Source organism: Hymenobacter sp. DG25A, assembly GCF_001280305.1.
In the GTDB taxonomy this organism is placed as follows: Bacteria; Bacteroidota; Bacteroidia; order Cytophagales; family Hymenobacteraceae; genus Hymenobacter.
This window is the reverse complement of sequence record NZ_CP012623.1, coordinates 1,958,523-2,016,193: the sequence shown is the minus strand read 5'-3', so window position 1 is coordinate 2,016,193 and position 57,671 is coordinate 1,958,523. Positions and strand designations below refer to the sequence as shown.

General features: G+C 58.6%; 50 protein-coding genes and 1 tRNA gene (2 of these 51 cut by a window edge). 28 read left to right on the top strand and 23 right to left on the bottom strand.

Annotated elements, in window-relative coordinates; translation table 11 throughout:
• The 3 genes from AM218_RS08645 to AM218_RS08635 form a co-directional block, all read left to right on the top strand.
• A protein-coding gene (locus tag AM218_RS08645; protein WP_054413506.1) for an NAD-dependent epimerase/dehydratase family protein crosses the window boundary here: on the top strand, positions 1–1,041 show its 3' portion. Its footprint begins 45 nt before the window's first position; only the last 1,041 of its 1,086 coding nucleotides appear in the window; its start codon lies off the left edge, out of view; the stop codon is at positions 1,039–1,041.
• Between the two features lie 66 nt (positions 1,042–1,107).
• A complete protein-coding gene (gene rfbC / locus AM218_RS08640; protein ID WP_054413505.1) occupies positions 1,108–1,650 on the top strand; it encodes a dTDP-4-dehydrorhamnose 3,5-epimerase in 543 nt (180 codons plus the stop codon).
• A gap of 49 nt (positions 1,651–1,699) precedes the next feature.
• Positions 1,700–3,052: an NAD(P)H-dependent oxidoreductase gene (locus tag AM218_RS08635; protein WP_054413504.1), complete on the top strand. Its 1,353-nt coding sequence runs from the start codon at positions 1,700–1,702 to the stop codon at positions 3,050–3,052.
• A 254-nt stretch (positions 3,053–3,306) separates the two neighbouring features.
• On the opposite strand, the gene AM218_RS08630 is transcribed toward AM218_RS08635, so the two are convergent.
• The 14 genes from AM218_RS08630 to AM218_RS08565 all read right to left on the bottom strand — a co-directional run bounded on the left by AM218_RS08630 (position 3,307) and on the right by AM218_RS08565 (position 23,162).
• Complete coding sequence (locus AM218_RS08630; RefSeq protein WP_054413503.1) at positions 3,307–4,341, bottom strand: glycosyltransferase family 2 protein; 1,035 nt, start codon at positions 4,339–4,341, stop codon at positions 3,307–3,309.
• 36 nt (positions 4,342–4,377) lie between these two features.
• Positions 4,378–5,628, bottom strand: a complete 1,251-nt coding sequence (locus tag AM218_RS08625; protein WP_082318142.1) for a glycosyltransferase family 61 protein — start codon at positions 5,626–5,628, stop codon at positions 4,378–4,380.
• 57 nt (positions 5,629–5,685) lie between these two features.
• The gene (locus tag AM218_RS08620; RefSeq protein WP_054413501.1) at positions 5,686–6,642 is read right to left on the bottom strand and encodes a GDP-L-fucose synthase family protein; all 957 of its coding nucleotides are present in this window, start codon (positions 6,640–6,642) and stop codon (positions 5,686–5,688) included.
• Positions 6,643–6,669: 27 nt separating this feature from the next.
• Entirely contained in the window at positions 6,670–7,782 is a 1,113-nt protein-coding gene (gene gmd, locus AM218_RS08615) for a GDP-mannose 4,6-dehydratase (protein ID WP_054413500.1), read from the bottom strand.
• Between the two features lie 262 nt (positions 7,783–8,044).
• Complete coding sequence (locus AM218_RS08610; RefSeq protein ID WP_157547589.1) at positions 8,045–11,017, bottom strand: Ig-like domain-containing protein; 2,973 nt, start codon at positions 11,015–11,017, stop codon at positions 8,045–8,047.
• Positions 11,018–11,638: 621 nt separating this feature from the next.
• Positions 11,639–12,838 carry a glycosyl hydrolase gene (locus AM218_RS08605; RefSeq protein WP_157547588.1) on the bottom strand — a complete coding sequence of 400 codons (1,200 nt, stop codon included), beginning with the start codon at positions 12,836–12,838 and terminating at the stop codon, positions 11,639–11,641.
• 17 nt (positions 12,839–12,855) lie between these two features.
• Entirely contained in the window at positions 12,856–13,737 is an 882-nt protein-coding gene (locus AM218_RS08600) for an O-fucosyltransferase family protein (protein ID WP_197273933.1), read from the bottom strand.
• 76 nt (positions 13,738–13,813) lie between these two features.
• Entirely contained in the window at positions 13,814–14,665 is an 852-nt protein-coding gene (locus tag AM218_RS08595; protein WP_054413496.1) for a glycosyltransferase family 2 protein, read from the bottom strand.
• A gap of 68 nt (positions 14,666–14,733) precedes the next feature.
• Positions 14,734–15,756 carry a glycosyltransferase family 2 protein gene (locus AM218_RS08590; RefSeq protein ID WP_054413495.1) on the bottom strand — a complete coding sequence of 341 codons (1,023 nt, stop codon included), beginning with the start codon at positions 15,754–15,756 and terminating at the stop codon, positions 14,734–14,736.
• Positions 15,722–17,023 carry an O-antigen ligase family protein gene (locus AM218_RS08585; protein WP_054413494.1) on the bottom strand — a complete coding sequence of 434 codons (1,302 nt, stop codon included), beginning with the start codon at positions 17,021–17,023 and terminating at the stop codon, positions 15,722–15,724. The genes AM218_RS08590 and AM218_RS08585 overlap by 35 nt, the downstream gene beginning before the upstream one ends.
• Positions 17,024–17,034: 11 nt before the next feature.
• Positions 17,035–18,273, bottom strand: a complete 1,239-nt coding sequence (locus AM218_RS08580) for a glycosyltransferase family 4 protein (RefSeq protein ID WP_054413493.1) — start codon at positions 18,271–18,273, stop codon at positions 17,035–17,037.
• A 48-nt stretch (positions 18,274–18,321) separates the two neighbouring features.
• Positions 18,322–19,893 carry a lipopolysaccharide biosynthesis protein gene (locus AM218_RS08575; RefSeq protein WP_054413492.1) on the bottom strand — a complete coding sequence of 524 codons (1,572 nt, stop codon included), beginning with the start codon at positions 19,891–19,893 and terminating at the stop codon, positions 18,322–18,324.
• 47 nt (positions 19,894–19,940) lie between these two features.
• Positions 19,941–22,328, bottom strand: a complete 2,388-nt coding sequence (locus tag AM218_RS08570) for a GumC family protein (RefSeq protein ID WP_071843738.1) — start codon at positions 22,326–22,328, stop codon at positions 19,941–19,943.
• A gap of 48 nt (positions 22,329–22,376) precedes the next feature.
• Positions 22,377–23,162 carry a polysaccharide biosynthesis/export family protein gene (locus AM218_RS08565; protein ID WP_054413490.1) on the bottom strand — a complete coding sequence of 262 codons (786 nt, stop codon included), beginning with the start codon at positions 23,160–23,162 and terminating at the stop codon, positions 22,377–22,379.
• Between the two features lie 283 nt (positions 23,163–23,445).
• On the opposite strand from AM218_RS08565, the gene AM218_RS08560 reads away from it, so the two are divergent.
• The 4 genes from AM218_RS08560 to AM218_RS08545 all read left to right on the top strand — a co-directional run bounded on the left by AM218_RS08560 (position 23,446) and on the right by AM218_RS08545 (position 28,157).
• The gene (locus AM218_RS08560) at positions 23,446–24,123 is read left to right on the top strand and encodes a response regulator (protein ID WP_054413489.1); all 678 of its coding nucleotides are present in this window, start codon (positions 23,446–23,448) and stop codon (positions 24,121–24,123) included.
• Between the two features lie 85 nt (positions 24,124–24,208).
• Positions 24,209–25,609, top strand: a complete 1,401-nt coding sequence (locus tag AM218_RS08555; protein ID WP_054413488.1) for a sensor histidine kinase — start codon at positions 24,209–24,211, stop codon at positions 25,607–25,609.
• Between the two features lie 122 nt (positions 25,610–25,731).
• Positions 25,732–27,336 carry a SulP family inorganic anion transporter gene (locus tag AM218_RS08550; RefSeq protein WP_082318141.1) on the top strand — a complete coding sequence of 535 codons (1,605 nt, stop codon included), beginning with the start codon at positions 25,732–25,734 and terminating at the stop codon, positions 27,334–27,336.
• Positions 27,337–27,392: 56 nt separating this feature from the next.
• A complete protein-coding gene (locus tag AM218_RS08545) occupies positions 27,393–28,157 on the top strand; it encodes a carbonic anhydrase (RefSeq protein WP_316937412.1) in 765 nt (254 codons plus the stop codon).
• A gap of 79 nt (positions 28,158–28,236) precedes the next feature.
• Here AM218_RS08545 and AM218_RS08540 read toward each other — a convergent pair whose 3' ends face one another.
• From AM218_RS08540 to AM218_RS08530, 3 genes are all read right to left on the bottom strand, one after another.
• On the bottom strand, positions 28,237–29,208 hold the full coding sequence (locus tag AM218_RS08540; RefSeq protein WP_157547587.1) for a hypothetical protein: 972 nt from the start codon (positions 29,206–29,208) through the stop codon (positions 28,237–28,239).
• 35 nt (positions 29,209–29,243) lie between these two features.
• Positions 29,244–30,122, bottom strand: a complete 879-nt coding sequence (locus tag AM218_RS08535; protein WP_157547586.1) for a hypothetical protein — start codon at positions 30,120–30,122, stop codon at positions 29,244–29,246.
• A 697-nt stretch (positions 30,123–30,819) separates the two neighbouring features.
• Complete coding sequence (locus tag AM218_RS08530) at positions 30,820–31,374, bottom strand: RNA polymerase sigma factor (RefSeq protein WP_071843736.1); 555 nt, start codon at positions 31,372–31,374, stop codon at positions 30,820–30,822.
• A 190-nt stretch (positions 31,375–31,564) separates the two neighbouring features.
• Between AM218_RS08530 and AM218_RS08525 the strand changes: the two genes are divergently transcribed.
• The 5 genes from AM218_RS08525 (at position 31,565) to AM218_RS08505 (ending at position 34,637) form a co-directional block, all read left to right on the top strand.
• Positions 31,565–32,368, top strand: a complete 804-nt coding sequence (locus AM218_RS08525) for a PhzF family phenazine biosynthesis protein (protein ID WP_054413484.1) — start codon at positions 31,565–31,567, stop codon at positions 32,366–32,368.
• Between the two features lie 6 nt (positions 32,369–32,374).
• Positions 32,375–32,764, top strand: coding sequence for a DoxX-like family protein (locus tag AM218_RS08520; RefSeq protein WP_054413483.1), 390 nt, complete (start codon positions 32,375–32,377; stop codon positions 32,762–32,764).
• 1 nt (position 32,765) lies between these two features.
• On the top strand, positions 32,766–33,506 hold the full coding sequence (locus AM218_RS08515) for a DUF2071 domain-containing protein (RefSeq protein ID WP_054413482.1): 741 nt from the start codon (positions 32,766–32,768) through the stop codon (positions 33,504–33,506).
• 188 nt (positions 33,507–33,694) lie between these two features.
• Entirely contained in the window at positions 33,695–34,240 is a 546-nt protein-coding gene (locus tag AM218_RS08510) for a class I SAM-dependent methyltransferase (RefSeq protein WP_231717465.1), read from the top strand.
• Between the two features lies 1 nt (position 34,241).
• A complete protein-coding gene (locus AM218_RS08505) occupies positions 34,242–34,637 on the top strand; it encodes a hypothetical protein (protein ID WP_054413480.1) in 396 nt (131 codons plus the stop codon).
• Between the two features lie 41 nt (positions 34,638–34,678).
• Here the strand turns inward: AM218_RS08505 and ruvC are convergent, their stop codons facing one another.
• On the bottom strand, positions 34,679–35,314 hold the full coding sequence (ruvC, locus tag AM218_RS08500; protein WP_054413479.1) for a crossover junction endodeoxyribonuclease RuvC: 636 nt from the start codon (positions 35,312–35,314) through the stop codon (positions 34,679–34,681).
• A 90-nt stretch (positions 35,315–35,404) separates the two neighbouring features.
• Between ruvC and AM218_RS08495 the strand changes: the two genes are divergently transcribed.
• From AM218_RS08495 to AM218_RS08475, 5 genes are all read left to right on the top strand, one after another.
• Entirely contained in the window at positions 35,405–36,442 is a 1,038-nt protein-coding gene (locus AM218_RS08495) for a lysylphosphatidylglycerol synthase transmembrane domain-containing protein (protein WP_071843883.1), read from the top strand.
• A complete protein-coding gene (locus AM218_RS08490) occupies positions 36,439–37,623 on the top strand; it encodes a glycosyltransferase (RefSeq protein ID WP_054413477.1) in 1,185 nt (394 codons plus the stop codon). The genes AM218_RS08495 and AM218_RS08490 overlap by 4 nt, the downstream gene beginning before the upstream one ends.
• Before the next feature lie 162 nt (positions 37,624–37,785).
• Entirely contained in the window at positions 37,786–38,043 is a 258-nt protein-coding gene (locus AM218_RS08485; protein WP_054413476.1) for a helix-turn-helix domain-containing protein, read from the top strand.
• Positions 38,044–38,045: 2 nt separating this feature from the next.
• On the top strand, positions 38,046–39,221 hold the full coding sequence (locus AM218_RS08480; protein WP_082318139.1) for an ABC transporter permease: 1,176 nt from the start codon (positions 38,046–38,048) through the stop codon (positions 39,219–39,221).
• Positions 39,214–40,455: a PP2C family protein-serine/threonine phosphatase gene (locus AM218_RS08475; RefSeq protein ID WP_054413475.1), complete on the top strand. Its 1,242-nt coding sequence runs from the start codon at positions 39,214–39,216 to the stop codon at positions 40,453–40,455. The genes AM218_RS08480 and AM218_RS08475 overlap by 8 nt, the downstream gene beginning before the upstream one ends.
• A 130-nt stretch (positions 40,456–40,585) precedes the next feature.
• Here the strand turns inward: AM218_RS08475 and AM218_RS08470 are convergent, their stop codons facing one another.
• On the bottom strand, positions 40,586–41,431 hold the full coding sequence (locus tag AM218_RS08470) for a universal stress protein (RefSeq protein WP_054413474.1): 846 nt from the start codon (positions 41,429–41,431) through the stop codon (positions 40,586–40,588).
• Between the two features lie 241 nt (positions 41,432–41,672).
• Here AM218_RS08470 and AM218_RS17120 point away from each other — a divergent pair, with 241 nt between their 5' ends.
• Positions 41,673–41,798 carry a hypothetical protein gene (locus AM218_RS17120; RefSeq protein ID WP_262489756.1) on the top strand — a complete coding sequence of 42 codons (126 nt, stop codon included), beginning with the start codon at positions 41,673–41,675 and terminating at the stop codon, positions 41,796–41,798.
• A 51-nt stretch (positions 41,799–41,849) separates the two neighbouring features.
• On the opposite strand, the gene AM218_RS08465 is transcribed toward AM218_RS17120, so the two are convergent.
• A complete protein-coding gene (locus AM218_RS08465) occupies positions 41,850–43,346 on the bottom strand; it encodes an O-antigen ligase family protein (RefSeq protein WP_054413473.1) in 1,497 nt (498 codons plus the stop codon).
• The gene (locus AM218_RS08460) at positions 43,343–44,452 is read right to left on the bottom strand and encodes a GumC domain-containing protein (protein WP_054413472.1); all 1,110 of its coding nucleotides are present in this window, start codon (positions 44,450–44,452) and stop codon (positions 43,343–43,345) included. Before AM218_RS08460 ends, AM218_RS08465 begins: the two co-directional genes overlap by 4 nt.
• Positions 44,453–44,531: 79 nt before the next feature.
• Between AM218_RS08460 and AM218_RS08455 the strand changes: the two genes are divergently transcribed.
• From AM218_RS08455 to AM218_RS08425, 7 genes are all read left to right on the top strand, one after another.
• Positions 44,532–46,061, top strand: a complete 1,530-nt coding sequence (locus tag AM218_RS08455; RefSeq protein ID WP_082318138.1) for an oligosaccharide flippase family protein — start codon at positions 44,532–44,534, stop codon at positions 46,059–46,061.
• Positions 46,062–46,153: 92 nt separating this feature from the next.
• Positions 46,154–47,284: a glycosyltransferase family 4 protein gene (locus AM218_RS08450; RefSeq protein WP_054413470.1), complete on the top strand. Its 1,131-nt coding sequence runs from the start codon at positions 46,154–46,156 to the stop codon at positions 47,282–47,284.
• Between the two features lie 369 nt (positions 47,285–47,653).
• Positions 47,654–48,289 (top strand): polysaccharide deacetylase family protein, encoded by a 636-nt coding sequence (locus tag AM218_RS08445; protein ID WP_054413469.1) that lies wholly within the window; start codon positions 47,654–47,656, stop codon positions 48,287–48,289.
• Positions 48,290–48,299: 10 nt separating this feature from the next.
• On the top strand, positions 48,300–49,403 hold the full coding sequence (locus AM218_RS08440; protein WP_054413468.1) for a glycosyltransferase: 1,104 nt from the start codon (positions 48,300–48,302) through the stop codon (positions 49,401–49,403).
• 436 nt (positions 49,404–49,839) lie between these two features.
• The gene (locus AM218_RS08435) at positions 49,840–50,607 is read left to right on the top strand and encodes a TatD family hydrolase (RefSeq protein ID WP_054413467.1); all 768 of its coding nucleotides are present in this window, start codon (positions 49,840–49,842) and stop codon (positions 50,605–50,607) included.
• Between the two features lie 152 nt (positions 50,608–50,759).
• Positions 50,760–51,833, top strand: coding sequence for an asparaginase (locus tag AM218_RS08430; protein ID WP_054413466.1), 1,074 nt, complete (start codon positions 50,760–50,762; stop codon positions 51,831–51,833).
• 79 nt (positions 51,834–51,912) lie between these two features.
• A tRNA-Ser gene (locus tag AM218_RS08425) sits at positions 51,913–52,000 on the top strand.
• A 162-nt stretch (positions 52,001–52,162) separates the two neighbouring features.
• On the opposite strand, the gene AM218_RS08420 is transcribed toward AM218_RS08425, so the two are convergent.
• Both AM218_RS08420 and AM218_RS08415 read right to left on the bottom strand, forming a co-directional pair.
• Positions 52,163–53,686 carry a S8 family peptidase gene (locus AM218_RS08420; RefSeq protein WP_082318135.1) on the bottom strand — a complete coding sequence of 508 codons (1,524 nt, stop codon included), beginning with the start codon at positions 53,684–53,686 and terminating at the stop codon, positions 52,163–52,165.
• A gap of 305 nt (positions 53,687–53,991) precedes the next feature.
• The gene (locus AM218_RS08415) at positions 53,992–54,576 is read right to left on the bottom strand and encodes a fasciclin domain-containing protein (protein WP_054413465.1); all 585 of its coding nucleotides are present in this window, start codon (positions 54,574–54,576) and stop codon (positions 53,992–53,994) included.
• Between the two features lie 258 nt (positions 54,577–54,834).
• Here AM218_RS08415 and AM218_RS08410 point away from each other — a divergent pair, with 258 nt between their 5' ends.
• The 3 genes in view from AM218_RS08410 to AM218_RS08400 are tightly spaced (at most 45 nt apart) and all read left to right on the top strand, a layout consistent with a single transcriptional unit that may run on beyond the window.
• Entirely contained in the window at positions 54,835–56,106 is a 1,272-nt protein-coding gene (locus AM218_RS08410; protein ID WP_054413464.1) for a TolC family protein, read from the top strand.
• A 45-nt stretch (positions 56,107–56,151) separates the two neighbouring features.
• Entirely contained in the window at positions 56,152–57,123 is a 972-nt protein-coding gene (locus AM218_RS08405) for an efflux RND transporter periplasmic adaptor subunit (RefSeq protein WP_082318134.1), read from the top strand.
• Between the two features lie 26 nt (positions 57,124–57,149).
• Positions 57,150–57,671: the beginning of an efflux RND transporter permease subunit gene (locus tag AM218_RS08400; RefSeq protein WP_054413462.1), read on the top strand. It continues 2,586 nt past the right edge of the window; 522 of the gene's 3,108 nt are visible here — the first part of the coding sequence; its start codon is at positions 57,150–57,152; its stop codon lies beyond the right edge, outside the window.

Below are 57,671 nucleotides of genomic sequence, written 5' to 3'. Positions count from 1 at the left end.
GGCGTGGTGCGCCAGCTGCGGCAGCGCTTTCCGCAGGCCGAGCTCATTGGCTACGATACTGGTTTCTTTGCGCACTGCCTCACGGGCGCCACCCGGCTGCCCGAAACCCGCCTCAACCGGCAAGTCTTTGGCGATGTGCGCCGCTTTCCGGCCGGGCTGCTGCAGGGTGTGGATGCCGTGGTGCACCTCTCCGCCATTTCCAACGACCCCATGGGCAAAGCCTTTGAGGAAGTAACGCTGGAAGTAAACCACCGCGCCGGCATCGAAATTGCCCGCCAGGCCAAGGCGGCCGGCGTGCACTCTTTCGTGTTTGCCAGCAGCTGCAGCATGTATGGCGCCGGGGGCGAGGGAGCCAAAACCGAGACCTCCTCGCTCAATCCGCTCACGGCCTACGCCCGCTCCAAGGTGCTCAGTGAGCAGGACCTGGCCCCGCTGGCCGATGATACGTTCCGGGTAACCTGCCTGCGCTTTGCCACCGCCTGCGGTTGGAGCGACCGGCTCCGGCTGGACCTGGTGCTCAACGACTTTGTGGCCGGCGCCGTGGCGGGCGGCCGCATCAGCATTCTGAGCGACGGCACTCCCTGGCGCCCCTTGATACACGTGCTGGATATGGCCCGCGCCATTGAGTGGGCCGTGCAGCGCCCCGCCGTGCTGGGTGGCGCCTTCCTGGCCATCAATGCCGGCTCCGACGAATGGAACTACCAGGTGCGTGACCTGGCCCAGGCCGTGGCCCACGCCCTGCCCGGCACTGCCGTAGAGCTCAACGCCGATGCCCCACCGGACAAGCGTTCCTACCGCGTCGATTTCAGCCTGTTCCGCGCCCTGGCCCCCGAGCATCAACCCCAGCATCATTTGGCCGATACCATTGCCGAACTGCGTGACGGCCTGCTTTCCATGGGCTTCCGCGACCCTGAATTCCGCTCCTCCCGCCTTATGCGTCTGCGTGTGCTCACCGACCTGCGCGAAAGCCAGCAGCTGACCGATACGCTGTATTGGGCCCCGGCCCCGGTGGCTGCTCCCGTGCCCGCCGAGGTAATCTAGTCCGCTTCCTGCTTGCCCTTTTTATCCTCCGTGTCTCTCTTCCTTTTCCCTAAACCATATGATGTTATGATTTTTACTGAGACTGAACTATCTGGGGCTTACATCATTGATGTGGAGCGAATGAGCGATGAGCGAGGATTTTTTGCCCGGTCGTGGTGTGAGGATGAATTTCGGGAGCACGGCATTTTATATCCTCCGCTGCAGGCCAATGTAAGCTCTAACCCGCGCCGGGGTACGTTGCGCGGCATGCACTACCAGCTGCCGCCGCATGAGGAAACCAAGCTGGTGCGCTGCACCCGCGGCGCCGTGTACGATGTGATTGTGGATCTGCGGGAGGAGTCGCCCACCTACGGGCAGTGGCTGGGCGTGGAGCTCACCGCCGACAGCTTCCGGATGCTGCTGGTGCCCGAGCGGTTTGCGCACGGCTTCCTCACGCTGGTCGATAATTCCGATGTGTTCTACCAGGTATCGGCCAAGTACGCGCCGGGTGCCGAGCGCGGCCTGCGCTGGAACGACCCCTCCATTGCCATCAAGTGGCCTTTCCAGCCCAGTGTAGTTTCCGCCAAGGATAGCAGTCATCCTGATTTTCAGCTTCTAATATCTCAGTAGCGCCGCTGAATAGTAGCTCGGCCGTTCACCCTTTCATGCTTTGTAGGATATGATTTTAGTGGATACTGCGTTGCAAAAACGGGCTCAGGCCCGGAATCCTATTCGGGTGGCCATGGTGGGCGCCGGGTTTATGGGCCGCGGGGTGGCGCTGCAAATCTGCCGCTACGTGCCGGGTATGGAGCTGGTGGCTATTGCCAACCGCTCCGTAGACAAAGCCCGGCAGGCCTACCTGGCGGCCGGCACCGGCCCCGTGCGGGAAGTGGCCTCGGTGGCGCAGCTGGAAGAATGCATCCGCCAGGGCGTACCCGCCGTGACGGATGATGCCCTGCTGCTATGCCGCGCCGAAGGAATTGACGCTATTATTGAAGTAACGGGCGCCGTAGAGCACGGGGCGCACGTGGCCCTGGAGGCCATCGGGCACCGCAAGCACCTGATTCTACTGAATGCCGAGCTGGATGGTACCGTAGGGGCTATTCTGAAAGCCTATGCGGATGAGGCCGGCGTTATCTACTCTGTTTCTGATGGCGACCAGCCGGGCGTGACTTTAAACCTGGTGCGATTTGTAAAAGGACTGGGCGTGAAACCCGTGCTGTGCGGCAACATAAAAGGCCTGCACGACCCCTACCGTAACCCCACCACCCAGGAAGGCTTTGCCCGGCAATGGGGCCAGAACCCCAGCATGGTCACCAGCTTTGCCGATGGCAGCAAAATCAGCTTTGAGCAGGCCTGCATTGCCAATGCCACGGGCATGCGCGTAGCCCAACGGGGCATGTACGGGCCCACCGTACCCACTGGCACGCCCATCAGCAAAGCCGCCGAATGGTACCCACATGAGCAGCTGTTGGATGGCGGCCCCGGCATTGTAGACTATGTGGTGGGCGCCGAGCCCGGCCCCGGCGTGTTCGTGCTGGGTACCCACGACGACCCTGTGCAGCAGCATTACCTCAAGCTCTATAAGCTGGGCCCCGGCCCGCTGTACTGCTTCTACACGCCCTATCACCTCTGCCATTTCGAGACGCCCACCACCGTAGCCCGGGCCGTGCTGTTTCAGGATGCCGCGCTGGCGCCGCTGGGCCGCCCCACGGTGGAGGTAATTACCGCGGCCAAAGTGCCGCTCTTCGCGGGCCAGGTGCTGGATGGCATCGGGCATTACCATACCTATGGCCTGGCAGAAAACTACGAGGTGGCCCACCAGCAAAACCTGCTGCCCCTGGGCGTAGCCGAAGGCTGCCGTCTGCGCCATGATGTGCCTCAGGATCAGGTGTTAACATATGATGATGTAGAACTGCCCACCGGCCGTTTAATTGATAAGCTGCGCCGGGAACAGGAAGCTCGTTTTCCTTTGACAATCAGCGAAGCCCTCAACGAACCAGCACAAAACATGGCACAGGCCGCTTCCTAAGGTTGCCAGTGCTGCCCAGCACCAGGAGCAGCTGTTGCCTTCCGGTACCTTCTAGGCAGGCTGTGTTAGATACCAGTATCACTCAAAACACCTTTGCCGCTCGTGCTACCCTGAAATAAAGTGGGCACGGTGGTAAAGGTGTTTTTTGGTGAAAGAAAAGCCAAAATGGTATGGGAAAACAGACAGGCTTGACAGAGCGTACTGTGCCCTTCTAAACGGTCGGAATGAGAAGCTGCAAAAGGCGTACCCAACTGCTACCCAGCAGCGGCAACGGGTGCCCAGCCTTCCCGGGCCCGGCTTTGGATGAGCTGGCGGGAAATCAAGATTTCTTTGCGGTGCTGCCACACGTAGCGCAAGGCGCTTAAGGATGTCCGTTCGGCCACCAGCATATAGGCCAGAATAGCCAGCTGCCGGGGAAGGGCCCGCGTTACCATCTGCCATACCTGCTTGCGGGGCGTATTTTTGATGAGCATAATCCACTGATTACGAACCGCATTAGCCCGCACCTTCCGGCTCATGCGCAGGCGCACGCGCAGGTTGGTAGGCTGAAACTGCCGCGGATGAATGGCCCGGCAGGCAGGTTCAAATAGCGTGCGCCAGCCCAGCAGTTTTCCCCGCCAGGCCACGTCCCAGTCTTCTTTGTGCGCAAAAAAGCGAGGGTCGAAAAACTCGCCTTCTACCCGTAAATCATCAATAAAACGCCGACGGTACAAAGGCAGGGCACCATCGGCGCCGTCTACATATCGTGGGGCCAGCGGTCCGGCCTGGCTCTGGCGCACCCCGTGCAAACGCAGGGCAAAGCGGCCATCTGGCAGGGCCTGCATGCCGGCGCTGTCAATACGGGCATCTTCTTCCGGGCTTTGCAGCAGCAGGCCGCATACTACACCAATACGCTCATCTTTTTGCAGGGCGGCCAGGGCGCGCTCCAGGTAATCGGGGGCAAGGTCGGTGTCCGGGTTTACCAGCAGCACGGCCTCGGAGCTGGTGCGGTTGAGAGTGTAGTTGTGGCCGCCGCAAAAGCCGGTATTGGTGTCCAGGCGGTGCAGCTTGATGCGCTTATCGGTTTCGGCCAGCGAGGCTACAATAGCGCAAGTATCATCAGCAGAAGCATTGTCCACTACCCACAGCTCAAAGTTACGGTGCGTCTGGGCCAGCACGGAGAGCAGGCAGGCCTCAATGGAGTCGGCGCTGTTCCAGGTTACGATGGAAAGCGTCACGGGAGCCTGCGCGTCCTTCTCAGCAGAGGGCGCCGGCGGGGAGGCAATAGCGGCGGGAGAGGCAGTAAACATGGCGGTAGAACAACTAAAGAAGGAGGCCGCCCGCACTTAGTAGCCGGCCTGGGTGACGGGGGCCGAAGTAAAGTGTTCCAGCATGGCGTGCTCTACCTGGCGGCGCAGGGCGGGCAGATCTACCAGCAGGTGGTCGGCATTGGCGGCTAAGCGGGTATGGCTGGCGTGAGGCGAGGGGCATACCAAATGCTGGTAGCCGATATCGAGCCGGGCACTTAGCTCCAAAAAATCGGCCACCACAAAATTCTTCGGGAACAGCTCAATAAGCTGCGTGCCGGGCGAGCTGAAGACGATATTGGCCAAGCCCGCGCCCACCGGGGCCACTATTACTTTGGCCCGCGCGAAAAGCGCAATTTTCTCGGCCTGCGTGTAGGGGGTAAGCACGTGGGTTTCGAAGCCATAAGGCCGCAGCATGGCTTCCAGCTCGGGCTCATTCAGTACGTGGCGGAAGGCGGCGTCGCGGCGGCTGATATAAATGTAGGAGCCAAAAGGACGATCAATCGGGGGAGGGGGCAGGAGCACATCCCGCAGGAATTCGCAGGCCCAGATGGGCGTATGGGTGAGGGTGCCGCGCACGGCGGTGGTAACTACCAGCTGCCGGGCCCGCACATGGGGGTGCGATTTTACATCCAGCAGCTGCTCGGGCCGGATACCCATTTGCTGCGTGGTTTGCGCCACAAACGGCAAGGACTTATCATACACCAGAAAGTAGTCGATGCTGCTGAGCAGGCCGGCCTCGCGCACCAGGTGCAGGCGGGGCAGGGAGTCGATGATCCAATGGTAATAGTTGCCATTAGCCGCGCCCCCACCCGAGAGCAGGCTGCAAACCGAGCCAGCTACTTCCAGGGGCTCCTGGAAAAAGCGCTGCTGAAAGATGTTGTTGCGGGCAGCATCCAGCAGGTCCCATTCCTTTTTGGTGTATTGAAAGGATATGTCGCCCATCAGGCCGCCATCGGCCGCCAGCACCGCCACGCTATTGGGGTTATCGGCGTAGATGCGGCCGTTTTTCAGGACCACCACGGCGGCAGCGGGTACTTTTTCCGTGCGGTTGGGCTTGCTGTAGAGGCCCCCAAAATCGGAGGCCTGCTGGTAAAAGTCCTCGGGCACGTGCACGTGGGAAGTGCCAGCCGGCAAGATTTCATAGTAAGCCACCTGGCTGCCGGGGCAGGCGGCCAGCTCCTGGCTGCTGGGGTGCACGCCCGTGGGCCGGTAGTGCAGCTGGTAGGGAACTACTTCGCGCAAAAAGCGGCCGGCCTTTCGCCCCGCCCGGACTACTAAATTGTGCATGAGCCCATTAGAAAAAAGGTAAGAGAGACAAAGAAGGCAGGATCAGAAAGCAGTTAATCAGGCTAAAATGGTTGCCGGCTGAGGCGCTTCCCGCTTCCAGTCGGCGGCGGCTATTACCTGGCGCAGGCCCTCGCGCAACTCAATGCGGTGGTGCCAGCCCAGGGCATGCAGGCGGCTAACGTCCAGTAGCTTGCGTGGGGTACCATCGGGGCGGGCAGGGTTGAATACCAGCTGGCCGTGGTAGCCGCTTAGCTCGGCAATCATCTCCGCTAGCTCCCGGATACTGAGGTCCTCGCCGGTGCCGATGTTCACGGGCTCGGCGCCATCGTAGTGCTGCATCAGGTGCAGGCAGGCGCTGGCCAGGTCATCCACGTGCAGGAACTCGCGGCGGGGCGTGCCGGTGCCCCATACTTCCACGCTGGGCTGCCCGGTGGCCGCCGCCTCGCTGAACTTGCGCAGCAGCGCGGCCGCCACATGGGAGTTTTCAGGGTCGTAGTTATCGTGGGGGCCGTAGAGGTTGGTGGGCATTACCGTAATAAACCGGCAGCCATACTGAGTGCGGTAGGCTTCGCAGAGCTTGAGGCCGGCTATTTTGGCAATGGCGTAGGGCTCATTGGTGGCCTCCAGCGGGCCCGTGAGCAAATACTCCTCTTTGATAGGCTGCGGAGCCATTTTGGGGTAAATGCAGGAGGAGCCCAGGTACAGCAGCTTGCGCACGCCCTGCCGGTAGCTGGCATGGATAACGTTGGCCTCAATCAGCAGATTATCATAGAGAAAATCGGCGCGGTAGGTGTTGTTAGCGTGGATTCCGCCCACTTTGGCGGCGGCCAGCCACACATAGTCGGGCCGCTCCCGGGCGAAGAACTCCTCCACGGCGGCCTGGTTGCGCAAATCCAGCTCCTGGGAAGTGCGCGTTATCAGGTTGGTAAAGCCTTCGTGCCGCAGCAGGCGCACCACCGCTGCGCCTACCATACCGCGGTGTCCGGCTACATAAATCTTAGCGTTTTTTTCCATGCGCGGGGAGAGGAAAGTCAAAAGGGCCTATTCATAGTAATTGAGGATGCGGTGGCCAGCTTCCAGGAGCACGGCATCGCGCCGGAACAGCTGCACATCGGCCTGTACCATGTCGCTGACCAGGGCCGGCAGGTCGTACTGGGGAACCCAGCCCAGGCGGGTGCGGGCCCGGGTAGCATCGCCAATCAGCAACTCTACCTCCGTGGGCCGGAAATAAGCGGGGTCGATGGCTACCACCTCCTGCCCGGGCAGCAGCTGGTAGTCGGGGTTGGTGCACTGCACCACCGTGGCGGTTTCCTTTTCGGCCTCGCCCTGAAAGCCAATTTCAATGCCCAGCTCCGCAAACGCCAGCCGCACAAACTCGCGCACGGTGGTGGTCACGCCAGTGGCAATCACAAAGTCATCGGGGGTGTCCTGCTGCAGAATGCGCCACATGGCTTCCACATAGTCTTTGGCATGGCCCCAGTCGCGCTTGGCGTCCAGGTTGCCAAGATAGATTTTGGGCTGCAGGCCCAGGGCAATGCGGGCCACGCCGCGCGTGATTTTGCGCGTCACAAACGTCTCGCCCCGCAGCGGCGACTCATGGTTGAACAGGATGCCGTTACAGGCATACATGCCGTAGGCCTCGCGGTAGTTCACTGTAATCCAGTAGCCATAGAGCTTGGCCACGGCGTAGGGCGAGCGGGGGTAGAAGGGGGTAGTTTCGCTTTGCGGCACCTGCTGCACCAGTCCGTACAGCTCCGAAGTGGAGGCCTGATAGATGCGCGTTTTCTGCGTGAGGCCCAGAATGCGCACGGCCTCCAGCACGCGGAGCGTGCCCAGCCCGTCCACATCGGCGGTATACTCGGGCGTATCAAAGGACACCTTCACGTGCGACATGGCCCCGAGGTTGTAAATCTCATCGGGCTGCACTTCCTGGATGATGCGGATCAGGTTAGTGGAGTCAGTCAGGTCGCCGTAGTGCAGGCGGAAGCGGATGTCCGTCTCGTGCGGATCCTGATATAAGTGGTCGATACGGTCGGTATTGAAAAGGGAGGTGCGCCGCTTAATACCGTGTACCTCGTATCCTTTTTCCAGCAGCAGCTCCGCGAGGTAAGCACCGTCCTGCCCGGTAATGCCGGTGATAAGGGCTCTTTTCATAAGTAGAACTAATCAAAAGTGAAAGCAATGCTGAATAGCCCATTGTTAGAACTATGTTTACAAATAATTGTATTTAAAATGATAATGTCAATATAATCTATGAAAATATTTATTTGAAATTGTGTTTAAAATGAAAAAATATGTGCTGCATTTTTGAGATGCTCAGGGCAAGGATTAATGGAAAACAGAAAAGCCCGATCCATATGGACCGGGCTTTTCAAGTAGGGCAAGTGGTGCAGGTACCACCTGTAGTTAGGAAGGATTAGGCAATTTTAGGAGCCAGCGCCCACTGACGGGCATTCAGCGCTGGTACTACCACTGCCGTAGCCGTGAAGGCGGGCAGCTGCACCAGACCACCAGCCATTGGCGTGGGATACACGCTGGCCGGGGCCGAAGCCACGTTCAGGGAACCCGCGGCCGGGGTGAAGATGCTGGCCGTAGTGGTTTGCTTGTATACTTCCACACCGGAGAGGTTGACGGTGCCACCGGTGGTGGTCACGTTCAGCACGCCATCGGTGATGTTAGCCGCATATGGCCCCAGCTTCTTCCAGGTACCGGCGCTGCCGGAGACAATGCCCGTCTGTACGGACTGGCCTTCTACCTGCACACTAAATGTTTCGGAGTAGTTATCCTCCCACACGTACAGATACACCTGGTAGCTGCCGTTGGTCATGCTCGTCATCTTAAAGTCTACCGTATTGGTATACTTCGAGGACCGGATCATGGCCGTGCGGGCGGCGTCCGTGCTCGGAATCAAGGCCACGGTGGTCTTGTTGTGCAGCGTGCCGTTCATGGAGTAGTTGGGGGCGGCGTTGCCTTCCCAGCTCTTGCCATCAATGGTGGAGGCAGCTCCGTTCAGGTCAATGGCCCGGTAGAAGGCGGTGGTCGTCGTAGGCGTCGTGGTCGTAGTAGCGGCTTTCACCGATACGCTTACGGCACCCGAAGTAGTAGCGGCGGCGCTGTTATCCGTAGCCTTGGCCGTGAGGCTGAAGGTGCCGGTTGCGGTAGGCGTCCAGCTCAGCTCGTAAGGAGAAGAGGTGTCCTCGCCCAGCTTGGTAGAACCTGAGAAGAACTCTACTTTGCTCACCGTACCATCAGCATCTGAAGCCGAAGCCGTCAGCTTGATAGCCGTATTTACCGTAGGAGCCGTGTTCGAAGCCGTCAGGCTTACCGAAGGAGCTTTGTTAGCTGTGGTCGTAGTGGTGGTTGAACCAGCCCATACTTCCACACCCGAAAGGTTTACCGTACCGCCCGTAGTGGTCACGTTCAGCACGCCGTCGGTGATGTTGGCGGCGTATGGCCCCAGCTTTTTCCAGGTACCGGCGCTGCCGGAGACAATGCCCGTCTGCACGGACTGGCCTTCTACCTGCACACTAAAGGTTTCCGAGTTATTGTCTTCCCACACGTACAGATACACCTGGTAGCTGCCGTTTGCTATGCTGCTCATCTTAAAGTCTACCGCGTTGGTATACTTCGAAGAGCGAATCATGGCCGTGCGAGTGGCATCTGTGCTCGGAATCAGCGCTACCGTTGTGCTATTATGCAGCGTGCCGTTCATGGAGTAGTTGGGGGCGGCGTTGCCTTCCCAGTTCTTACCATCAATGGTCGAAGCAGCTCCGTTCAGGTCAATAGCCCGGTAGAAGGTACCGGCTACCGGCGTAGTGGTAGGAGGAGGCGTGGTGCTGGTAGCAGCCTGTACGCTTACACTCACCGCCGCTGAAGTAGCCGTGCCACCCGCATTGTCCGTGGCTTTCGCCGTCAGGCTCACCGAGCCCGAAGCCGTAGGCGTCCAGCTCAACTCGTAAGGAGAAGAGGTATCCTCGCCCAGCTTCGTCGAGCCCGAGAAGAACTCCACTTTGCTCACCGTACCATCCGCATCCGAAGCGGAAGCCGTCAGCTTGACGGCCGTGTTTACTGCCGGAGAGGTAGAAGATGATGTGAGGCTTACCGTAGGCACCTTGTTTGTGGTGGTAGTAGGGGGGGTAGTGGTAGTACCGCCGCCGCTGCCGCCAACACCAATTTTAACGTTGTTGCTGCTCAGCTTATTCTGCCAGATGGTCCACTCATTCTTCTCCGTGTCCAGCGTAATGGGGTTAGGCATGTGCTGGGTGTTGGTGGCAATCTGCAGGCCGTAGTCGGCCTCATCGTTACGGTTAGCATAAGGGCGGTTGTAGCCCCACTTCACGTAGCCAATGGTATTGTTATCTACTCTGTGGTTGTAGAAAACGCTGCTCGAGAGATTGTTGTAGTTGAAGATGGCCACTCCGGAGTAAGCTGCGGGGAGCTTGGTCGTGCCATCCGGCATCAGCGCTGCCGTTACAATACGGTTGTGGTGGTAGTAAATGTCGTGGCCGGCGGCCAGGTTCATACCACCGTTGCAGATGCTGACAAACTGGTTGTTGAAAGACTCGATGAAAGCTGGCAGAGCGCCATCCTTCAGGCCGTCCGTAATCATGCCCGTGCCATAGAAAGACGTACCCGTAGCCGGATATGGATAGGCTCCCTGAATGTAGTTGTCGTGCACTTTGGCCCAGGCCCCCGATACTCCGCCCGAGCTATAGAAGTTGATATTATCTTCTACCAGCGAGTTATTAGGGGTGTTTACTACCTCATTCCAGGCAATTTCAATGTTACCGATGTTGGTAACCTTATCCATTCCTACAAAGTTGGCTTTGGTACCACCACCGTTGCGGTAGCGGGAGTCAATGTTCCGCACCTGGTTGCGCAGGATCGTCAGGGTCTGAGAAGGCGAACCATCACCCGTCCATTGGTGAATGGTAATGCCCGTGGTTTGCTCCAGATAGTTGTTTTCTACCCGAACCGACTTAGCGGCGTGCGTAGCCAAGAAGCGGCCGCGACGGATATTATCCTGGCTAGGCGTGAGGCCATAGCTTTTGCAGTTGCGAACCGTAAGTACAGCACCACCATTGACAGCCGAAATATGGTCGCCGGCACTGGCAATGATACAGCCATCCAGAATAACCGGCTCGGAAGTGGCAATCTTAATGGCCGGCGTATTAGAATCGGTACTACGGTAGTTGCCCGTGTATGTACCGCCTTTTGAAATCGTAATAGGACCTTGATAGGTCACGTTGGGTGCTTGCGCAGCAGCCCGGAATGTAGCCGGACCAAACCCTAATACCAACAGCACGAACGCCAACAGCGGCAGAAAGCGTGCACCAGAGGATGTTGTGTTGTAGGCGTACCCAAACCAGTTTCCAGAGGTTTTTTGCATTCTGTGTTTTGTAAAAAATGAAAAACAGGGAAATGAATGACTGCTAAACCCGCTTATATTTCAATTGGGCTTATAAGTCTAGATCATTTTTGTGCAATTGATAGTCAGCGGCAGGCACTGGCCAAAACAACCTGATGTTCGTTTCTGTTCTCGCCTGGTGGTGCGCAAGCCCCAGGCTCCTGGTGGCCGTTCTTCTGCGCAGAAGAACGGAGTAGTAAACTAAAAAAGTTGTTAATTACCTGTTGAAGCAGGTTTTCAGCAGCACGATTCAACTCTCTCCGACAGCATACTTCTTGAAGCATCTGTCTCCTCGCTTCTCACTCCGGTGCAATTCAAATCCCCCTTTCAGCGAACTATGCACCGATTTTGAAAAAGCAGATCAGATGTGAGCTTGTAAAAGTCATATATCTGATACCGTGATTCATTACAAATGTACAAAAGATAAAATGCCTCGATAGCCTACGCCAAAATTATGTATATAGTACTAAAGTAAGATGGAATAGAAAATAGATATCGTAATCTGCTTATATAAGCCGTAATGTGATTTTTTGAGTTAACTGATTTGCTGCCAGGGGTATAAAAAAATCTTCCCTGAGGAAGATTTTTTACATTTTTACGCAATCAGCGCCGGGCCAGCACGTTGGCCGGCTGGAGTGGCCGGGTCAGGTTAGCCCCCACTTTTACCTGGTGGCGTCGCAGCTTGCGTTTCCACAGGCGCCATTCCAGCTGCTCGGTACGGAGGGTAATGGGGTTGGGAAGATGCTGCTGGCTAGTGCAGCTGGCGCAGGCATGGCGATGCTCATCCTGCCGGCCGGGCATGGGGGCGCTATAATTCTGGTTGTTGTAACCTACCACGTTATGGTCTATGCTGTGCCGGTTGAAAACCGAGGAGTCCATATTGTAATGATTAAAGATAGCCAGCCCGGCAAACGTAGAAGGCAGGTAGCGGCCATCGGGTAGCCGGGCGCTGTGCACCACGCGGTTCCGGAAGTAGCGGATATCGTGGCCGGCTGCAATGCTCATGCCCGCGTTGCAGGTGTTTATCACCTGGTTGCCGTAGGCCTGCACATAAGCGGTAGTAGTTTCGGCGGTAGTACCGTGGCCATCCATCATAATGCCAGAGCCGGAATACTCCTTGCTGGTGGCCGGGTAAGGATAAGCCCCCTGAATGTAGTTGTTATGCACCCGAATAGGCTTTTCCGGGGTACCAGAGGAGTTAAAGAAATTGATGTTGTCTTCCACCAGGGAGCTGTCGGGTTCATTAATCACCTGGTTCCAGGCTATTTCGATGCCGGGTACGTGCCACACCTTATCCAGGCTCAGCCAGCTGGCGCGGGTGCGCCCCCCGTTCCAGTAACGGCCATCAATGTTGCGGGAGCGGTTATAGCGCACGGTCAGGGTTTCTTCCGGGGTGCCTTCGCCGCCCCAGCGTAGCACGTAAATGCCTGTGGTCTGCTCCATAGTGCAATGCTCAATGCGCAGCATACGGGCGCCTTCGGCCACCAGAAAATGGCCCCGGGCGGTTTCTGGAATTTGGGTCAACATGCCCTTCCCATAGCAGTTTTCCACCGTAAGCCAGGCGCCGGGCGCGGCTTCAATCAAATGGCCGCTGCCTTTCAGGTAGCTATTGCGCAACAGCACCGGCTCGCGGGTAAGAATCCGCACGCAGGGCCGGCTGGCATCGGTACTGATAAAGGTGCCGCTGTACGTGCCGCCCTGGCGTATTACCAGCGGGCCGTTCGGGCCCTCGGATAAAAAGGCCTGGGAGGACTGAATAGTGAGGCAGGCACCCGTGAGCACTGTAGCCAGAAGGCGGAGCATAAACATCGGGAGAAGGTTTAGGTATCCAGAAAAACCTCAAATTCAGATAGTGCTACCGGTTGTTGGGCATTTTGCAGATGCAGCAGGGGCACCTGGCCATAGAAGGATGCCCAGAGTGAGTAAGAGCTGGGCGGGCCCATAATATAGTCGCAGCCGGCCAGGGCGTAGAGGTCTTCCACGAAGTGCCCGGTGGGGCGGTGCACCGCTAACCCGGCAAAATCAGCGGGGTCTACTTCCTCATTGGAACAGAGCAGGAAGGCCACCCGCTGGCGAGGTGGCAACTGGTCGCGCAGCTGGCGCATGGCGCGGGCGTAGGTAGCATTGGTATAGTAGAAGGCACCCCCGGCAAAGTGGGCGTAGTCGCCGCGGCGCAGGTGCACGCCCACCACCACATCGGCCGTCTGGCGCACCTGCTCCAGCAGGGCGGCCACGGCGTGGCGGTGGGGCGCTATGGGGGCAAACAGCTGCCGCAGACGGGGGGCCTGCCGTACAAAGTGGCGCTTATCCCGGAACAGCCAGCCGTGGGCCAGCACAATGCTGCTGCTGCGCGCCTGTGCCAGGTATTCCGGCTGGTTCAGATCGAAGCAGGTATTCCCCTCATCGGCGGAATGCACCAGCGTGAGACGGCTGGAAGGCACCAGCCGCGCCGCGCTGCTTAGCAGGCGGAATGCCCTGGGGTGCTGCAGCAGGCCAAATACTTTATCGAGCTGCGCCCGTTGCCTGCCAAACGGATGCAGGGAAACCGGCAGGCCGCCAAACTCCCCGCTGGCCGTAGCTTCAAAGAAAGGCGCGTACGTCCCAAAGCTGGGGTTGCACAACTCGTAGCCGTACTCCGCCGCATTGCTGATAAAATGGGCGAACAGAAACAGGCGGTTGCCTAACTGTCCGGTACGTTTCACGAGAATAACCATAGTACGGGAAATCAATAGCGCTGCTACCAGTAGAATCTGATAAGTAGGGAATTAACTTAAAGACTCAGGCCAGCTTATGGGGCAGAAAATACCCGCCCAGCCGCCGCACGTAGCCAATCAGCAGGAACAGAGGCAGCAAAAGGAGCGGGCAGTTTTTGCAGGCGAAGTAGGTGAAATTGCGCAGGTTGCCGCCCCCGCGAATGCTAAACAAATGCTGATAGTAGCCCCGCATACTGCGCTGGCGGCGGGTTTGCTGCTGGCCGCTTTCCTCGGGGTAGGTCAGCAGGTGCGCATCGTAGTTCATATACACCGGAAAGCCGCGCCGGCGGGCTACACTGGTATAGTCGTAATCGGCGAGGTAGTGTGGCAGGCGGCGCTCATCAAAGAGCCCGATGGTACGCAGTACGTCCGCCGGAATCAGCAGACCCCGGCCCGGCAGGTAAGTTACCGGGTGCAGGCCCTGGCGCTCATCGGCGGGGAGCTGCTGCAGCAGGAAGGCGCTGCGGTGCGTGAGCCAGCTGAACTGCTCACCCCCATAAATGGGCTGCCGGGTGGTGGCATCCAGCTCCAGCGCGCCCAGCACCGCGTGAGGCTGCCGCCGGGCCCAGAGCAACATTTTCTCCAGGAAAGTAGGGGTTACCACCACGTCGTTGTTCAGGGTGAGGACGTGGGTTGCGCCGTGGGCCAGGGCCTGCCGGATGCCCATATTCACGGCGGCCGTCCAGAATAGCTCCCCGGTGCCGCGCAGCATTTCCACCTCCGGAAACTCCCGCGCCAGCGCCCCGGCCGTGCCATCCGTAGAGCCATCATCTACCACAATCACGCGGAAGCTCTGCGTGGTTTGCTGCCGCAGCGAGGTTAAGCAAGCCTGCGTAAACGCCCAGCGGTTGAATACCGGAATAATAACGTAGAGCATGGGACAGGGAGAAGCTACGATGGAAGAGAAAGAGGCGGAAAGTGGGGCAGTGCAACCTGGCGAAGCGCCTAAGTGGCGGGTACGGAGTAGCTGGTTGCCGGCAACGCATCAGAAGAGGCCCGCCGCCGGAGTCGCCACTTTTCCGGCCACCTGAGCAGCCGGGTGAAGCGGGCCAGAACCCGGCCCGCCAGAAACTGCCGGAACTGGCGCTCGTCGCGGGCATAGTCGCAGAGGACGGGGGTGGGGTGCCGCAACGGGAAGCAGAGCCGGTAGCGCGTGTGCCCGGCCACATGGTGGGTGGCACTGACGGTATGCGTGGCATCGGGCCCGGAGCCAATGTTCTGCACCAGGTTCACCGCCGGAATAATGGCCAGGCCGGAGTTGGCCGCTACCGTAAAGTGCCACTGATAATCCCAGGTATGGGGTGGGTAGGCTTCCCGGCGCATAGCTTCAAACTTCTGCAGCCAGTAATACCGCTGCAGGACCGAGGGGTACATGCTGCTGAGCAGCCCGCGCCGGCGCAGTTCGGGCAGTTGAGCGTACTCAAAGTCATACAGCTGCCAGGCACGCCGCCACGTAGCCCAGCCCCAGGAATGTACCTGGCTGGAAAAGGAGTAGGAATCGGCGGGAGCGGAATGCGGCTGAGCATCCTGGAATAGGTTATTGCCGCCAATATGCATCACCCGCGTATCGTGGCGGTAGCGGGCCAGCAGCTCCTGGCAGAATGGGAAAAAGTCGGGCCCGGCCACGCAGTCGTCTTCCAGAATAATGCCTTCGCGCTCCTGCTCAAAAAACCAGTTGATGCCCCTGGACACCCCCCGGCTGCACCCCAGATTGGCAGGTTGAAATAAAGTATGCAGCTGGCAGGGCCAGTCCAGACCCTCCGTTACCACGGCGCGGGTGTGCGCGCACAGCTCCGCCTCGTGGGGGCGGCTGGGGCGGGGGCCGTCGGCGGCCACGTACAGGCGGGCCGGCCGGGCCGCCCGAATGGCCTCGAAGGACCGGCGGGTTAGCTCGGGGCGGTTAAAGATGACGAACAGAACGGCCGGCCCCCGATCAGCTGTGGAGCAGGACAGAGGGAATGGAGCCATGAGCTAGCTGTGGTTGGCGGGAAACAGTACGAGTAGGAGCGGGCGCGGGCGCCGGAACAGTGTCGGCTACGGTTGCGGCGGCCAGCGCCAGACCCAGCAGCCCCAGGTAGTAATCGGGCCAGTTATAGGATACCCCGTAAATCAGGCCGCCGCAGGCATAAGTCACCAGCGTAACGGCCTCCAGGGTCATGGGTTCTGGTTGTCGCAGCCTTTTAATAACCAGGTAAATAGGCGGGCCCAATGCCAGCAGCAACCCCAACAGCCCGAAGTAGAAAAGGCGGTCTACATAGAAGCTGTGAAAGTGGTGGCCGGTGCCGTTGGCCCACACCTGCTCGCCGGTGTTGCTGTGGTAAAACTGCACCGGCAACTCAAAGCCTTCCAGCCGCATGCCCGCAATAGGATACTCTTGGATAAAGGGGATATAAGCTTCAAACTGATTCAGGCGAAAGCTGCCCGTGCCCTGCTTATCCGGGTTTTGAATGTCGGCTATGTTTTGCTCGAATTTCTTCTGTACGGCTTCGTTATTGAGCACAATAGCCAGGCCGCCCAGGGAAACTACCATTACTGGCAGCACCAGCATGGGCACCAGCCGCTTGAAAGTAGGCCGCACCGAAGTGGTGCGTTGCAGCATCAGCACATCTACAATCAGCAGCACGCCGGTGGTTACCCAAACCGTGCGGTGCTGCAAAAACACAATCAGACTTAGCGTACCAAAAAAGGCCACCAGGACAAGCAGCGAACCATTTTTGAAATAGGTATTCAGGAAATACAGGAGCGGCAGGATGAGCAGGAAAGCGGAGGCGGAAGAAACTCCTCTTTCCTGTTCCAGGAAGCCCTCCATGGTGAAGGTTTCCGGGTGATAAATAATCAGGTTCAGCAGGAGAATCAGCGGAATGGTGCCAATCAGCAGCTTAAGGCCGGGCAGGCCCTTGTGCTGGTAATAGGCATACATGCCAAAAACCAGGAGAAAATCGGTGAGCTTGCTGAACACGTGCAGGTACACAAACCACTGTCCCCAGCCTGCATAGGACTCCAGCGCCAGCAGGCTCAGGCTCAGCAGCGTGAGGCCCAGCCACCAGCGCATAGTGCCGGTGAGGTAGCGCAGATTGCGCACCGTCACCCACATGGTAATGCCCAGGATGGCGAAGGCATAAACTCTTAGAATGGGAGCCTGCTCCGAAGCGACAAAGAACTCGGTGTAGATTCTGCTCATGAACAGAACGCCAAACAGGTACAGGCCGCGGGGAATGCCAAATCTGATTTTCATGCGCGGAGAGGTCAGCTAATCGTGTGATAAATGTCTATCGTACGCCGTACAATGGTTTCTCTGTCGTGCCGGATGGTGGCTACCTGCCGGCTTTCCTGCCGCAGGGTATGGGCCAGCTCCGGGCTATGGTATAGCCGCAGCACCTGGTCCGCCAGGTTGCGCGGGGCCAGGTCGCTGAGTAAGCCGGTTGTATCAGGCTCAATCAGGTCTGGGACACCGCCCACGTTGGTTGCCACTACCGGCAGGCCCAGCAGCTGGGCTTCGCACACAGTGTTCGGGCTGTTATCGATGTAGGAGGGGTGCAGCAGGCAGAAGGACTGCCGCATGAGGTCCGCCAGCTGCCGGGCATTGCAGAATCCCACACACTCCACCTCATCGGCCGAAAACGGCGCTACCCCTAACTTGCGGGCCTCCTGATTGACTTCTTCTAAAGTCACCCGGCCCGCCATTACCAGCTTCAGCGGACTTTGCTGCCGAATCAGCGCATAGGCCGCTACTACTTCCTGAAAGCCTTTCATCAGCTGATTACCGCCCGTATACAGCACCTGCGGGCGCACATCAACAGCGGGGGCTGTTTCATAGAACTCCGGGCGCATCATTTCCCAATTATGGTGAATGCGGGCACCGAGGCTCAGCTTGGCCATCAGGGCTTTATCCCAGGCTGTGCGACAGATAAACTCGTGCACCGAGGGCAGATAGCGCCGCTCATAGAACTCGCCTATTTTCCAGGAAATGCCCAGCCTCGACCAGGTTTGGGGCAGGTAGCGCAGGTACTCTGTTATCACGCCCTGCACCGAGAGCACCACAGGCCGCTCCAGCCCGGGCACTACCGCCGGCAGCTGCCATTCCGAGCCATGCAGGTGCAGCACATCATACGCCTGATGATGCCGGCGCAGGTATTTCCTCGCCGAATGCACCCGTTGGGTATAAAGCGTGAGCAAGTCCTGCCGGAAGGAAGGGGCCCTCAGGTAAATAAAGTTAATGCCGTCCTTATCAAATTCATCCATCGGCTTATTAAGTCCAGGATGCCAATCGAGAATGGTAAGCTCTATTTCCGGCAGCTCCCGCAGGCCGGCGGCCAATGCGGCTACCCACGGGGCCGGGTGCCCCATGCCTGCATTGGGGTAGGGGTACTGCGCCATCCATAGCACCTTCAGCCGGGGACGGCGCACCGGTTTTTCCGGCCCGGTCACCCGGCTGGGCTGAGCGGCGGCAACCGACGAAGAATAGGAAGTAGCAGACGCAGACATAAGGATAAAAGCAGACAGCAGGGTGGCTTAAGGAAATACCAGCCAGGGTTAAGCCGGTAGCGAGGAGGGAAGTAGCTGACGATGAAGCCAGGTGAGAACCGGCCCCACCACGGGCACCGTGCGGGTGTTCAGGTGGCCCAGTAGATTGGCTACCTCCGCCTGTAGGGTGGGCAGCGGAAGCAACAGAATCAGGCAGGGCAGGGTGATGGCGCCGGTAATCAGCTCGGCGGCAAAAACCAGGGGCAGAGGCGCCATGGCAACTCGCAGCGCGCTGGCCACCATGGCTATGGTGGCAGCTACTCCGGCGCCCAGCAGCAGGGGCGGTACATAGCAGCGCGCCAGGGTGGTGAGCTCCACCGCCAGTACCCGGCGCATCAAAATCAGATAGAAACCCGTGCGCAGCACCTCGCCCAGCAGCACCGCAAGTGCAATGCCTACCAGCCCAAAACCACGCAGCAGTACAAACAGCGCCAGTAAGGAAGCGGCATGCGTGAGTGTAAGCGCCAACTTGCGGCTCAGGTTGGCGGTAGCATCGCACACCGTTACGGCAAACATATTCATGGTGCTCAGGCTGTACAGCAGGCATATCACCCGGAAAATGGGCACGGCGTCCATCCATTGCGGGCCCAGCATCACGCGAACCAGCTCGGGAGCCGCCACGGCGGCGCCCAGGCAGAGCGGCATAATCAGTACGCCCGTGAGGCCCACGCTGCGCAGGTAGGCACCGCGCAGGCGGGGCCGGTCGTCCTGCACCTGGCTGAAGGAGGGCAGGGCCACGCGGGTAACGCTGGCCGTGAGGGTATAGGCTGGCAGGGCAATAAGCATGGCGGCACGGCTGTAGAGGCCCAGCGCCGCCCCGCCCCACAGGCGGCTGATGGCCATTTTATCCAGCTCGCCGGTCATGTATTCACAAAAGCTAGCTATCGATGACCAGCCGCCATACCGCACCAGGGGGCGGTATACCTGCCAGCTAAACAAGGGCTTAATGGAATGCCGGGTAACGGCGTAGCCCAAAATCAGCAGCAACAGGCTTTGGCTTAGCTGTGTGCCCACCAAACTCCAGGCCCCGTAGCCCAGCCACGCCATGGTAATACCCACACCCCCGTAGCTCAGCACAAAGGTGCTGACCTCCATAATGGCTAGCGTACGGAAGCGCATCTGGCGGCGCAGCAAACTCACGGAGGTGGCATAAATGCCCATCAGCACCAGGCCCACCGACATGGCATGGATAATGGGCACCACACCCGGCTGTGAGAAAGCGCGCCCACCCACAGGAGCCAGCAACCAGAGCAAGCCGGCAAAAAACAAGCCCAGCCCCACCGCCGAGGTAAAAGCAGCCCGGACATCGGCGGTGGTCAGGGTGGCTTTCTGGATAAGAGCCTGCTCCATCCCCATTTGGGCAAAGTAGCCCCCAAACCGCATGAAAATAGCCGCCAGCGCCACCAGACCAAAATCGGCGGGGGTAAGCAGTCGGGCCATTACGGCAGTGTAACCTACCTGTAGCACGGAGGTGGCCAGCGTTGCCATGGTCGTCCACTTCATGCCCTGTATGGCCGCTCCCGTCAGGCTGCCGGGGGCCGCGGTGGCGGGAGGTGGCGTGGTGGTGAGCTGGGTTGACATAGGGCAGGGAGAGAAGCGAGGGAGAGGTACCCTGAGTCTGGGCTTAGTTAGTGCGAATACCCGTAGCTATAGGCTTTGGTGCGGTGCCGGTACTCGTAGGTTTTGGCGAAGTGCACGTCATTGATAATCAGGAACACGTTTTTGATTTTCTGCTCCAAGTGCAGGTCGTTTATCTGGCTGAGCAGGGAGAGGTCGGTGTAGTTCTGGCGCACCACGTAAATGTTGGCGTCCAGGAAGCGCATCAGCACAAAATACTCCGCCACGTAGCCTACCGGCGGGGTGTCCAGCACAATGTAGTCGTACTCGGCGCGGAGGCGCTCCAGCAGCTCGGCCATGCGCGGGGTTTCCAGCAGCTGGGTAGCATTGGGCGGGATAATGCCGCAGGTCATCACATCCAGCAGTTCTACACCGGAAGGCCGCACGCTGTCTTCAAAGCTGGTCAAGCCGCTGAGGTAAGTAGCTAGGCCCTTATCGGAGGGCGGCATGGCGAAATAGGTGGCCATGGTAGGCTGGCGCAGGTCGGTTTCCACCAGTATTACGCGGCGGCCGGAGTGGGCCAGCTCGGCGGCCAGGTTTACGGCGCAGAAGCTCTTGCCCTCCCCGGGCACGGAGGAGGTAACCCCAATCAGCTTTTTCTCCAGCCCGCCCGAGAGGTACTGCAGGTTCACCCGAATGGAGCGGAAAGATTCGGCCACCAGGCCTTTGGGCTCATGCACCATCTGCTGCTTATCGGCCTTGGAAGCATGCGCCACCACGCCCAGCAGGGGAATGTCTGTTACGCGGGCCAGGTCTTCCTTGCTCTGAATGCGCCGGTTTACTTTCTGCGTCACCAGCAGAATACCAATGGGCACTATCAGGCCGGAAAGCAGGGCAATGAGCCCCACAAACATGGGCTTGGGCGAGGAGGGCCCGTTGCCTTGCATGAGGGCATGGTCTACAATTTTCTTATCGGTGGAGTTGGTAGCCAGGGCAATGGCGGCTTCCGTGCGCTTTTCCAGCAGGAAGTTGTAGTTCTTGTCGTTGAAGTCAGACTTGCTTTGCAGCATGGCCAGGCGCCGCTCGTCTTCGGGCAGGCGGTTCAGGTCGCCGCGCACCTGGTTTACCTGACTTTCCAGGTCGTTGAGGCCAATATCACTGGTTCGCAGCAGGTTAGACAGGGTCTGGTTCAGGGCTTCGCGGGTCGATTTAATTCTTTCATCCAGCACCGTTACCATGGGGTTGTCGGCGCTGGCATTTACACCCAGCGCCGCTTTCTGCGAGCTGAGCTCGGCCAGCTGCAGCACCATCTGGTTCAGCACGGGGTCAGAGATACCCATGCTGGCCGGCGACACGACTTGGTTAAGGCTGCGGTTGCTGCGGAGGTAGCTGAGCATGTTCTGGTAATACTTGCGCTGGGTAGCCACGCGGGAGCGTTCCAGCTGCAGATTGGTGAGCTGCGACACGCGGTTAGAGGATTGCGCATCCACGTTTACCACGCCGCGGGAGGTGCGGAAGGCGCTCAGGTCCTGGGAGGCCTGCTGCCGTAAGGCCGCCATCTTGGCAATTTCACCATCCAGAAAATCCAGGGTGCGCTGGCCCACGCGGTTTTTGTCCTGCACTTCATCGGCCAGCATCACACTCATCAGCGTATCCAGAAACTGTTGCTGCTGCTTCGGGACTGGGCCGGACGCCATCAGCTGAATAATGTGCGATTCATGGTCGATGGCCCGCGCTGAAAGGCCCTGTAGCTGGTTTACCACCACACTCATCATGTCCTGCAGCTTCACAAAGTATTGCCCCTTCTCACCGCCTTCTACCACCTGATTGGGGTCGATGCGTACGGAAAGCAGCGGGTGCTTCAGCTCGTGACCGGCACTCACCGTTTCATTGATATGAACATTGGCAACGCGGCGCAGAACAGCGCCCGTTTGCAGGTTCTTCAGCTCTCCTTTGTCTGCATCGGCCCGTACCTGGTAGCGCCCATCAGGCAGGATATCTATCCGAATGGGCACATCCACCAGCTGGGGTGTATTAGGTAAAGGCGTTATCCGAAAGGGCGACGACTCCATGGCCAGTTCCCGTTTTTTCAGGGGGAAGGCGGCATTGACCCACGTATCCGGCACCACAAAGTAGGAGGTGGTGAAATGGGGCAGGCGCTTCATGGTTTTCTGCACCATGGCCAGGGAGGTAATCATACCGATTTCATCCTCCATCTTCACGCTCTTGTCCCTTATTTCCAGCAGCTTCAGCAGTTCCTGAGCCTGCTTGGAGCCGCTGGTCTGCGAGCCGAGCATCATGGTGGACTTGAAGTCGTATATCGGCGTTTTCACCTGCAGGTATAGGAAAGCCCCTATGAAGGCTACCAGCAAACACCCCACTACCAGGGGCCACCGGGTGCGTATCCGAAATAATAGCTGATGGAGGTCAATTCCGTCGGAAGCAGCTTGTGGGTCCATGGGCAATAGTGATAAAGAAGTGGGGGTGATGGGAGGACTTCACTAATATCAAAGGTTCACATTCAGATAGTTAAGCAGCAGGGCTAAAGTGGTGATGCCCGAGAAAACCAGACCCAGATTGGCCAGGTTGGCGCGTTCGTTCTGCACCTTCAGCGGCTCCACGTACAGCGCATCGTTGGGGAGCATATAGTAGTACCGCGACTTGAGCAGATTAGGGTCCGTGAGGTTCAGCAGCACTACTTCTGAGCCCGCGGGCGTCTGGCGGATCAGCTTCACGTTCTTGCGGTTGGCCAGGCGGTTCAGGTCGCCGGCCATGCCGAGGGCTTCCAGCACCGTGGCCTGCCCGTTATAGATGTAGTAGCGCCCGGGGCTCCGCACGTCACCCAAAATGGTAACCTTGAAGCTGGAGATTTTAACCAGCACGTTGGCATCCTTCACATAGCGGCTTACTTCCTTCTGAACCAGGTTTTGCACCTCCGCCAGCGTAAGCCCCGTTACTTTCAGCGGCCCAATGGTGGGTAGGTGAATAAACCCCTGCGCATCAACGGAATAGCCTGTCAGATACATGTTGCCGGGGTCGGCGCTTAGAAAGGCGTTGACGTTGGTAGGATTAAAGATGGAACTGAGCACCGCCTGCGTGCTTTGCACCTGGATGGACATAATATCATTAGCCTGCACCTTATAGGTAGGCGGGGTATTATCTACCATCACCGGGGTGGAGGTGGAGTACTGCGAGTCCTGCAGGTAAGGAAGCTCCTTCTGGCTCACACAACTGGAGAAAATCACACTCATCAACAACACAAAATACCGGATAGAAGGTGGGAAACAGCGCATGACGACGGTGGCAGACAAGTGAAAAAGATCAGGACAGGCACTCCGGGAAAAATGGAGGAGAAGACTATTTTGTTAGAAGTTGTTAAAAAACCACTGATAGAATAATTCTTTAAACCTATAGGATTTGATTCATAAAGTCAAGATGTATTTAAATTATTCTTACAAAAAATTGTATTGAATTAGGTCGATATAGCGCTTTAGGGAATAGCTACACTGAGCGGCCAGCGCCACGGTAGATGTACTGCAACTAAACCCCGTATTTTGGGCCCCCTAACCCTGTTGTATGAAGATTCTGCTGGTAGAAGACGAGCCCAAAGTGGCAGCCTTTCTGTATAAAGGTCTCAGTGAGCAAACGCATACCGTAGATGTAGCCATGGATGGGCTGCAGGGCCTGCATAAGGCCTTTGAGGGGCAGTACGACCTGATTATTCTGGACCAGATGCTGCCCGGCCTGAACGGGCTGGATGTCTGCCGGCGCATCCGGGCCGAGAATACCCGCGTGCCCATTCTCATGCTCACGGCTCTGGGCGAAACCGATGATAAAATCCGGGGCCTGGATGCCGGCGCCGATGACTACCTGGTAAAGCCCTTTGCTTTTCAGGAGCTGCTGGCGCGCATTAGGGCCCTCACGCGGCGCGGGCACGAGGGCCCGGCGGCCGAAGCCGTGCTGCGGCTGGCCGACTTAACCCTGGACTCCACGCGCAAAATCGTGACCCGGGGCGGGCAGCTGATTCAGCTCACGGCCCGGGAGTTTGCCCTGCTGCATTTTCTGCTGCGCAACCAGGGCCGCGTGGTGTCCCGCGTTGATATTCTGGAGCAGGTCTGGGAAACGTCTTTCGATACCGGTTCCAATGTTATTGATGTCTACATCAACTTTCTGCGCAAGAAGATTGATAAGGACTTTTCCCCCAAGCTCATTCACACCTTGGTGGGTATGGGCTATGTGTTGAAGGAAGATTAATGAGTTGCCGGTTGTTAGTTCTTCATGAAGAGTTTTCAATGCCAGGAAAACCTATTACAAGCCAACAACCGGCCCCTACTGACCTATGACCATCCGCACTCGTCTGGCGCTACAGTTCGGCGTTATTCTGGCCATTACACTGCTGTTGTTTTCAGTGGTGATTTACTTTTTCACGTTCCGGGCCCGGCGCGAGGCCTTCACTGATAACCTCTTTGATCGGGCCCTGGTGGTAGGGCACGTGTATGCTGATGGCGCCAACCGGGCCGATGAAGCCAGCCGGGCCTCCTACCGCCGCTACCTGCGGCAGTTCTACCGCACCCTGCCCGAGGAGCAGGTGCGCGTGTATGATGGCCCGCGCGTGGTGTTTCGGGAAGGTGCCGGTCAGTACCAGCCGGTGGCGCCCGCGCTCCTGGCGCAGGTGCTCACCCAAGGCCGCGTAGTGCGCCGCGAAGGCGGGTACCGCCAAACCGTAGGCCTGCGCTACCACGATGCCCGCCAGCAGCGCACATTTGTGGTGCTGGCCTCCTCCGTAGATGCCGATAGCCGACATGAACTGGAAACCCTGCGGGTGATTCTGCTCAGCGGGCTGCTTGTTTCGTTGGTGGGAGTGGGCATTGGCGGGTGGTTTTTTGCCGGGCAGGCCCTGCGCCCCATGCAGCGCATTGTGCAGGAAGTAGATAGTATTACAGCTTCCGACCTGCACCAGCGGCTTTCCATGGCTGATGGGCAGGATGAAGTTTCGCACCTGGCCCAGCGCTTCAACCGCCTCCTCGACCGCCTGGAAACGGCCTTTGCCGGCCAGCGTACCTTCGTGCGCGATGCCTCCCATGAGCTGCGCACTCCGCTTACGGCCATTATTGGCGAGCTGGAAGTGGCCCTGCTGCAGCAGGAGCGCACTCCCGAGGAGTACCGCCGCGTGCTGCGCAGCCTTCTGGATGCCGCTCGCCTGCTGAAAGACCTCACCAATGGCCTGCTGCAGATAGCCCGTGCTTCCGACGACCCCTCCCAGATTTCCCGCACCCAGGTGCGATTTGACGAGCTCTTGCTGCTGGCCCACGAGGAAATGCAGCGCCGCCACCCCACCTGCCGCATTGATCTGGAGTTTGGCGAATCTCAGCCGGATGGCCGCACCGGACCGTATTCTGTGTTTGGCAACGAGGCCCTGCTGCTGGTGGCCGTGCTGAACGTGCTGGAAAATGCCTGCAAGTTTTCAGTGGGCCATAACCAGCCCATTGTGGCCTCGCTCACGGCCCCGCCCGGCCACGTATGCCTGGAAGTGCGCGACCAGGGCATGGGCATGAGTGAAACCGACCGCCAGCAGGTGTTTGTGCCTTTCTTCCGGGCCGAGGCCGTGCGCAATGTGCCGGGCCACGGCATCGGCCTGCCGCTCACCTCCAAAATCATGGAGCTGCATGGCGGGCGCATTCAGGTAGAAAGTCAGCTGGGGCGGGGCACGCAGGTGTGGCTGATATTGCCTTTTGCATAAGCCCGGGGTGTTTTAATCGTAATTTAATTCCCTTTTAACACCGCCTTAACTATGCGGCCTTACTCTTGTGTTCATATTCGGGTCATCCGGCCCGTTTCCCATGTTCTCCAGAGTAGAATGCTATGAGTCAAACGGCTGAAAAAGTAGACACTAATACCACCGCCGCCAGTCCGCTACCGGGAGGCTACCTAAGCACACTGGCTAACGATGCGCCGGCCGGGCTGGTGGTATTTCTGGTGGCCCTGCCCCTGTGTCTGGGTATTTCGCTTGCCTCCGGCGCTCCGCTGCTGGCCGGCATCATTACCGGTATAGTAGGGGGTACGCTGGTATCCTGGCTGAGCGGCTCGCAGCTGAGCGTGAGCGGCCCGGCGGCCGGCCTCACCGTTATTGTGCTTACGGCCATTCAAACGCTGGGCTCCTTTGAGGCCCTGCTGGCGGCTACCGTGGTGGCCGGTATTCTGCAGGTAATACTGGGCTTCGTGAAAGCCGGTATTATTGGCATGTACTTCCCTTCGTCGGTTATCCGGGGCATGCTGGCCGCCATTGGCCTTATTCTGATTCTGAAGCAGATACCCCACTTTCTGGGGGCCGATACCGACTATTTCGAGGATAACAACTTCTTCCAGCTGGACGGCCAAAATACGTTTTCCGCCATTGGGGATGCTCTGAAAGCACTGAGCCCGGGCGCCATCCTGATTGGCAGCGTGTCTATGCTGGTGCTGCTGGCCTGGGATAGCAAAGCCATGCAGCGACTGAAGCTGGTGAAAATGGTGCCGGCCGCGCTGCTGGTAGTAGCCGGCTCTATTGGCCTGAACCTGCTGCTGGGTTCCATTGCTCCCACGCTGCAGGTGCAGCCGGAGCACATGGTAAAACTGCCCGTGGTATCCTCCCTCGGCGACCTGAGTGGCCTGCTCACCTTCCCCGACTGGAGCGCCTTTCTGCGCCCGGCTACCTACGGCGTGGCCTTCACCATTGCCATGGTAGCTTCCCTGGAAACCCTGCTGAGCGTAGAGGCCGTGGATAAACTGGACCCCCACAAGCGCCACACTCCCCAGAACCGCGAGCTGAAAGCGCAGGGCGTAGGAAACATGGTAGCTGCCCTGCTGGGTGGCCTGCCCATGACTGCCGTTATCGTGCGCAGTTCGGCCAACATCAATGCTGGCGCCCAAACCAAAATGTCGGCGTTTATCCACGGCTTGTTCCTGTTGCTGAGTGTGCTGCTGCTGGCCCCGGTGCTCAATCTGATTCCCTTATCGGCGCTGGCGGCTGTTTTGCTGTTGGTGGGCTTTAAGCTGACCAAGCCCGCCCTCTACCGTATGCAGTGGAAGCTGGGCTGGGAGCAGTTCCTGCCGTTCATTATCACTATTCTGGCCATTCTGTTCAGTGATTTGCTGAAAGGCATCAGCATTGGGCTGGTAGTAGCCGTGTTCTTCATCCTGAAAGCCAACTATCAGTCGGCGTACTTTTTCCACCACGAGCCTTCCCGCGAGCCGGGCACGTTTCACCTGAAACTGAGTGAGCACGTATCCTTTTTAAATAAGGCCAGCATCGTGCAGCTGCTGGACCGCTTCAAGCCCGGGTCCCGCGTTATCATCGATGGCTCTGACTCTGAGGTGATTGACTACGACGTGCTGGAAGCCATTGAGAACTTCCGCGTAAATGCCCTGGAGCGGGATATTGACCTAGAACTGCGCCAGATTCCGCAGGTAACTCCGGTAGGCCACTAAAACATTTCCCCTTATCCGGGATTTCATCAACACATTCCGACCACTATTATTGCATCATGAAAGGTATCGAGCCAATTCTGGAAAACAACCGCAAGTGGGTGGACGCAAAGCGCCAATCCGATCCGCAATACTTTGAAAGACTGGCCGACGGGCAGCAGCCCCGCTACCTGTTCATTGGCTGCTCCGATTCGCGGGTGCCGGCCTCGGCCATCACCGGCACCGGCCCAGGCGAGATGTTCGTGCACCGCAACATTGCCAACATGGTGGTGCACACCGATTTAAACCTGCTTTCTGTGCTGCAGTACGCCGTAGAGGTGCTGGGCGTGCAGGATATTATGGTGGTGGGCCACTATGGCTGCGGGGGCGTGGCCGCCGCCGCTTCCGACAAGCAGTACGGCCTCATCGATAACTGGCTTACCAACATCCGCGACGTTATCCGGGTACACGAAACCGAGTTCCTACGCATTAAGGACGAAGACGAGCGTCTGCGCCGCCTGGTAGAGCTAAACGTTGTGGAGCAGGTGCGCAACCTGGCCAAAACCAGCATCATCCAGAATGCCCTGAAAGGCGACAACCCGCCCCGCCTGCACGGCCTGGTGTACGACATCCGCGAAGGCCTGCTCAAAGACCTGCAGGTAGACGATAATATGATCAAGGACCTGGACCATATCTACGGCACCAAGTCGGCTGACCAGGTACAAGAGGAAAAGCAGAGCACGGAACCGCATGCTCCCGTGGCTGAAAAAGGTGCCGAGCAACCTGCCGCTAAAAACGGCAAGGCAAAGGCTGAACAGGAAGCCACGCTGCATAAAGTTTTGTAGCTCGCCTGACCACACTATAGTAAAAGGCCCGCTTCCGGATTTCCGGAAGCGGGCCTTTCGCTTTATTGGTATGCCGAATTTACTTTAGTAGCTTAAGTGAGTCTACTAAAGCCTCCGGGGTTATTTCCAGGATATTGGGAGTGAGGTACTTTTTGCCATCTACAATGGTATTGGTGCGTCCAAAGTACATCTTGCTATTCAGTGTACGGATTACAACCACACTAACCGCAGTACCTAAGGGAATACCCGGTGTTTGCAAAGTCCCTGGCTCTGAGGAGTCACATAACCGCAATACGCTATTCCTGTCCCGGATCAGAGCAAAGGCCATAGTGTTTTTAGCCACGTCAACGGGGTCACCGGGGATGTTAGCTACAATGGTGTCCTTAGGTGCCTCAGGGAGAAATTTATCAATGTTGATCCAAGTAGCACCCGTATTGAGCAAGGTGCTGCTGATGGTTACTTTGGCTTGAGGCAAAGCTTGCCCCGTTACAGCTAAGGCTGAACCCGTATCCAGCACTAGATCCCAGTTGAAGCAACCTACCGTGGGGTTAGATGCACCGGAAAATAGACGCATGCCATTCATACTAGTGACACTTGGAGGGATGGTAGTTGTCATTTCAATGGTCTTGCCATCGGCCCACTTTACTTTTTCCTGGGGAGACAAATACAGCTCACCTGCCGACTCCAGAATGCGCCCGTTGCTGATAGTAGGCATGGCGGCCAGCACCATATCGGCTTTATTAAATACCTCCCGCATTTCCAGATGCACCGGGGTGGTAATAGGTTGCCCATTTTCATTCACGAAAGCATTAGCCGGAATAAGAATCGCAGTGCCTTGGGTACTAGTAAAGGTGTTTTCCTGAGCAGGATCATAGGTAAACAACTGCATGGGCGGGCCCAGCTTCGTTGGTATTTCCTGAATGGTAGCCGGCGTACCTAGCACAGGAGGTGTACCATCCTCGCAGATGACGACATCTGGGCTAAGCTCACAGCCAGAAAGGGAAAAAACGAGTATGTGGAGGGCGGAAAGCCACTTGAGGGTGCGCTGCATGGGAAGGATAATATATAGAGGAGAGAAATGTTCAATTATTTCTTGCGGGGTGCTAGGTCCCACATCACACCTACTTCTACCCCGAGATTCCAGGGGTGGCGAGCAGTTTTATTTTGGGCTGGGTCAGTAATAGAGTTCAGGAAATACTGAGCCTGCGGGCGGAGAGTAAACCATTGGCCCACCGCCATTTGGTAATTGGCAAAGGCCCCTGCCGTTAGCAGGATGTTGGTGACACGGTAAGGGGATGCTACCCCTGGCTCCCAGTCGCGCTGAGTGCAGGCACAGGCGCTGCCTTCCGTGGTGCGGGAACTACTCCGTAGGCTAACTGTAGCGCCACCCATGGTGCCAATGTTCCAGCGGTGGTTGCCCAGGAGCTGGTATTGCACCTGCACGGGTACCGCAAAATACCGGTGCACATCACGGAAGGATACTGTCTTAGCTGCGTCCTGCGCAGTTTTCTTTAGCTGGTAATTCAAGGAGGTAGCAAATTCTGCATAACCGGCCCCGGCCATCACCGACAGACGCTTGTTGAGGGCGTAAGTCATTCCTAAATGGCCTGAATAGCTTACTCCTGGCTTTTCCAGACTCTGCAGCTGCGTGGTAATGCCGCCCAGTTTACGATAAGAAATACCTGTACCAGCTACCAACTCTACGCCCATTTTTTGAAGCGTGCGGTTAATGCGCGTACGTTTGGTGCGCGGACGACGCTTCTTATTTACCTCCGGCTCCTCTGCCTCTAGCTCTGGGGGCAGCACCCGGCGCATAGCCAAAGCCTCATACGTCAGCTTTTCGGGCTTGCCTGCCTGGCCCCGACGACGAGTTTTTGAAGCAGAAGCGACCTGCCCGTTGGCAGCAAATTGCTCCCCCACAGATTCAGTATCAGCTCCTGCCAACCGGCTGCCTGAGCGGCGCATGGAAGCCGGGCGGCGGGGTTTGCTTGCCGCCGTTAGGGCCGATGATGAATTAGCGCCTGCGCCGTTATCCGTAAAGCGGTTGGCGCCTCGGTTTGCACCTCTCCGATTGCCAACTATAGCCGTCAACGCACCCGGGAAGATTTTGGAGCGGCGGGTGCGTGATGCTGGCTTTTGAGCGCCTTTTGGTGAAATATTCTCCTCTGCGGGCTGGTTTTTTGTGCGTCGCTCGGGCACAGGCAAAAGGGTGGGCCGTGCTGCCCTGCCGGAACCAAGGGTACTGATGGATGCGCTGGTAGGTGCACCATCCAAAGCGGTTCCCGCTAAGCTGCCGCCGGGATGCTCTTCCGCTTGGCCTGCAGCCTGAGATGCTGCTGCTGAACCCAGTGCGGCCTTCCCGCCTTCAGCGGGCGCACCCGGGGCCGCCCCGGAGCGGGAGGCGTTGTGCGCTACGACGCCTTTACCTTCTGCCGAATCCTGCCAGGGCAGGTGCTGCCGGAGCGGAGAGGAGGGACCCAGGGCCAGATAAATGATGTAGTTGCTGCACAGTAATAAGAGAAGCAGCAAAGGCCAAAGCCGCCGCTTACGGGGAGCAGCGGGCATCTTTTCCTGAATTCCGGACCAAACGGACTCCGGAACGGCACTGCCAAAGCCTTCCAGCTTTTGGCGCAGGTCGTTATAAAATTGTTCCGATTCGTGCTCAGTCATTGTAGTTAGAAGAGGAGGTTGAAACAAGCAGCCGCTCCTCTAGCAGGCGGCGGGCTCGCGACAATTGGGATTTGCTGGTACCTTCCGAGATGCCCAGTAACTCACTGATTTCTGCGTGACTATAGCCTTCAATAGCATATAGATTCAGCACTGTGCGGTATCCCAGGGGTAATTGATGAATCATGCGCACTAAGTCCTCTGCCGAAAGCTGGTCAAAGGGAGTTCCGTCGGCATGTGCCAGCTCTGTTACTTCGGCGGCATCCAGCGGTACATGCTGTTGCCGGTTTTGCTGGTAGCTGTTTATGGCAGTAGTTACCGCAATGCGGCGGGCCCAGGCTTCAAATGGCCCTTGCCCACGGAATTGCTCCAAGCGGGTGAAGATCTTGACAAACGTTACCTGCAGAGCGTCCTCCGCCTCGGCCCGGGAAGAGCAGTAACGCATGCAAACGCCCATTAACTGATAACCCAGGCGCTCATACAACGCCCTTTGAGCAGCTGGCTGGTTCTTTCGGCAACCTTCTACCAGCGCATTTATTGATTCAGCCATAGGCGGGTAAATAGATCTAATAAGAATGTCGTACGCTAGCGTTCTACACCCATGACCAGCCGGCATACCAACCGGTTGCGTGGCCAAAAAATATATTTTAAAGCACCGGTTACTTTAGCCGGCCTGGCCGGTATAGTTTGTTTTCTGCCGAACTATCAGCTACTTCGCCAGCACAATCATTCCGCAAGCTATGCTACTTCCGCTGTATCAAATCGACGCTTTTGCAGATAAAATTTTCACCGGTAATCCGGCTGGCGTGTGCCCTCTTACCCAGTGGCTGCCCGATGTGCTGATGCAGGCCATTGCCGCCGAAAACAACGTGGCCGAAACGGCTTTCTTTGTGCCTCGCGCTGAGGGAAATGAGTTTGATATCCGGTGGTTTACGCCGGCTGTAGAGGTAGCGCTTTGCGGCCACGCCACGCTGGCCTCGGCCCACGTGCTGCTGCATCACCTGAACTTCAAGGGCGAGGAAATTATCTTCCACAGCAAAAGCGGCGCCCTGCATGTAACACGCGGCGAGCATAACCGCCTCACGCTGAATTTCCCCAGCAATCCGCCCCGGCCGCTGCCCGTGCACCCCGATGGCCTGATTGATGGCCTGCGCGCTACGCCCCTAAACATTCTGGCCAGCCCCAACGCCGACCTGATTGCCGTGTTCTCCACCGAAGCCGAGGTGCGCGCCCTCAAGCCCAATTTCCACCACCTAGGCAAAGTGGAATACCGCGGGGTGGTGGCCACCGCGCCCGGCACCGGTAGCGTCGATTTTGTGTCGCGCTTTTTCGGGCCGCGCGTGGGTATTGATGAAGACCCGGTTACCGGCTCGGCGCATACCCAGCTCATTCCCTACTGGGCCGAAAAACTCGGCAAAACCACCCTGCATGCCCGCCAGGTGTCTGCCCGCGGCGGCGACTTATGGTGCGAACTGCACGGCGACCGGGTCCTGATCAGCGGCCAGGCCCTGACGTATCTGAAGGGAGAAATTGAGGTAGGGTAGGGGCAGATGCATCTACCCGCTCTTCAACCAGTTCTTCGCTATGCTATTGCGGCGGTCTGGCTCGTCAACGGCCTGCTGTGCAAAGTGCTGTATCTGGTGCCCCGGCACGAGGCCATTGTAGCCCGCATTCTGGGGCCGGAGTATGCGGCCCCGCTTACGCGCCTTATTGGCTTCGCGGAAATCGGGATGGGTATTTGGGTGCTTAGCGGGCGCTGGCTGAAACTTAATGTGGCTGCCCAGATAGCCCTGGTCATCAGCATGAATGTGCTGGAGTTCTTGCTGGCTTCCGACTTACTTCTCTGGCAGCACCTAAACATTGTTTTTGCTGGTTTATTTGTGCTGCTCCTGTATTACTACGGGTGGGTACTTACCCCAACTCCTGAAGCGGTACCCTAGAATGGCAGCCTGGCTTGCAGACCACCCTTTCGCCGTGGAGGCGCTTCTGACGCGTACTACCGTGCTTACCTATGCGGTACCGGCTGCTGAGCTGCAGCACCTCATTCCCGAGTGCCTGACGCTGGATACGCTGGATGGTGCCTGGGGCTTCGTGGCCGTGGCGCTGGTACAAAGCCGGGACCTGCGCCTGCGTGGCCTGCCAGCCTGGCTGGGGCACAGCTTCTTTCTGATTGGCTACCGGGTATTTGTACGCTATACCACGCCGGCCGGCAAGCGCCTGCGCGGGCTGTATATCCTGAAATCAGAAACCGATAAACAGAAGATGCAGTGGCTGGGAAACCTGTTCACGAGTTATAGCTACAGTACCATTGATGTCCGGCATACCGCCACCGGGTCTGGTCTGACATTCCATTCAAAAAAGGCTGATTTGTCCATTGAGGTAAGCATGCTGCCCGAGGAGCCCACGCTTCCGGCCGGGTCGCCGTTTGCTGACTGGAAGCAGGCCCGCCGTTTTGCGGGGCCACTGCCGTTCACGTTTTCTTATCAGCCCCATAAGCAGCAAGTCACTATAGTAGAAGGTGTGCGGGAGGACTGGCATCCGCAACCGGTGCAGGTAAACCAGGCGCAGGTGGGGTTTATCCGACAGCTGGGAATGAGTGAAATCCACCTGGCCAGCGCCTTCACCATGACGGATATCCCTTACAGCTGGAAGAAAGGCCGTACTGAGCTATGGCGCGCTTAAGAAAACCCGGAGAAGGCGTCTGGAATATCATCCGATTCAACTGGCACTTCTATGCGTTAGCCGCGGGGCTAGTTCTGTTACTGGGAGTGGTTGCCGGCCAGCTCCCTAGTCCCTGGCGGCCCTATGCCTGGCTACTGCTATTTCTGGTAGCTTTTCCTACCATTATATCCTTACTGGTTTCCTACTATGTGTACGATTATTCGGCTCTGTACACGTTTGATTGGTTGAATACCCAGGCATTACCCGAGCCGGAGCGAGTGGTTAACATTCATGCCGGCTTCGATGAAATCAGCCCGCAGCTGCAGCAAAAGTTTACCACAGCCCAACTACGGGTACTGGACTTTTATGACCCGGCCAGGCATACGGAAGTATCCATTCAGCGGGCCCGGGCAGCTTGCCTCCCATATCCGGGCACGGAACGAGTTCAGCCCGAAACCCTGCCATTGCCCACGGGTAGTGTCGATTGGGTTATAGTGATGCTTTCCGCCCACGAAATCCGGCAGCAGACCCAGCGGATTGCCTTTCTGGAGGAAGCCCGGCGCAGCCTGCAGCCCCGGGGCCGACTGGTCATTGTGGAGCATCTGCGAGACCCGGCCAATTTTATGGCTTACACCATTGGCTTTCTGCACTTCTATTCCCGCGCCACTTGGCTCAGTGCCTTTCAGACGGCGGGCTTAACGCTGGAGCAGGAGCAGAAAATAACGCCGTTTATCTCGGCCTTTATCCTTCGCTAGAATGGAAATGCACCTTAAAATTATTGGGGCGTTACTTGTGCTGCTGTCCCTGGTCCACGCCGGCTTTCCGCGCTATTTCGACTGGTCGGGTGAGCTGAAACCACTTAGCCTGATTAACCGGCAAATGGTGTACGTGCACACCCTGTTTGTTGCGCTCGTGGTACTCCTGATGGGGCTCCTGTGCTTATTTTCTGCCTATGATTTGGTACATACCCGCTTAGGCCGCACAGTGGCCTTAGGGATGGGAATATTCTGGCTGGTGAGGCTCCTGGTGCAGTTCTTTGGCTACTCTGCAGAGCTATGGCGGGGCAAGCGTTTTGAAACAGCAGTGCACATCGGCTTTAGCTGCCTTTGGACGTATGTGGCAGCGGTACTTCTGTATGTCTGCTGGGTCTAAAAACTACCGCGTTAAATCAGCAATCAGAGACGCTGCCCGTGCTACGCCGCCGGCTTCTTCCGATTAGCCACCGCTTTTTTCCCTGCCACCGGCGCAGCCAGCTTACCGGGGTTATCGGCCAGAAACTTGCCCCAGCTTTTACCGCCGGCTTTCACATTGTTGCCTTTTTGGTAGTGGTGGCAGAGCGCTACGGCCAGCGCATCGGTGGCATCCAGAAACTTGGGAGCTTCTTCAATGGGCGGCAGCTTAAGCGTTTGGCGAAGCATGTGGGCCACTTGTTCTTTGGTGGCGTTGCCGGAGCCGGTTACGGACTGCTTTACCTTGGTAGGGGCGTACTCCACGTAGGGAATCTGACGGGAAAGGCAGGCGGCAATGGCCACGCCCTGCGCCCGGCCCAGCTTGAGCATACTCTGCACGTTTACACCAAAAAACGGCGCCTCAATAGCCAGCTCATCGGGCAGAAACTCCTCAATCAGCTCCGTCATCCGCTCGTAAATGCGCTTGAGCTTGAGGGCGTGGTTGGTGCCCAGCTTCTTCATGTCGATGACATCGTAGCGCAACACCGTCACGTGCTGCCCGCGCACCTCAATCACGGCGTAGCCCATAATCTGGGTGCCGGGGTCCACGCCCATGATAATTTTAGGCAGTAATTCAGTTGAGGCGAGAGGCAAAATCATAGCAGACCGGGGAAGAAGCACGACGGACGGGCGCTTTATTGCGTAGGGCTGGATAACTTGCCAGCTGAGTACGCCAAATCCGCCACCATTTTGCCCCCCGAACCACTACAAAACTACGCACGAAAGCCGGAAGAATCTGCGCGTCGTCGGCGCGTATGGGTGGTGGGCGGCAAATTGATCATCACGCTGCTCACGCTGGGGCTGCTGTACCATTCCGTATTTGCGGATAAAGCCACGGCCGCGGCCTGGCGGCAGCTACTCAGCTCCACACTAACCGGGGCGGGCCGCGGGCCGGTGCTGGCCGCACTGGCGCTGGTGCCCGTCAACTGGGGCCTGGAAGCCTGGAAGTGGTGGCGGCTGGCCCGGCATCTGGAGCCGGTTTCTTTCCGCCGCAGCTTCCGGGCCGTGCTGGTGGGCCTCACGCTGGGCTTCGTTACTCCCAACCGCGTGGGCGACTACGCCGGCCGCATCATCGAGCTCAAAAGCCGCCGGCTGGATGCCCTAGGCGCGGTTTTCCTGGGCCGATACTGCCAGATGGTAGCAACTATGCTGGCGGGCACGGCCGGGCTGCTCTACTTTCTGCTCACGTTCTATCTAACTGGTTATCCTGCCTCCAAGTTGGGGGTGATAGGGGCGGCCATAATTATTAATATAGCCCTGCTGGTGCCGTTGTATCGCAGCCGGTTGCTGCTGGCGGCCCTAACGCTGGTGCGGCCCCTGCGGCGCTTTCGGCGCTATCTGGCGGTTATGCCTACTTATCCGGCCAGTTTGCTGCACTCCGTTTTAGCCGTATCAGGGCTGCGGTATCTGGTGTTTTGCGGCCAGTTTATGCTGTTGTTGTGGGCCTATGGCGCCCGGCCGGAAGTAGGGCCGGGGCTGTCGGCCATTGCGGGTACTTTGCTGCTGAAATCCCTTGTGCCTTCGCTAAATGCCTTGGCAGATGTAGGCGTGCGGGAGTTATCGGCTACCCACTTATTTGGCTTGCTGGGCCAACCAGTACTGCCGGTGCTCAGTGCCAGCCTGAGCCTGTGGGTTATCAATATTGCCCTGCCCAGCGCGGCCGGGCTGCTGTTCGTGCTGCGGGTGAAAGTGTTCCGGAAAAAGGGTAATAAAGAATCTGCCTCGTGAGCGGGCTGACGGTTGTTTTGGGCTTGGTGCTGGTGGTGCCACCATTGCTCTATGCGGTGGCCATGCTACGCTTTCGGCAAGCCTGGCAGCAGCTTCCGGCATTGCCCATGCTGCTACATTCGCCTAAGCAAAATCAGGCGGAAGTCTCGGTTTCTGTAGGAGACATTCCTAAAATATCAGTGCTGATAGCCGCCCGCAACGAGGCCGGCAACCTGCCGGGCTTACTGCAGGACCTGCAGGCGCAAACCCTGCCGGCCGCACGGTTTGAAGTAATTGTGGTGGATGATTATTCCTCCGATACAACTGCCTCCCTGGTGCGGCAGTGGGCGGAACAGGTGTCCTTCAGCCTGCGTCTGCTGGCTTTGTCGGATGCTCCGGGGCAAGGCACCGGAAAAAAAGCCGCCCTGGAAGCGGCCCTGGCCGTGGCCCAGGCCCCCTGGGTGGTTTGCACCGATGCCGACTGCCGTGTGCCTGCCGACTGGCTGCGGCTGCATGCCCTGGCGGCTTCTAACCCCGCCACGCACCTGGTAAGCGCCCCGGTGCGGCTAACGGGTTCCGGCTGGCTGGCGCAATTGCAGGCGTTGGAAATGGCCGGGCTGGTAGGAGTGGGAGCCGCCGGCATCGGGCAAAAAGCCCCTACCATGTGCAACGGCGCTAATCTGGGCTACCGGCGCAGCACCTTTACCGCCGTGGGCGGTTTTGCCGGCAACTCTCACCTGGCCAGCGGCGACGATGAATTCCTGCTGCATAAAATTCAGCAGCGCTACCCCAGCGGCGTTCAGTTTTTGAAAGAATCCAACGCCACGGTCAGCACCGCTACTCAACCCACCATTCCGGCTTTGCTTCGGCAGCGGGTGCGCTGGGCCAGCAAATGGCCGCACTACCAGACCACGGCCCCCCAACGCCTGGCGGTATTGGTGCTGCTGACCAACCTGGCGCTTTTCCTGGGGCTGGTTTCGCTGCTGCTCTGGCCCGCGCTATGGCCCTGGGTGGCAGGCGGCTGGCTCCTGAAGCTGGGGGCTGATGTGGTTTTCCTGCGGCCCGTGCTGCGGCTGCTGGGCCGCCAGGAGTTACTTTGGTGGTTGCTGCCGCTGCAGCTGCTTTATGCGCCGTATGCGCTGGCCGTGGCCCTGGCGGCCCGCCGCGGACAATACCAGTGGAAAGGCCGGCAGGTAACTTAGGGGTTAGGACTTAGGGTTTAGATGTTTAACCGTTGTGCAGTTCAATAATGTACAAGACAAGTGATAATCACCCTCACTCTATTACCTAATCCCTAAGTTCTAATTCCTGACAACTCGCCTTCCTGCGTTACATTTGCTTACTTCACATCAGCCCCTGCTGCCTTGACCGACGCCGAATTCGATATCCTCGACGAGCTGTACTTCGTCACTTCCTTCCGCGACCTGCTCCAGAAAACCGGCCTTGCTACCGCCGAGCTGGAGCAGCATCTGCGCAGCCTGCTGGAAAAAGGCCTGGTGCGCAGCTACTGGCCCGACCCCGATACCGAGCTGGCCTATGAGCCCACTTCCTTCGGGGCCATTGGCCGGGATGCTTACTTCCTGGCCTCCAAAGAAGGCCTGCTGCAGCACAATACCCGCTAACCGTGGCCGCCATTACTGCACCTGCACCTACTACTGCGCGGCCACCCAGCTACTATGTGCGCCAGCGCCTGCTCGGCAACAAGCCGGCTATGTTCGGGCTGGGCTTTATTGCGCTGTGCACGCTCATTGCGGTGCTGGGCTACTGGGTGCTACCCGATAATTCGCCTTCGGCCAACAACAGCATTGTGCAGCTGCAAAAAGAGCCACCCGGCTTCCAGGCTACCATTCTGCGCCTGCCGGCCCCCAAGGATTCCGTTTCCGCCGATAACGTATTTCTAACCTGGTGGCAGGGCCGGGCGCCGCGCTACGCCGAGCAGCCTATCGGCAGCTACCGCATCGTAGGTGATTCGCTCATTACCGAGCCCTACCGCAACCACTCCGCGCTGGCGGATAAGTCGCGCCGGTATTCGCTGGCGCAGATAACGGGGCATACCGGTTCGGCTGCCGAGCTGCGCCAGGAAGTGGAGGAAACCCACATTGTGCACCGCACCTATTGGCTGGGTACCGACAAAGCCGGCCGCGACGAGCTGAGCCGCCTACTGCTGGGCACGCGCATCTCCCTGGGCATCGGGCTGGTAGCCGTGCTGATTTCCTTGGCGCTGGGCATGCTAATTGGGGCCGTGGCCGGCTACGTGGGCGGCTGGGTAGATAGTTTGCTGCTGGGGCTGATGACGGTGGTGTGGAGCATTCCGGGCATTATGCTGGTTATTGCCATTTCCCTGGCCCTGGACAGCAAAGGCGTCTGGACGTCGTTTGTGGCCGTGGGGCTTACCATGTGGGTAGATGTGGCCCGCGTAGTGCGGGGCCAGATGCTGAGCCTGCGCACCACAACCTTTGTGGAGGCGGGCCGCGTACTAGGCTTGCCGCAAAGCCGCCTGATTGCGCGCCACCTGCTCCCCAATATGACCGGCCCGCTGATTGTAATTGCAACGAGTAACTTTGCGGCGGCCATTCTGCTGGAAGCCGGCCTCAGCTTTCTGGGGCTGGGCGTGCAGCCGCCGGCTCCATCCTGGGGCCTGATGGTGAATGAAGGCTTTCAGCTGCTGGGCACGCAGGCCGGCCTGTGGCTGACTTTGCTGCCCGGGCTGGCCATCAGCCTGCTGGTCCTTAGCTTTAATCTGCTCGGCAACGGCCTGCGCGACGCCTACGATCCGAAAACCCCGCTTTCCCATGCCTGAATCAGCCCGCCTTATTTCGCTCGAAAAACGCTTCTTTCTGAAAGAGCGTGAGCTGAACGCCTTACTGGAAATCACGCAGTCCATCAACCAGGACTCGCCGGAGGGTGCGCTGTACAAAATATTCCAGTTCACCCTGCTGGGCCAACTGAATGTGCGCCGCCTAGTGCTGTATGTGCAGGAAGAAGGGGAGTGGCAGTGCATGCTTTCCTTTGGCGCCGGCCTGCCCGATTTCAAGAAGCTGCCCGTGCCCGCCCTGGTGCGGGAGCAAACCCAGCTGCAGCCCTGCGCGGTAGCCGACCTCCAGCTGGGGCCGGAGTGGCAGCTGCTGGAAACCCTGATTCCGGTACTGCAGAATGGCGAGGTGCTGGCTTATATCCTCATCGGTAATGTGCACGAGGACTACGCCGATGGCGAAGCCACCAAGTTTCTGGAAACCCTGAGCAATATCCTGCTGGGCGCCATTGAAAATCGCCGCCTGGCCCGGCAGCGAGTAGCGGCTGCCGCCATGCGCAAGGAAATTGAAATTGCCCAGGAGGTGCAGACTATGCTCTTCCCGCGCAAGCTCCCCAACGATGCCCAAGTGGCCGTGCATGCCAGCTACGTGCCCCACACGGCCATTGGCGGCGACTATTACGACGTGGTCGTTATTGACGAAGAGCGGTTTCTGTTCTGCGTGGCCGATGTATCCGGGAAAGGCGTGCCGGCTTCCTTGCTGATGTCGAACTTCCAGGCCGGGCTGCGCACGCTGCTGCGCCAGGGCGTGGAGCTGGCCACGGTGGTAGCCGAGCTGAACAATCTGATTTACTGCAATGCCGTGTCAGAGAAGTTTATCACGGCGTTTTTCGGCATTTACAACCGCACCACGCGGGAGCTGCAATACGTGAATGCCGGCCACAACTCGCCCATTCTGCTGCAGGACGACGACACGGTGGAATACCTGGCCGATGGGGCCACCATGCTGGGTATTATGGACGAGCTACCCTTCCTGAAAGTGTCGCGCATCACCATTCGCCCAAAAGCCCTGCTACTGACTTACACCGATGGCCTGACGGAAGTATTCAACAAAGCCGGCGACGAGTATGGCGAAGAAGGCGTGCTGGATTTCCTGCGCCGTTCCCGCTACCTGCCCCTGCGCACCCTGCACACCGAAGTGCTAGATGAGATTCGCAATTTCAACGTGAAAGGCAATCAGTTTGCCGATGATATTACCATTCTCAGCTGCCGCTTTAAGTAAGGTTTTTCAGCTCTGCTGAAACAGCGGCATCAAGCGAAATCCCCATTCACCAGAAGCCTGTTCTGGTGAATGGGGATTTCGCTGTTTGAACGTAATTGCCGGCGTATGTAACTGGTATCGTGTCAGAAACTTAAGTGCGCAGCGTTAAAACGGGTACATTGGTGTGGGTGGCCACGTTTTCAGCGGTGTTGGCATGCCAAAGGTGGCTCAGACCGGTGTGCCCGTGCGTGAGCATCACCACTAAATCGGCGTGGGCCTGCTCAGCAAAGCGGGGGATGCCTTCGCGCACCCGGGGCGCATCAATTACATCGGGCTCATAATTGTCCAGCTCGTGGCGGCTGGCAAAGGAGTGAATGCGCTGCAGCGGGGCTTCGTGGCTGCGTCCGGGGGCTACCACATCCAGCAGGTGCAGCTTGGCGTCCGGGAACAACTCCTGCAGCTCCCGCAGCTGCGGTACCATGCGGTCAGCCTCATCCGAGAAATCAGAGGCTACTACCAGGTGCTGCACGTCGAAGTTAGGCTGGGCGTGTTTTACGGTGAGCACCGGGCAGGGAGCCAGCTGCACTACTTTTTCGGTATTGGAGCCCACCCACCAGGGACGGGACTTGGTGGGCGGTTGGGTGCCCATGACCACCAGGTCAATGTCGTGGGAGCGGATGGTGTCCAGAATGGCCGTGGTCAGACTTTCGGTACTGATGACTTCATCCAGTTCAATATTATTGAAGCGGCGCAGGGCTTCGCGCATCAGCTCGTGCATTTTGAACTTCACATTCTGCAGCAGCCGGATGGCAAATACATCATCCATGCCGTCGCCCTTGCTGCCACTGCCGCTGGACACAAACCCCGATCCGCCGGGCAAGTCCGGCTTATGAAGCAGCACCACGCGGCCGCCTACCCGCTGTGCCAGTTGCAGCGCTACCTCAAAAGCATGGTGCGCTTCGGGGGTGAAATTGGTGGGGACGAGGAAGTTTTTCATAACGCTGGAGGGAGGGGAGAGATGGTGCTACATCTTTTTAATTATGTTATAATATGAATATAAAATTGCATTGTCAATGCATCGCCCTTAGTAACAGGCGTTTGTTTTAACCTGCCGTGTCTGTTCGCCTTTATAAGCGGGAAAATGACTGCGGAAAGCCAGGAGCAACCAATATTTTGCGGGGCCGTCCTATTAGAATACCTTTTCTTATCTTATTCCGTCCTCCAGTAAGGTTATAGCTATGAAACTCCCCGGCCTGAACCGCCCGCCCCGCAGAACCTCCTCCGATAACTATGCTAAATGGGGCTGGTACACCATGGCAGCCATTGCTCTGCTATGGATTCTCTACAACATTTTCTACCGCTAGCGCCTGCTACCGCAGATTAAAAGCGGCGTAAGCAGCCTGCTTTCCGTCGCCTCAGATGCGCGCGGCAGCCTCTTCCTCCAGAAGACTGGCCGCCGGCTGTGAAACCCACTCCTGCACCCGAATGAGGATAACCAGGGCTATAAAGAAGAAGGAGCCGATTTTATCCACTTCCACCAGCTCATTCAAGAGCAGGTGGAACACAATAATGTAGAAAGAAAGGCCCGCCGCCAGCACAATGTTGCGCAGGGCCGGGGCCGCGCTCTGGTGGTAAAGCCGCTCAATAAGCAACAGCGCAGTGCTTAACAGCAAAACAAAAAGCAACAGCCCGGGTAAGCCCTGCTCGGCCAGCAGCAGCAGGAAGTAATTGTGCGTGGTAGAGCGCTCGGGGTTGTCGCTGACGTAGGTGCGGAAGCTCTTGACGGTATAGTGCTTGTACTCCGGGTAAAAGGTGCTGGGGCCGGTGCCGGTAATGGGCTTATCATGAAACATGCGCGCGGCCGCTACCCAGCGGTACAGCCGCTCCATGCCCGATACATCTTCCAGCTTGTAAGTGGCCTCCAAGTGCTTCTCGAAGTTGTCACCGTAGAACACCGTTTTCTCATAATCGGGGGCGTAGAGCAGGTACTTGTTCTGCTGCACAAAGTAGACCACTGCCAGTAAGGTGGCCAGGGCCGAGCCGATGAGCACCAGGCGCGTAAGCCGCCAGCGAATGATGTAGTAAAAGCCTACCGAGAGGACCACCGCCAGAATAGAAGCCCGGGTGTAGGAGGTGAATACCCCAAACATAAACAGCCAAAAAGCCCCCAGCCACAGCCGACGGCCCCAGCGTGTGTGGGCCGCCCGGGCCGCGTACCAGGCATACGGAATCAGCAGCGCCAGCGTGGCGGCGTAGATAACGTGGTTCCGGTAAAACGGCTGCACGGCGTCATGAATGGTATCGAAAGTAAAGCCGCTGCCGGCGTGCCGCACCACGCTGTAGAGGGTGGAGAGAGCCACGCCCAAGGTATAGCAGCCCACTACCCGCCACACATGGGCGGGGCGTTGCACTACCAACCACGTAACCAGCCCAAAAGGAATGAGGTACCAGGTTTTGGCCAGTAGGTACTTCACTGATTTCAGGGTATCCACGGAAACCAGCATGGAAGTGGCAGCCCACAGCCAGGCCAGAATTACCAGCAGCACCAGCGGGTGCGCCAGCAACCGCCGGGGCAGACGGATGGCCCCGCTGATGAGGGCGGCCAGGCAGCAGCCGGTCACCAGCAGCATCAGCGGCTCTGAGGGAATATCAGTGCTGAGCCCGTTGGGGAGGTGGATTTCGTGAGAAAAGGCCAGCGAGAATAGCAGCAGGTAATAGGCCCAGCGCCAATCGTGCAGCAGGGCCACCGCGGCGGGCACCACAAAGGGCACCAGCCACCAGCCCGGCACATCGGCCAGCAGTGCTATGCTGCCGCACACCAGCAACAACCCTACAAAGGCCGCGTACAGCCCCGTCTGAGCATCAGCAGGAAGGTGGCGCCGCCACGCAGCCGGCAGCGTCAGGCGGTTCATTCCGCGTATTCCCGTTCGCGCCGGGCGCTAAATTCCGGAACCCGGGTGCGGGTGAGCTCCAGCAAACTCACCGCAATAACGGACAGTACCAGCATAACCGTCACCGACCCAACCACAATCAGCCAACGGATGGGCTGGGATTTGCGCAGGGCCGGGTAGGCCTTTTGCACGGTATAGATGGAAGAAATCCGGTTGCGCAGGCTGACTTCCGTGTCTTCGTAGGCGCCGCGGGCTTTTACCAGACGCTCCTGCAGGTCCAGAAAACGGGCGTAGAGCGTGCTGACATCGTCGGCGGCGCTCAGGTAGTTTTCCAGGTTGATGCGGTTGCCACCCTCGGCCGTGGTAAGGTTGCGCAGGGCGCGACGCAGGCCGGCCACGCGGGCCGCAGAGCCGCCGCCGGCGGCTACTTCGCCCTCAGCCCGCTGCAGGTCGGTTTCCGTTTCCACCACTTCCTTGGCCAGGTAGCGCGACTCCCGGTCCATGCCAAACACGCCGTAGCGCTTGCGGCTATTCACCAGACTGTCGCGGGTGAGCTGGTACTGTGTTTTAAGATAGGCGTAGCGCGACTGGTACAGGGCCAGTACTTTGCGGCGGTTCTCGGTGGTCAGCTGCTGGTTAATGCTGTCAATAATCTGCACCAGCGTGTTAGCCACCTTAGCCGCCAGAAACTTGTCCTGATCAATAAAAGTCAGCTCAATAGCGTCGCGCTCTGAGGGAATAATGCTCAGGTTGCTGCTGAACTTATCCAGCACGGCCTGGTGCACTTTGTCGGTGTTATCGTCGCCCAAACCATAATGCTGCTTTAAATTAAACTTGCGCACCACCTGCTCGGCCACGGGCAGGGAAGTGCCAATAGTGATGATGCGGTCCAGGTCGGCGGCCGTTCCGCCGGGCTCCAGCTTGGCGCCTTCCGCCACAATCTGGTCGGGGTCGGTGCTTTGGGGGGCGGTGGGGTAAAATACGGCGGTTGATTTATACTGATTAGGCAGCAGGAAAGCTACCACCGTGCTCACCAGCAGCGTGAGGAGCAAAGCCCGCAGCACAGGCTTTTTCCAGCGGCTGAGCAGCGGCCATAAATGAAGAAGCGAATAAGAGGAATCAGGCATACGGGCAGAATGACAAGTATCAGGTAGCAGAGGCCGCTAGCACACAACCGGGGCCCCGAATAACATTTTAGTAGCAGCAGTGCGGCACGTCAGCCGCGCCGGAAAAATAGCACAAGAATCATCGAAGGCCGAAAAATACGCATTGTTCGGTGCCAATCGTATTTTTGCCGTCCACTCAGCGGCAAGTAGCATCAAAAAGTTTTTCGAAAATATCAGCTTCGTCGTGCTGCTCAACCTGCTGGTAAAGCCTGGCTGGGTAGTGGTGGAAAACCTGGTGCAGGACCGGCTGGGCCACGCGGCCTTCGGTACGTTTACCGCCTTGTACGCCCTTACGCTCATCTTTGCATCGGTTTCTGACTTAGGCATGACGCAGCACGCCACCAAGCGCGTGGCTGCCGATGCCACGTTTCTGCCGGAGTATTTCCCCACCATTCTGCCTCTGAAAGGCTGGCTTTCCCTGGCCTTTCTGGGCCTGATTGTGGCCACCGGTTTTGTGCTGGGCTACCGCGGGCACACGCTCACGCTGCTGGCGCTAACCGGCGCCGGGCTGCTACTCATGCAATACACGCAGTTTTTGCGCGGCACGTTGCAGGCCAGCCAGCGCTTTAATACCGATGCCCTGCTTTCTGTGCTGGAAAAAGTGCTGCTGCTGGCGCTGGTGCTTTTGCTGCTGCCGGCGGGCCTTACGCTGGATAGCTACATTGGGGCCCGCACGGTGGCCACGCTGCTCACTTTTCTGGTGCTGTATGTATTGGTGTCAAGGCTGTTTGGGTGGCAGCGCTACCGCCTGCGCTGGCAGCATGCCCGCACCGTGCTCAGGCAAAGCCTGCCCTTCGCCCTCATCACGCTCCTGTATGGCCTGAACGAGCGGATTGATATGGTAATGCTGGAGCGCCTGGCCTCTCCGCAGGAGGCCGGCTACTATGCCGGCGCCTACCGCTGGGTAGATGCCGTGATGATGTACCTCTGGACGGTGCTGCCCCTGTTCTTTGCCAAATTTGCCCACGCCAGTGCCCGCCCCTCGGAGCAGCGCGAGCTGCTATGGTTTGGGCAGCGCATTATAACTGTGCCGCTGCTGTTTGTGTGTGCGTTTGTGCTGTTTCGGGGCGAGGTGCTGTTCTGGCAGTTCACGCACAGTACCCCGGCCGAAATTGCACACATGGCTTTCTGCCTGAAAATTCTGTTTGTGAATGTGCTGGTGCACGCCTTTTTCGCAATCTATAGCACGCTGCTCACCAGCACCAATCAGGAGCGTGCCGTGAGTGCACTGGTAGCCGGCAGCATTGTGCTGAACGTGGGCCTGAACCTGCTGCTGCTGCCCCGTTTCGGGGCCACGGCCGCCGCACTGAATACGCTGTGGTGCGCTTTGTTTGTGTCTATTGGCTACGTGGCGCTGGTACGGGGCCGGGCGCGGGTAGCTATTCCGTGGTCGTTGCTGGGCCGCCTGGGGCTGGCCTTTGGCCTGTTGGCCGCGGTGTGGTATGGCCTGCAGATGTGGCTGCACCAGTGGCTGTTAGAGTCCCTTGGTGCGGGGCTGGCGTTCGGTTTGATTCTGCTGCTACTGCGCATTGTGAAAGTGGAGGAGTTGCGGGCGGTATTGCGTCGCTAAGCATCCGGGGCAGTTGTTAAAACGGCGAGGCCCGCGGGCGTGAGCGGCTGATTGTCTATTTTGCTGCTCTTTCACTGCTCAATCCTACCTGCGTGCACATTGCCGTCAACACCCGTTTCCTGCTGCCCGGCGACAAGCTGGAAGGCATCGGGCGTTTCACATTTGAAACGCTGCAGCGGCTGGTACGGCAGCATCCCGAGCACACCTTTCATTTTCTGTTTGATCGGGAGTTTGATAAGCGCTACCTCTTCGGGCCCAACGTAGTGCCGCACGTGCTGTCCCCGCCGGCCCGGCATCCGTTTCTGTATGTGCTGTGGTTTGAAGTGGCCGTGGCCGCGTGGCTGCTGCGCTTTCGGCCGGCCGTATTCCTCAGCCCCGATGGCTACACCACGCTGAATACCAGCGTGCCCCGCGTTACGGTGATTCACGACCTGGCTTTTGAGCACTTTCCGCAGGATATAGGCACCCTGCAGCGCTGGTACTACCACTTCTTTGTTCCGCGCTTTGCCCGCGCCTCTGCCCGGGTGGTAGCCGTGTCTGAAGCTACCCGCCAGGACCTCATCCAAACCTACCAAATCCCCGCCGACCGGATCCGGGTAGTCTACAACGCCGCCGACGACCATTTTCAGCCCCAGCCACCCCAGGTGCAGCAGGATACCCGGGACCGGTTCAGTGCGGGCAAGCCGTATTTTCTGTTTGTGGGGGCCCTGCAGCCGCGCAAAAATCTGGTGAATCTGCTGCGCGCTTTTGATCTGTTTAAGGCGCGTACCGGCTCGCCGGCCAAGCTGCTCATCGTGGGCCGCACGGCCTGGCAGGCGGGGCCCATTTTTGAGGTATACCGCGAGCTGCAGCACCGCCGCGACGTGCACCTCACCGGCCGCGTAACCGACGTAGAGTTGGTGCAGCTCTACGCGGCCGCGCTGGCCGCTGCCTACGTGCCATATTTCGAAGGCTTTGGCATTCCCATCATCGAGGCGCAGGCCTGTGGCTGCCCCGTCATCACTTCCAACTGCAGCTCCCTGCCCGAAGTAGCCGGCGGCGCCGCCCAGCTGGTAGACCCGTTCTCGGTGGAGTCTATTGCCGAGGGGCTGGTGTTGGTGCACGGCTCCGCCACCCGCCGTCAGGAGCTGGTGTGCCTGGGGCACGAAAACACGAAACGTTTTTCCTGGGACCAGAGCGCAGCCAGACTCTGGCAGGTGTTGCTGGAAGTAGCAGAGAAGTAAGAAGAATAAACCCCTTAACGACATGCAGAGCATGTGGCGCATCGTTGCTGAATATAGGCCGTCCTGTCGAGCATGTGGCGCATCAAGCCAGGATCGAGACATCTCGCGTGCTGATGTTGTAGTGCTATTGTCATGCTGAGCCTGTCTAAGCATCTCGCCCGCTTCGTTGCGCCTCACCCCAACCCCTCACCGCAGAAAAGAAGGGGCTTCGATTACTATTACAACATCAGCACGCGAGATGTCTCGATCCTGGCTTGATGCGCCACATGCTCAACAGGACGGCCTTTAAACATGACGTTCTTATTGTCTGGTGTGCCGTACCTTCGTGCCGTTAAACTCTGCTAGCACTTCACTCAGAACTCAAAAACCATGCGTTTGCACCGAATGCCGGCCCCTATGCGCCGCCTGTTGCCGGAAGCGCTCTGGGATATGCCGGTAGGCGGGGAGAAGGTCCTGTATCTAACGTTCGACGACGGCCCCATTCCTGAAGAAACGCCTTTCGTGCTGGAGCAACTGGCCCTTTTCAACGCCCAGGCCACCTTCTTTTGCGTGGGCGAAAACCTGGAGCGCCACCCCGATATTGCCCGCCAGGTGCTGGACGCCGGGCATCGTCTGGCCAACCATACCTATCACCACCTCAGCGGCTGGACATCCTCCCGCGCCAACTACCTGGCCGATATCACCCGGTGCCAGCAGGCCTTGGATGCCGTGCTGCCCGCCCCCGAAACCCGGCCCTTGCTGCGCCCGCCCTACGGCCGCATCACCATTCCGCTGGCCCGCCACCTGCATGCTACCCACCAACTGGTGATGTGGGATGTCCTCACCTGCGACTACGACGCCACCTACGATTCCGAGGAGTGCCTGCTCACCTCCATCAGTCTGACCAAGCCCGGCTCCATCGTCGTGTTTCACGACAGCCTGAAAGCCAGCCGCAACCTGCGCTATGTGCTGCCGCGCTACCTGGCCCACTTTGCGGCGTTGGAGTACCAGTTTGCCGCTTTATAATTCCGGGTTGATGGTCGCGGCACTCACGCTGTATCTGGCAGTCTGGTTTCTGATACTGAGTGCGTCCACGCTGTTGTTTGCGCTGCGCCGCAGCCCGGCCCCGCTGCCGCTGCCCGCTTCGCTGCCGCGCATAAATATCCTCATTGCCGCCCGTAATGAAGAAGCCGCCATTGGCCGCTGTCTGCATCATATTCGCCAGCTTCACTACCCCCCGGAGCTGATAGAAATACTGGTGGGGGATGATGCCTCTTCCGACCGCACCCGCGCCCTGGCCGAGCGGGCCATGCAGAACTATGCCGGCACCTTTCGCTGCGTGCCTATCACGGATACCATGGGCACGGCCCTGGGCAAGGCCAACGTGCTGGCTCATCTGGCCCGCCTTGCCACCACGGAGTATTTCTTTATAACCGACGCCGATATTGCCGTGCCCGCTTCTTGGCTGACCGGCCTTCTGGCGCACACGCAGCCTGGGGTAGGCACCGTTACCGGCCTCACACTGGTAGAAGGCCCGCGCCTCTTTGATCAATTGCAGGGGCTGGATTGGCTGCTGTCCCTGGGGCTGGTGCAGGTGGTTTCCGATTTTGGCCGCCCGGTTACGGCCATGGGCAACAACATGCTGATAACCCGCACTGCCTACGAGGCCACCGGCGGCTACGAGCGGCTCCCCTTTTCGGTGACGGAAGATTATGAGCTGTTCCAAGCCGTGCTGCGGCAGGGTTTCAGCTTCCGGAACGTATTTCGGCCCGAAGTGCTGGCCATTTCCTTACCCATGCCGTCCGTAAGCGGGCTGCTACACCAGCGCCGCCGCTGGCTGTGTGGGGTAGAGGGGCTGCCGTGGTGGCTGCAGGCCGGCTTGCTGGTGTATTCCGGCTTTTATCCGGTCCTGCTGATGCTGGCCATGGTGGTTGGGCCCGTGCCCGCTCTGCTTGTTTTAGGCGCGAAAATGCTGTTGCAAGGAGTATTAGTGGCGCTCTGCTTTCGCCGGGTTGGTAGGCGTGCTCCTTTGCGGCTGCTTCCGCTGTTCGAATTCTACACGCTCGGGCTTACCGTTGGTTTGGTGCTGTTTCGGCTGCTGCCTATTCGGTTTGAGTGGAAAGGCCGGCGGTATAAGTAGGGAAGAAGCCGGCCAATGAAAGCGCGCTGGAACTTGAATGATATCTAACAATATCAAACCAGAACGGCATGCCGAGCGAAAGCGAGGAATCTCGCGTGCTTACGTTGCCATAGTAATTGTCATGCTGAGCTTGTCGAAGCATCTCTACCGCTTCACCTGTCATCCTGAGCTTTGCGAAGGAACATCTCACGCAAGCACGATAATCGTCATAACGAACTCGTAGTGACGGGAGAAGGTCCTTCGCAAAGCTCAGAATGACAGACAAGGTGGCAATGTCAGCACACGAGATTCCTCGCTTTCGCTCGGCATGCCGTTCTGGTTTGTGCTGCCCCTTCCTCGCTCCGCAGCCTGTATTCGCCTGCCCGTCGCCTACCTTTGCAAAACCATCCGTTGCCTACTTATGGCAGCTGACAAACCGCAACCGGCAACTGAACCTATGCACCTTACCGATTCGCACGCCCACGTTTATTCCGAGCAGTTTAAAACCGACCGTGACGATATGCTGCATCGCGCCCTGGAGGCCGGCGTAAGCACCATCGTGATGCCCAACATCGACCACACCAGCATTGATATGATGCTGGAAACCGAAGCCCGCTTTCCGCAGCTGTGCTTTGCCATGATGGGCCTGCATCCCTGCTCCGTTAATAAAGACTTTGAGCGGGAATTGTACCTGGTGGAGGAATGGTTGGGCAAGCGGCCGTTTGCGGCGGTAGGGGAGTGCGGCATTGATTTGTACTGGGACAAAACTACTCTGGGCTGGCAGCAGGAAGCCCTGCGGGTGCAGATTCAGTTGGCCAAAAAGCACAAGCTCCCCCTTGTGCTGCACACGCGTGACGCCTTTCAGGAAACCGCCGAGCTGGTGGAAGCCGCCCAGGATGGGACGCTCCAGGGCGTGTTTCACTGCTTTTCCGGCTCCCGCGCCGAGGCCGAGCGGGTCATCAAGATGGGCTTTAAGCTGGGCATCGGGGGCGTGGCTACGTTCAAAAACGGAGGCCTGGATAAGGTGCTGCCGGGCCTGGAGCTAGAGCACCTGCTGCTGGAAACCGACTGCCCGTATCTGGCGCCCGTGCCGCACCGCGGTAAGCGCAACGAGCCCGCCTACCTTCCGCTGGTGGCCCGCCGCGTGGCTGACCTGCTGGGCCGGGATGTGGAAGAGGTAGCCGAAGCCACCACCCGCAACGCACAGGCCTTGTTCAGCCTGTAGCAAAAGTTGCGTGCGGGCGTGGGAAAAGCGTGGGCAAAGCCCTAGCTTGCCAATGCGCCGGGCCCACCCACCCGGCAAAAGTCGCCTCCTGCTTTTCCACTTCCACCACCCACGCGCTGCCGGGCTTTGTCCGGCCCTGTTTTCCTGTTCCTTTGAACCAATTACTGGATATTAACATTGCCGCCCCGGCCGCGCCCGAGGCTTCTTTGCTGCTGATTTACACGGGCGGCACCATTGGCATGGCCTACAACCGCCGCGGCGAGATGGTGCCCATGGAGTTCAGCAGTATGCTGCGGCTGATGCCGGAGCTGCACCAGTTTAATGTGCGCCTCACAGTACACAGCCTGGCCCACCCCATCGACTCCTCCAACATTGCGCCTTCCGACTGGCTCACGCTGGTAGGGCTTATTGAGCAGAGCTACGAGGCCTACGATGGATTTGTGATTCTGCACGGCACCGATACCATGGCGTATTCGGCCTCTGCCATGAGTTTCCTGCTCGAAAACCTCACCAAGCCTGTCATCTTCACCGGGGCCCAGCTGCCCGTGGGTAAGGTCCGCACCGATGCCCGCAAAAACCTGCTGACCGCCCTGGAATTTGCGGCCGCCCGCGACCCGCATACCGGAAGGGCACGGGTGCCGGAGGTGTGTATCTTCTTTCACAATGTGCTGCTGCGCGGCAACCGCGCCAAGAAGGTGGAAAGCGGCCACTTTAACGCCTTCAAAAGCGAGAACTACCCGCCGCTGGCCCGCGCCGGTATTGATCTGGAATATAACGAAGGCGCCATTCGTACCATCGTGCCGCCCGGGCCCACGCTGTTCCACCGCCAGTTTGATGACCGGGTGAGCATTCTGAAGATGTTTCCCGGTATTAACGAGCGGGTGGTGCGCGCCTCCTTGGAAGTGCCCGATCTGCGCGGCTGCGTGCTGGAAACCTACGGCTCCGGCAACGCCCCCACCGCCCCCTGGTTTACCCAGGCCCTGCGCGATGCCATCGACCGGGGCCTGCACATCATGAACGTGAGCCAGTGCGACGAAGGCCGCGTGCAGCAGGGCCGCTACGAAACCAGCGCCCACCTCCGCGACCTGGGCGTCATCGGCGGCGACGACATTACCACCGAAGCGGCCATTACCAAGATGATGTACGTGCTGGGCCACCCCCTGACGCCCGCCGAAACCGCCGCCGGCCTCACCCGCGACTTACGCGGCGAAATCTCGCTCGGCTAGGGAATACTCAGCAGGAATCGGCCCCGGCGCTTGCGTATCCCGAAAAAGGGGCGTTACTTTGCCACCGCTTTCCGCATCCAGAGAGGTGTCCGAGTGGTTGAAGGAGCACGCCTGGAAAGTGTGTATGGGTCTAAAGCTCATCGTGGGTTCGAATCCCATCCTCTCTGCAGTAAACCCCGTTTCTGAGTCAGGAACGGGGTTTTTGTTTTTTCAGGGCTACGGATCAAGAAGGAGAGCTTCGTTTTATCTGCTTGTACACCCCATGTGAAGAGAAACCAAAAAGGCCCCGCTACGGTATTACGGGGCCTTTTTGATTCAAACAAAATCCTTTACTGTACTGCCGTTACAGCACGAAGCGCATTTACACGACCGTAGCCATAGTAAGGGTCGCGGCCGGGCTTGCCGAGGTCGTCGGCGGAGGCGCGCAGCACGGAGAGGACCTGAGCGGGGGCCATGGGGCTGCCATGTTTGCCGATGATGAGGGCAGCCACACCGGCTACGTGCGGGCTTGCCATGCTGGTGCCCGCCGACCAAGTGTATCCGTTGTAGGTCAGACTCATCACCATGTCCAGCGCCCATACATACTGATTAACCCCGCGGAAACCCATGGCTACTTCATTGGTGGGAAACATAAAGTCGCCGCCGGGCGCAGCAAAGGTAACTTCGGCAGTGCCGTAGTTGGTATAAGACGCCACCCGGTCGAGGTCGGTGCTGGTGTTTTTGGCCCATCCTATGGGGCCGGTGGCCGATACCGAAATAACGGTGGGCATGCCAGAGGGGATATGGGCGAGGTCTTTGTCCTGGTTACCGTTGTTGGCATCGTTGCCAGCCGAGGCAATAACTGTAATCCCATGCTGCGTGGCATAGGTAGTAACGCGGCTGATGGCCACGAGGAGTTCCTGTATTTCCCGGGTGTCATTTACCCAGGTGTCATCGGAAGGGTCGTCGGGGGTGCTGTTGTCGTCGCGGTACTTGTCATGGTGTGGTACCGCCGCGCCCAGGCTCATGTTAATCACATCAGCATGCTGTTCTACGGCATAATAAATGCCCTGCATCATCCAGGAAAAAGAGCCGCTACCGGCATCACGTAGTACTTTTACCAGCAGAACTTTAGCCTCGGGGGCCACGCCAATTATTCCAGTGGCGTTATCCACCGCCGCAATAGTGCCGGCCGTGTGTGTGCCGTGGCTGAACGTCTTGCCGGGTTTCGGGACAAACTGGGCCTCCTCACCGGGAACAAAGGATTTGCTGCTGTAGATGTTGCCTGCCAAATCAGGGTGTTTCAGGTCGAAGCCGCCATCGAGCACGGCCACCAGCACGTCCTTGCCGCGGGCGCCGGCATTCCAGGCTTCGGGTGCCTGAATAGCCGTGTGGCCCCACTGCAACGGGAAAAACCGGTCGTTGTCGCCGGAACTGATGGGGTTGGTATTATCAGCATCAGCGGTAAGCTCTACTACCCGCTCTTGGTCCAGGTTAAAGCCCTGGTAGCTGAAGTCGTGAATAACGGAGCGCACGCCGCTGATGCGGGCGGCCTTAGTAGCAAATGCGGGGTCAGAGGAGGTAGCCGAAGCAATGCCCACCTCTTCCATAGTGCCGGTCACCTCGCCGTTGGCAGCCTTGGTTTGCTCGGAGAGCCCCGCTGGAAGTTTATTAGTAGCTGAAATGATAAGGTAATGGTTGCCCCGGCGTACGGCCAATGAGCCATCATCGGTGGCCTGTGCGGCGCTGCTGGAGCGCTGATTGGTTGCCGGTATATTATCAGGGGCCAGGTCTTCCTTGCTGCAGCCAAAAGTAAATAGCAGCCCCAGGCACATGGTAGGGACTAAGCGAGAGGCAATCAATCTGTTATTCATAAAAATAGGTTAGGTGAGTTTCTTAAAAAGAGTCATTGTAAATGATAAAGTCAAATTATTTATACTATAAGTTTAAAATATTATGCTGTAGAAACTATATATTATTGTTTATATACTAAGTTTAAAGTGTAGAAAAGAGAGTTTTGGGCCGTTTTACTCAACTTGACAGGGTAGATTTGGTCAGGGATAATACTTCACCTGGTTTGCAGAATAATTCTGGGATGGGCGCGCCAATAAAAAAAGCCTGCCCCGTAAGAGGCAGGCTTCTTCACGAAACAGACGACGGTGGAGCGCCTGCTTACTACTTAGGGCATCAGCACTTTGTCAATCACGTGAATCACGCCGTTGCTTTGCAGCACATCGTAGGTAGAGATGGTGGACGTACCGCCTTTCTCATCTACCAGCACCACGTTTTTCGGGCCGTTCATCATGGCCTTCAGCGTGCCGCCGCTTACGGTTTTGAGGGTGGCAGTGCCTTTACCGGCTTTAATAGCAGCCATAATCTTATCGGCCGTCAGGTTGCCGGCTACCACGTGGTAGGTCAGGATTTTGGTGAGCGTGGCTTTGTTCTCGGGCTTCACCAGGGTTTCCACGGTGCCAGCGGGCAGGGCGTTGAAGGCAGCGTTGGTAGGAGCGAAAACGGTGAAGGGGCCTTTGCCCTGCAGCGTCTCTACCAGGCCGGCGGCTTTCACGGCGGCTACCAGCGTGGTGTGGTCGGCGGAGTTTACCGCGTTGGCCACAATGTTCTTATTCGGGTACATGGCCTGGCCGCCTACGGATACCGTGTTGCCGGCTGCCGATTTTGGGCTCATCATAGCCTGGGCCGAAACGTTGGTAGTAGCCGCGCCAAACAGGGCTGCGAAAGCCAGCGAGAATAGGGTCTTTTTCATGTGGGAAGAAGAATGGAGGGTAGGTTTTGAATTATAACACCACCTACGCCATGGCCCGGCAGACCGGATTTAGCGGGCGAAAAAATAATTCTGACGCCTATCTGCAATCCTGCCCCCAGTAGTATTAAGCCAATTTTCAGACAGCACCGTACAAAGCCCAATTCTGGTCCTCGGCATCGGGCGTACTTTCGCTTTTCTGCCAAAACGCCTGTCATCTTTCCGCCTGTATCTGTGCTTACCCGCTGTTTGCCCGTGCGTATGATTTGCTGGCCCGCCCTGTCCACGGTTGCTGCCCTGCTTATACTGCTGGGCATTCAGGGAGAGGCCCGTGCGCAAACCCCGGCCTCTCCGAGGGACCTGGACGCTTTCCTGCAAGTAGCCCGCGCCAACAGCCCACTGCTGGCCGACTATGCCGGCCAAGTGCGCCAAACCCGCCTCGACAGCCTGCGCCGCCGGGCCCAGCAACGCCCCCAACTAGCCGGTACGGCGGCCGTGGTAGCCGCCCCCACAGTGCGCGGTTATGGCTACGATGAAGCCGTTTCCAACGGGGGCAACTACGCCGCCGTGGTCACGGCCACGCAGCCGCTGTTCAACCGCCCCGTGCTGCAAAATGACTTCCGGATTCTGGAAAACCAGGGGCAGGTGCTGCGCAATACGGGCCGCTTATCGGCGCTGGACCTGCGCCGCTCCATCACCGACCAGTTCCTGACGGCTTATGCCGCCCAGCAACAATGGTCGTTCAGCCAGGCGCTGTTGCGCCAGCTCCGCCAGCAGGACGAGGTACTGCGCCAGCTGGTAAATGGGGGCATCTTCAAGCAAACCCAGTATCTCACGTATTATCTCTCGATGCGCAGCCAGGAGGTGGCTGTGCAGCAGAGCCAGCTGGTTTACCGCCGGGAGCTAGGCGTGTTGCGCTTCCTCAGCGGCGTTTCGGATACCGCCTTTGCACTGCTAGAAGCGCCCACGCCGCCTACGCATCGGGCCCTGGCCGGCCTCAGCGCCGTGGCGCAGCGGCAGTACACCCTGGACAGCCTGCGCCTGCAGCTGGATAGGCGGGCCATTGACCTGGGCTACCGCCCGCAGCTGAGCTGGGTGGCCGATGCGGGTCTGCAATCGTCCTCGCCCATGCCCCTGCGGCTGGCGCGCAGTTTTGGCGTCAGCGCGGGCCTCATGCTTTCGGTGCCGGTGTTTGATGGCCATCAGCGCCAGATTGCCTACGACCGGCTGAAAGTGGCCGAGGAAATCCGCCGGGGCTACCGGCGTTTTCTCACCACCCAGCGCGGCCAGCAGTACAACCAGCTGGAAGGGCTGGTGCAGGCCAGCAATCAGCTGAGCGCCACCCTGCGCCAGCAGTTGAAAGTGGCCGAAGCCCTGGTGAAAGCCGGCCGGCAACAGCTGGCTACCGGTGATATTTCCATTCTCGATTACCTGCAGCTGGTAAATAGCTACCGCGCCTTTCAGTTTAACCTCACGCAGGCCGAAACCGAGCGTTTGCGTACCCTGTATGCTATTGATTATCTGGGGGAATAAGCCCAGGCTTTTCCATGATTCATTCGATTTTTTCCTGCTCTTTATATGCGTGTTATAAAAGGCTTTGGGGTTCGATATTCTGGCGGCGGGCTGGCCCGGTGGCTAGTGCCGTTGCTGGGTCTGATCTGCTTGACCCAATGCCAGGAGCAGGCCACGGAAGAGCCTGATGAAGAAGCGGCGGTGCGCGCCCGCCCCGCCGTAACGGTGGTGCACGTGCAGACGGATACAGTTTCCGACGTCCTGCATCTGAGCGCGGTATCAGCGTACCCGGCCAAGGATGTGCTGCGGGCCACCACCACCGGCTACCTGCTGGCGCCCGTGCCCGTGCCGGGCCAGCGGGTGCGGGCCGGCCAAACGGTTTTCACCCTGCAAACCAAGGAAGCCCGCACGCTGCATCTGGATAAGCTCACCGGCGACCCGCGCCTGCGCTTCAGCGGCGTGGTGCGCATAGCGGCCGGCCGCGCCGGGGTGCTGTCCAGCGTCGATAAGCTGGTCGGCGACTACGTACAGGATGGCGAGCAGCTCGGCGTAGTGTTCGACCAGAGCCGCTTTGGCTTTGTGCTGGATGTGCCCGCCACCCAGCTGCGCTACGTGCATACCGGCCAACCTTGCCGCATCACCCTGCCCGATGGCCGCGTGCTGCCGGGCCGTGTGGCCGAGCTGCTGCCCACCACCGATATGGCCTCACAAACTCAGCGCTACACCGTGCAGGTAGTAGGCCCCGTGCCCCAGCTCCCCGAAAACCTGGCCGTCACCATTGAGGTAGACAAAACCGCCCCGTATCAGGCCCAGATCCTGCCCCGGGAGGCCGTACTCAGCGACGAAACCCAGACCAATTTCTGGGTGATGCGCCTGCTTAATGATTCTACCGCTGTGCAGGTGCCGGTGCAGCCCGGGCAGGAACATGCCGGCCACCTGGAAATCAAAAGCCCCCGCTTCTCCCCGCAGGACCGCATTGTGGCTACCGGCAACTACGGCCTGGAAGATTCCGCCGCCGTGAAGCTGGTGCGTCCGTAGCGCCCGGCTCGTTTACTCTTTCCCTTATGCGCCCTTCCTTTATTCAGGCATATAAAGCGCCCATTGCGGTGCTGCTGGCTCTCGCGCTGGCGGTGGGTACGCTGGCGTATCAGCGCATTTCCCTGGCGCTGTTTCCGGAGGTTACCTTTCCGAAGGTGAAAGTTATTGCCGAAAACGGCCTGGAACCGGTGGACCGCATGATGGTGACCGTGACCAAGCCGCTGGAAGATGCCATGAAACAGGTGCCCGACCTGAAGCTGCTGCGCAGCACCACCAGCCGGGGCTCCTGCGAAATATCTGCCTACCTGGACTGGAACGTGGACGTGGTGCGCAGCCAGCAAACTATTGAGTCGCGCCTGAACCAGATTAGGGCCGATTTGCCGCCGGCCACCCAAATTACCGTGGAGCGCATGAACCCGGCCATTCTGCCGGTAATGGGCTACACCCTGGAAGCCCCGGGCCGCAGCGCCCTGGAGCTGCGGCGGCTCGCGCTCTACACCATCAAGCCGTTTCTCTCGCAGGTAGATGGCGTGTCGGCGGTGCACGTG

Coding starts and splice junctions, on each gene's coding strand:
- AM218_RS08435 (WP_054413467.1), top strand. CDS start 49,840: ATGCACCTTACCGATTCGCACGCCCACGTTTATTCCGAGCAGTTTAAA.
- AM218_RS08625 (WP_082318142.1), bottom strand. CDS start 5,628: ATGCACAATTTAGTAGTCCGGGCGGGGCGAAAGGCCGGCCGCTTTTTG.
- AM218_RS08445 (WP_054413469.1), top strand. CDS start 47,654: ATGCGTTTGCACCGAATGCCGGCCCCTATGCGCCGCCTGTTGCCGGAA.
- AM218_RS08635 (WP_054413504.1), top strand. CDS start 1,700: ATGATTTTAGTGGATACTGCGTTGCAAAAACGGGCTCAGGCCCGGAAT.
- AM218_RS08520 (WP_054413483.1), top strand. CDS start 32,375: ATGCATCTACCCGCTCTTCAACCAGTTCTTCGCTATGCTATTGCGGCG.
- AM218_RS08440 (WP_054413468.1), top strand. CDS start 48,300: ATGGTCGCGGCACTCACGCTGTATCTGGCAGTCTGGTTTCTGATACTG.
- AM218_RS08585 (WP_054413494.1), bottom strand. CDS start 17,023: ATGAAAATCAGATTTGGCATTCCCCGCGGCCTGTACCTGTTTGGCGTT.
- ruvC (WP_054413479.1), bottom strand. CDS start 35,314: ATGATTTTGCCTCTCGCCTCAACTGAATTACTGCCTAAAATTATCATG.
- AM218_RS08475 (WP_054413475.1), top strand. CDS start 39,214: ATGCCTGAATCAGCCCGCCTTATTTCGCTCGAAAAACGCTTCTTTCTG.
- AM218_RS08505 (WP_054413480.1), top strand. CDS start 34,242: ATGGAAATGCACCTTAAAATTATTGGGGCGTTACTTGTGCTGCTGTCC.
- AM218_RS08540 (WP_157547587.1), bottom strand. CDS start 29,208: ATGCAGCGCACCCTCAAGTGGCTTTCCGCCCTCCACATACTCGTTTTT.
- AM218_RS08420 (WP_082318135.1), bottom strand. CDS start 53,686: ATGAATAACAGATTGATTGCCTCTCGCTTAGTCCCTACCATGTGCCTG.
- AM218_RS08530 (WP_071843736.1), bottom strand. CDS start 31,374: ATGGCTGAATCAATAAATGCGCTGGTAGAAGGTTGCCGAAAGAACCAG.
- AM218_RS08410 (WP_054413464.1), top strand. CDS start 54,835: ATGATTTGCTGGCCCGCCCTGTCCACGGTTGCTGCCCTGCTTATACTG.
- AM218_RS08630 (WP_054413503.1), bottom strand. CDS start 4,341: ATGTTTACTGCCTCTCCCGCCGCTATTGCCTCCCCGCCGGCGCCCTCT.
- AM218_RS08555 (WP_054413488.1), top strand. CDS start 24,209: ATGACCATCCGCACTCGTCTGGCGCTACAGTTCGGCGTTATTCTGGCC.
- AM218_RS08605 (WP_157547588.1), bottom strand. CDS start 12,838: ATGCTCCGCCTTCTGGCTACAGTGCTCACGGGTGCCTGCCTCACTATT.
- AM218_RS08580 (WP_054413493.1), bottom strand. CDS start 18,273: ATGTCTGCGTCTGCTACTTCCTATTCTTCGTCGGTTGCCGCCGCTCAG.
- AM218_RS08535 (WP_157547586.1), bottom strand. CDS start 30,122: ATGCGCCGCTCAGGCAGCCGGTTGGCAGGAGCTGATACTGAATCTGTG.
- AM218_RS08565 (WP_054413490.1), bottom strand. CDS start 23,162: ATGCGCTGTTTCCCACCTTCTATCCGGTATTTTGTGTTGTTGATGAGT.
- gmd (WP_054413500.1), bottom strand. CDS start 7,782: ATGAAAAGAGCCCTTATCACCGGCATTACCGGGCAGGACGGTGCTTAC.
- AM218_RS08550 (WP_082318141.1), top strand. CDS start 25,732: ATGAGTCAAACGGCTGAAAAAGTAGACACTAATACCACCGCCGCCAGT.
- AM218_RS08545 (WP_316937412.1), top strand. CDS start 27,393: ATGAAAGGTATCGAGCCAATTCTGGAAAACAACCGCAAGTGGGTGGAC.
- AM218_RS08470 (WP_054413474.1), bottom strand. CDS start 41,431: ATGAAAAACTTCCTCGTCCCCACCAATTTCACCCCCGAAGCGCACCAT.
- AM218_RS08465 (WP_054413473.1), bottom strand. CDS start 43,346: ATGAACCGCCTGACGCTGCCGGCTGCGTGGCGGCGCCACCTTCCTGCT.
- AM218_RS08405 (WP_082318134.1), top strand. CDS start 56,152: ATGCGTGTTATAAAAGGCTTTGGGGTTCGATATTCTGGCGGCGGGCTG.
- AM218_RS08460 (WP_054413472.1), bottom strand. CDS start 44,452: ATGCCTGATTCCTCTTATTCGCTTCTTCATTTATGGCCGCTGCTCAGC.
- AM218_RS08590 (WP_054413495.1), bottom strand. CDS start 15,756: ATGGCTCCATTCCCTCTGTCCTGCTCCACAGCTGATCGGGGGCCGGCC.
- rfbC (WP_054413505.1), top strand. CDS start 1,108: ATGATTTTTACTGAGACTGAACTATCTGGGGCTTACATCATTGATGTG.
- AM218_RS08620 (WP_054413501.1), bottom strand. CDS start 6,642: ATGGAAAAAAACGCTAAGATTTATGTAGCCGGACACCGCGGTATGGTA.
- AM218_RS08560 (WP_054413489.1), top strand. CDS start 23,446: ATGAAGATTCTGCTGGTAGAAGACGAGCCCAAAGTGGCAGCCTTTCTG.
- AM218_RS08415 (WP_054413465.1), bottom strand. CDS start 54,576: ATGAAAAAGACCCTATTCTCGCTGGCTTTCGCAGCCCTGTTTGGCGCG.
- AM218_RS08610 (WP_157547589.1), bottom strand. CDS start 11,017: ATGCAAAAAACCTCTGGAAACTGGTTTGGGTACGCCTACAACACAACA.
- AM218_RS08525 (WP_054413484.1), top strand. CDS start 31,565: ATGCTACTTCCGCTGTATCAAATCGACGCTTTTGCAGATAAAATTTTC.
- AM218_RS17120 (WP_262489756.1), top strand. CDS start 41,673: ATGAAACTCCCCGGCCTGAACCGCCCGCCCCGCAGAACCTCCTCCGAT.
- AM218_RS08570 (WP_071843738.1), bottom strand. CDS start 22,328: ATGGACCCACAAGCTGCTTCCGACGGAATTGACCTCCATCAGCTATTA.
- AM218_RS08595 (WP_054413496.1), bottom strand. CDS start 14,665: ATGCTCTACGTTATTATTCCGGTATTCAACCGCTGGGCGTTTACGCAG.
- AM218_RS08515 (WP_054413482.1), top strand. CDS start 32,766: ATGGCAGCCTGGCTTGCAGACCACCCTTTCGCCGTGGAGGCGCTTCTG.
- AM218_RS08575 (WP_054413492.1), bottom strand. CDS start 19,893: ATGTCAACCCAGCTCACCACCACGCCACCTCCCGCCACCGCGGCCCCC.